The organism is Prochlorococcus sp. G4PB16, assembly GCF_059772465.1.
Genome location: NZ_CM186289.1, coordinates 1,858,342 through 1,914,612, shown reverse-complemented (window position 1 = coordinate 1,914,612; position 56,271 = coordinate 1,858,342). Strand labels below are relative to the sequence as shown.

General features: G+C 35.2%; 63 protein-coding genes and 2 tRNA genes (2 of these 65 cut by a window edge). 34 read left to right on the top strand and 31 right to left on the bottom strand.

Annotation, left to right across the window (positions count from 1 at the left end):
* Positions 1–530 carry the 5' portion of a precorrin-6A/cobalt-precorrin-6A reductase gene (locus AC6EIZ_RS10815; protein ID WP_498511172.1) on the bottom strand. The gene continues 271 nt to the left of window position 1, outside the view, so the window shows 530 of its 801 coding nt (coding positions 1–530); the start codon lies at positions 528–530; its stop codon lies beyond the left edge, outside the window.
* A 38-nt stretch (positions 531–568) separates the two neighbouring features.
* Between AC6EIZ_RS10815 and AC6EIZ_RS10810 the strand changes: the two genes are divergently transcribed.
* The gene (locus tag AC6EIZ_RS10810) at positions 569–1,006 is read left to right on the top strand and encodes a single-stranded DNA-binding protein (protein WP_498511171.1); all 438 of its coding nucleotides are present in this window, start codon (positions 569–571) and stop codon (positions 1,004–1,006) included.
* A 6-nt stretch (positions 1,007–1,012) separates the two neighbouring features.
* Here AC6EIZ_RS10810 and AC6EIZ_RS10805 read toward each other — a convergent pair whose 3' ends face one another.
* On the bottom strand, positions 1,013–1,204 hold the full coding sequence (locus tag AC6EIZ_RS10805; RefSeq protein ID WP_498511169.1) for a DUF8666 family protein: 192 nt from the start codon (positions 1,202–1,204) through the stop codon (positions 1,013–1,015).
* Positions 1,205–1,257: 53 nt separating this feature from the next.
* On the opposite strand from AC6EIZ_RS10805, the gene AC6EIZ_RS10800 reads away from it, so the two are divergent.
* Genes AC6EIZ_RS10800 through AC6EIZ_RS10790 form a run of 3 tightly spaced genes read left to right on the top strand, consistent with a single transcriptional unit; the run spans position 1,258 to position 3,820 of the window.
* Entirely contained in the window at positions 1,258–1,821 is a 564-nt protein-coding gene (locus AC6EIZ_RS10800; protein ID WP_498511167.1) for a DUF2854 domain-containing protein, read from the top strand.
* Positions 1,814–2,728: an acetylglutamate kinase gene (gene argB, locus AC6EIZ_RS10795; RefSeq protein ID WP_498511165.1), complete on the top strand. Its 915-nt coding sequence runs from the start codon at positions 1,814–1,816 to the stop codon at positions 2,726–2,728. The genes AC6EIZ_RS10800 and argB overlap by 8 nt, the downstream gene beginning before the upstream one ends.
* Positions 2,729–3,820: a DUF3153 domain-containing protein gene (locus AC6EIZ_RS10790; RefSeq protein ID WP_498511163.1), complete on the top strand. Its 1,092-nt coding sequence runs from the start codon at positions 2,729–2,731 to the stop codon at positions 3,818–3,820.
* Between the two features lie 12 nt (positions 3,821–3,832).
* Here AC6EIZ_RS10790 and priA read toward each other — a convergent pair whose 3' ends face one another.
* Positions 3,833–6,076, bottom strand: coding sequence for a replication restart helicase PriA (gene priA, locus AC6EIZ_RS10785; RefSeq protein WP_498511161.1), 2,244 nt, complete (start codon positions 6,074–6,076; stop codon positions 3,833–3,835).
* 377 nt (positions 6,077–6,453) lie between these two features.
* Here priA and rpoD point away from each other — a divergent pair, with 377 nt between their 5' ends.
* On the top strand, positions 6,454–7,752 hold the full coding sequence (gene rpoD / locus AC6EIZ_RS10780) for an RNA polymerase sigma factor RpoD (RefSeq protein ID WP_498511159.1): 1,299 nt from the start codon (positions 6,454–6,456) through the stop codon (positions 7,750–7,752).
* Between the two features lie 155 nt (positions 7,753–7,907).
* Complete coding sequence (gene hemC, locus AC6EIZ_RS10775) at positions 7,908–8,855, top strand: hydroxymethylbilane synthase (RefSeq protein ID WP_498511157.1); 948 nt, start codon at positions 7,908–7,910, stop codon at positions 8,853–8,855.
* A gap of 14 nt (positions 8,856–8,869) precedes the next feature.
* On the opposite strand, the gene AC6EIZ_RS10770 is transcribed toward hemC, so the two are convergent.
* The gene (locus AC6EIZ_RS10770) at positions 8,870–9,457 is read right to left on the bottom strand and encodes an inorganic diphosphatase (protein ID WP_498511155.1); all 588 of its coding nucleotides are present in this window, start codon (positions 9,455–9,457) and stop codon (positions 8,870–8,872) included.
* Positions 9,458–9,584: 127 nt separating this feature from the next.
* The gene (locus tag AC6EIZ_RS10765; protein WP_498511153.1) at positions 9,585–11,114 is read right to left on the bottom strand and encodes a carboxypeptidase M32; all 1,530 of its coding nucleotides are present in this window, start codon (positions 11,112–11,114) and stop codon (positions 9,585–9,587) included.
* Positions 11,115–11,346: 232 nt separating this feature from the next.
* On the opposite strand from AC6EIZ_RS10765, the gene AC6EIZ_RS10760 reads away from it, so the two are divergent.
* From AC6EIZ_RS10760 to AC6EIZ_RS10745, 4 genes are read left to right on the top strand one after another with little or no spacing between them, the layout of a single operon-like run.
* The gene (locus tag AC6EIZ_RS10760; RefSeq protein WP_498511151.1) at positions 11,347–11,802 is read left to right on the top strand and encodes a secondary thiamine-phosphate synthase enzyme YjbQ; all 456 of its coding nucleotides are present in this window, start codon (positions 11,347–11,349) and stop codon (positions 11,800–11,802) included.
* 24 nt (positions 11,803–11,826) lie between these two features.
* Complete coding sequence (locus AC6EIZ_RS10755; RefSeq protein WP_498511149.1) at positions 11,827–12,114, top strand: 4a-hydroxytetrahydrobiopterin dehydratase; 288 nt, start codon at positions 11,827–11,829, stop codon at positions 12,112–12,114.
* Positions 12,115–12,139: 25 nt separating this feature from the next.
* A complete protein-coding gene (locus AC6EIZ_RS10750; protein WP_498511147.1) occupies positions 12,140–13,195 on the top strand; it encodes a CobW family GTP-binding protein in 1,056 nt (351 codons plus the stop codon).
* A 28-nt stretch (positions 13,196–13,223) separates the two neighbouring features.
* A complete protein-coding gene (locus tag AC6EIZ_RS10745; RefSeq protein WP_498511145.1) occupies positions 13,224–14,810 on the top strand; it encodes an ABC transporter permease in 1,587 nt (528 codons plus the stop codon).
* Between the two features lie 6 nt (positions 14,811–14,816).
* Here AC6EIZ_RS10745 and AC6EIZ_RS10740 read toward each other — a convergent pair whose 3' ends face one another.
* From AC6EIZ_RS10740 to AC6EIZ_RS10725, 4 genes are all read right to left on the bottom strand, one after another.
* Positions 14,817–15,779 carry a lysylphosphatidylglycerol synthase transmembrane domain-containing protein gene (locus AC6EIZ_RS10740; RefSeq protein WP_498511143.1) on the bottom strand — a complete coding sequence of 321 codons (963 nt, stop codon included), beginning with the start codon at positions 15,777–15,779 and terminating at the stop codon, positions 14,817–14,819.
* Entirely contained in the window at positions 15,772–17,004 is a 1,233-nt protein-coding gene (gene larC / locus AC6EIZ_RS10735) for a nickel pincer cofactor biosynthesis protein LarC (protein WP_498511141.1), read from the bottom strand. The genes AC6EIZ_RS10740 and larC overlap by 8 nt, the downstream gene beginning before the upstream one ends.
* Positions 17,005–17,077: 73 nt before the next feature.
* Positions 17,078–17,719, bottom strand: a complete 642-nt coding sequence (gene patR / locus AC6EIZ_RS10730; protein ID WP_498511139.1) for a heterocyst master regulator PatR — start codon at positions 17,717–17,719, stop codon at positions 17,078–17,080.
* Between the two features lie 69 nt (positions 17,720–17,788).
* Complete coding sequence (locus AC6EIZ_RS10725; RefSeq protein WP_498511137.1) at positions 17,789–18,148, bottom strand: hypothetical protein; 360 nt, start codon at positions 18,146–18,148, stop codon at positions 17,789–17,791.
* A gap of 32 nt (positions 18,149–18,180) precedes the next feature.
* On the opposite strand from AC6EIZ_RS10725, the gene xth reads away from it, so the two are divergent.
* Positions 18,181–19,008, top strand: coding sequence for an exodeoxyribonuclease III (xth, locus tag AC6EIZ_RS10720; protein WP_498511135.1), 828 nt, complete (start codon positions 18,181–18,183; stop codon positions 19,006–19,008).
* Between the two features lie 330 nt (positions 19,009–19,338).
* Positions 19,339–20,577: a glutamate-1-semialdehyde 2,1-aminomutase gene (gene hemL / locus AC6EIZ_RS10715; protein ID WP_498513274.1), complete on the top strand. Its 1,239-nt coding sequence runs from the start codon at positions 19,339–19,341 to the stop codon at positions 20,575–20,577.
* Between the two features lie 54 nt (positions 20,578–20,631).
* Here the strand turns inward: hemL and AC6EIZ_RS10710 are convergent, their stop codons facing one another.
* The 5 genes from AC6EIZ_RS10710 to AC6EIZ_RS10690 form a co-directional block, all read right to left on the bottom strand.
* Entirely contained in the window at positions 20,632–21,438 is an 807-nt protein-coding gene (locus tag AC6EIZ_RS10710) for a prohibitin family protein (RefSeq protein ID WP_498511133.1), read from the bottom strand.
* A gap of 137 nt (positions 21,439–21,575) precedes the next feature.
* Positions 21,576–21,770 carry a DUF8662 family protein gene (locus tag AC6EIZ_RS10705; RefSeq protein WP_498511131.1) on the bottom strand — a complete coding sequence of 65 codons (195 nt, stop codon included), beginning with the start codon at positions 21,768–21,770 and terminating at the stop codon, positions 21,576–21,578.
* A 42-nt stretch (positions 21,771–21,812) separates the two neighbouring features.
* Entirely contained in the window at positions 21,813–22,310 is a 498-nt protein-coding gene (locus AC6EIZ_RS10700) for a YajQ family cyclic di-GMP-binding protein (RefSeq protein ID WP_498511129.1), read from the bottom strand.
* Positions 22,311–22,435: 125 nt separating this feature from the next.
* Entirely contained in the window at positions 22,436–22,954 is a 519-nt protein-coding gene (locus tag AC6EIZ_RS10695) for a DNA recombination-mediator protein A (protein WP_498511127.1), read from the bottom strand.
* 27 nt (positions 22,955–22,981) lie between these two features.
* Entirely contained in the window at positions 22,982–24,085 is a 1,104-nt protein-coding gene (locus tag AC6EIZ_RS10690) for a phosphotransacetylase family protein (protein ID WP_498511125.1), read from the bottom strand.
* Between the two features lie 148 nt (positions 24,086–24,233).
* On the opposite strand from AC6EIZ_RS10690, the gene AC6EIZ_RS10685 reads away from it, so the two are divergent.
* On the top strand, positions 24,234–24,977 hold the full coding sequence (locus tag AC6EIZ_RS10685) for an SDR family oxidoreductase (protein WP_498511123.1): 744 nt from the start codon (positions 24,234–24,236) through the stop codon (positions 24,975–24,977).
* Between the two features lie 14 nt (positions 24,978–24,991).
* Here the strand turns inward: AC6EIZ_RS10685 and map are convergent, their stop codons facing one another.
* Positions 24,992–25,831: a type I methionyl aminopeptidase gene (gene map, locus AC6EIZ_RS10680; RefSeq protein ID WP_498511121.1), complete on the bottom strand. Its 840-nt coding sequence runs from the start codon at positions 25,829–25,831 to the stop codon at positions 24,992–24,994.
* A gap of 296 nt (positions 25,832–26,127) precedes the next feature.
* On the opposite strand from map, the gene rplS reads away from it, so the two are divergent.
* From rplS to gltX, 5 genes are all read left to right on the top strand, one after another.
* Positions 26,128–26,616 (top strand): 50S ribosomal protein L19, encoded by a 489-nt coding sequence (gene rplS, locus AC6EIZ_RS10675; protein ID WP_498511119.1) that lies wholly within the window; start codon positions 26,128–26,130, stop codon positions 26,614–26,616.
* Between the two features lie 60 nt (positions 26,617–26,676).
* A tRNA-Trp gene (locus AC6EIZ_RS10670) sits at positions 26,677–26,749 on the top strand.
* 35 nt (positions 26,750–26,784) lie between these two features.
* The gene (locus AC6EIZ_RS10665; RefSeq protein WP_006043540.1) at positions 26,785–26,973 is read left to right on the top strand and encodes an SH3 domain-containing protein; all 189 of its coding nucleotides are present in this window, start codon (positions 26,785–26,787) and stop codon (positions 26,971–26,973) included.
* 200 nt (positions 26,974–27,173) lie between these two features.
* Positions 27,174–27,247 (top strand) — tRNA-Asp (locus tag AC6EIZ_RS10660).
* Positions 27,248–27,268: 21 nt separating this feature from the next.
* On the top strand, positions 27,269–28,699 hold the full coding sequence (gene gltX, locus AC6EIZ_RS10655) for a glutamate--tRNA ligase (protein WP_498511117.1): 1,431 nt from the start codon (positions 27,269–27,271) through the stop codon (positions 28,697–28,699).
* Here the strand turns inward: gltX and AC6EIZ_RS10650 are convergent.
* The 4 genes from AC6EIZ_RS10650 to tsaD all read right to left on the bottom strand — a co-directional run bounded on the left by AC6EIZ_RS10650 (position 28,655) and on the right by tsaD (position 31,921).
* Entirely contained in the window at positions 28,655–29,899 is a 1,245-nt protein-coding gene (locus tag AC6EIZ_RS10650; protein ID WP_498511115.1) for a cation:proton antiporter, read from the bottom strand. The genes gltX and AC6EIZ_RS10650 overlap by 45 nt on opposite strands.
* Before the next feature lie 171 nt (positions 29,900–30,070).
* A complete protein-coding gene (locus AC6EIZ_RS10645; RefSeq protein WP_498511113.1) occupies positions 30,071–30,592 on the bottom strand; it encodes a DUF1643 domain-containing protein in 522 nt (173 codons plus the stop codon).
* 45 nt (positions 30,593–30,637) lie between these two features.
* Entirely contained in the window at positions 30,638–30,820 is a 183-nt protein-coding gene (locus tag AC6EIZ_RS10640) for a high light inducible protein (protein ID WP_498511111.1), read from the bottom strand.
* A 30-nt stretch (positions 30,821–30,850) separates the two neighbouring features.
* The gene (tsaD, locus tag AC6EIZ_RS10635; RefSeq protein ID WP_498511109.1) at positions 30,851–31,921 is read right to left on the bottom strand and encodes a tRNA (adenosine(37)-N6)-threonylcarbamoyltransferase complex transferase subunit TsaD; all 1,071 of its coding nucleotides are present in this window, start codon (positions 31,919–31,921) and stop codon (positions 30,851–30,853) included.
* A gap of 73 nt (positions 31,922–31,994) precedes the next feature.
* On the opposite strand from tsaD, the gene AC6EIZ_RS10630 reads away from it, so the two are divergent.
* Positions 31,995–32,552 (top strand): Photosystem I reaction center subunit III, encoded by a 558-nt coding sequence (locus tag AC6EIZ_RS10630; protein WP_498511108.1) that lies wholly within the window; start codon positions 31,995–31,997, stop codon positions 32,550–32,552.
* Between the two features lie 44 nt (positions 32,553–32,596).
* On the top strand, positions 32,597–32,734 hold the full coding sequence (gene psaJ, locus AC6EIZ_RS10625) for a photosystem I reaction center subunit IX (protein ID WP_269604761.1): 138 nt from the start codon (positions 32,597–32,599) through the stop codon (positions 32,732–32,734).
* A 23-nt stretch (positions 32,735–32,757) separates the two neighbouring features.
* Here psaJ and gmk read toward each other — a convergent pair whose 3' ends face one another.
* On the bottom strand, positions 32,758–33,318 hold the full coding sequence (gmk, locus tag AC6EIZ_RS10620; protein WP_498511106.1) for a guanylate kinase: 561 nt from the start codon (positions 33,316–33,318) through the stop codon (positions 32,758–32,760).
* Positions 33,319–33,385: 67 nt separating this feature from the next.
* Between gmk and AC6EIZ_RS10615 the strand changes: the two genes are divergently transcribed.
* The 3 genes from AC6EIZ_RS10615 to tatC all read left to right on the top strand — a co-directional run bounded on the left by AC6EIZ_RS10615 (position 33,386) and on the right by tatC (position 36,333).
* Positions 33,386–35,089 carry an Rqc2 family fibronectin-binding protein gene (locus AC6EIZ_RS10615; RefSeq protein WP_498511104.1) on the top strand — a complete coding sequence of 568 codons (1,704 nt, stop codon included), beginning with the start codon at positions 33,386–33,388 and terminating at the stop codon, positions 35,087–35,089.
* Positions 35,090–35,130: 41 nt separating this feature from the next.
* Entirely contained in the window at positions 35,131–35,382 is a 252-nt protein-coding gene (locus AC6EIZ_RS10610) for a hypothetical protein (protein WP_413389984.1), read from the top strand.
* Between the two features lie 231 nt (positions 35,383–35,613).
* Positions 35,614–36,333, top strand: coding sequence for a twin-arginine translocase subunit TatC (gene tatC, locus AC6EIZ_RS10605; RefSeq protein ID WP_498511102.1), 720 nt, complete (start codon positions 35,614–35,616; stop codon positions 36,331–36,333).
* On the opposite strand, the gene AC6EIZ_RS10600 is transcribed toward tatC, so the two are convergent.
* Positions 36,299–36,661: a DUF3067 family protein gene (locus AC6EIZ_RS10600; RefSeq protein ID WP_498511100.1), complete on the bottom strand. Its 363-nt coding sequence runs from the start codon at positions 36,659–36,661 to the stop codon at positions 36,299–36,301. The genes tatC and AC6EIZ_RS10600 overlap by 35 nt on opposite strands.
* Positions 36,662–36,744: 83 nt before the next feature.
* Between AC6EIZ_RS10600 and petC the strand changes: the two genes are divergently transcribed.
* The 5 genes from petC (at position 36,745) to AC6EIZ_RS10575 (ending at position 40,544) form a co-directional block, all read left to right on the top strand.
* A complete protein-coding gene (gene petC, locus AC6EIZ_RS10595) occupies positions 36,745–37,281 on the top strand; it encodes a cytochrome b6-f complex iron-sulfur subunit (RefSeq protein ID WP_498511098.1) in 537 nt (178 codons plus the stop codon).
* Positions 37,282–37,321: 40 nt separating this feature from the next.
* Positions 37,322–38,254, top strand: coding sequence for a cytochrome f (petA, locus tag AC6EIZ_RS10590; RefSeq protein ID WP_498513272.1), 933 nt, complete (start codon positions 37,322–37,324; stop codon positions 38,252–38,254).
* A gap of 13 nt (positions 38,255–38,267) precedes the next feature.
* Positions 38,268–39,179 carry a prolipoprotein diacylglyceryl transferase gene (lgt, locus tag AC6EIZ_RS10585; RefSeq protein WP_498511096.1) on the top strand — a complete coding sequence of 304 codons (912 nt, stop codon included), beginning with the start codon at positions 38,268–38,270 and terminating at the stop codon, positions 39,177–39,179.
* Positions 39,176–39,928, top strand: coding sequence for a precorrin-4 C(11)-methyltransferase (gene cobM, locus AC6EIZ_RS10580; RefSeq protein WP_498511094.1), 753 nt, complete (start codon positions 39,176–39,178; stop codon positions 39,926–39,928). Before lgt ends, cobM begins: the two co-directional genes overlap by 4 nt.
* Positions 39,929–40,046: 118 nt before the next feature.
* On the top strand, positions 40,047–40,544 hold the full coding sequence (locus AC6EIZ_RS10575) for a helix-turn-helix domain-containing protein (RefSeq protein ID WP_498511092.1): 498 nt from the start codon (positions 40,047–40,049) through the stop codon (positions 40,542–40,544).
* Here AC6EIZ_RS10575 and AC6EIZ_RS10570 read toward each other — a convergent pair.
* Positions 40,541–42,175, bottom strand: a complete 1,635-nt coding sequence (locus AC6EIZ_RS10570; RefSeq protein ID WP_498511090.1) for a Ppx/GppA phosphatase family protein — start codon at positions 42,173–42,175, stop codon at positions 40,541–40,543. The two genes, AC6EIZ_RS10575 and AC6EIZ_RS10570, sit on opposite strands and share 4 nt — an antisense overlap.
* A gap of 108 nt (positions 42,176–42,283) precedes the next feature.
* On the opposite strand from AC6EIZ_RS10570, the gene AC6EIZ_RS10565 reads away from it, so the two are divergent.
* Together AC6EIZ_RS10565 and AC6EIZ_RS10560 are read left to right on the top strand one after the other, a co-directional pair.
* Entirely contained in the window at positions 42,284–43,150 is an 867-nt protein-coding gene (locus tag AC6EIZ_RS10565; protein WP_498513270.1) for a 4-hydroxybenzoate polyprenyltransferase, read from the top strand.
* A gap of 25 nt (positions 43,151–43,175) precedes the next feature.
* Positions 43,176–44,051 (top strand): S66 peptidase family protein, encoded by an 876-nt coding sequence (locus tag AC6EIZ_RS10560; RefSeq protein WP_498511088.1) that lies wholly within the window; start codon positions 43,176–43,178, stop codon positions 44,049–44,051.
* Here the strand turns inward: AC6EIZ_RS10560 and ispD are convergent.
* Positions 44,035–44,712, bottom strand: a complete 678-nt coding sequence (ispD, locus tag AC6EIZ_RS10555; protein WP_498511087.1) for a 2-C-methyl-D-erythritol 4-phosphate cytidylyltransferase — start codon at positions 44,710–44,712, stop codon at positions 44,035–44,037. The two genes, AC6EIZ_RS10560 and ispD, sit on opposite strands and share 17 nt — an antisense overlap.
* A 131-nt stretch (positions 44,713–44,843) precedes the next feature.
* On the opposite strand from ispD, the gene fabG reads away from it, so the two are divergent.
* Positions 44,844–45,596 (top strand): 3-oxoacyl-[acyl-carrier-protein] reductase, encoded by a 753-nt coding sequence (gene fabG, locus AC6EIZ_RS10550; protein ID WP_498511085.1) that lies wholly within the window; start codon positions 44,844–44,846, stop codon positions 45,594–45,596.
* 494 nt (positions 45,597–46,090) lie between these two features.
* On the opposite strand, the gene AC6EIZ_RS10545 is transcribed toward fabG, so the two are convergent.
* The 3 genes from AC6EIZ_RS10545 to AC6EIZ_RS10535 form a co-directional block, all read right to left on the bottom strand.
* Complete coding sequence (locus tag AC6EIZ_RS10545) at positions 46,091–46,693, bottom strand: 2OG-Fe(II) oxygenase (protein ID WP_498511083.1); 603 nt, start codon at positions 46,691–46,693, stop codon at positions 46,091–46,093.
* Positions 46,690–47,709 (bottom strand): tetratricopeptide repeat protein, encoded by a 1,020-nt coding sequence (locus AC6EIZ_RS10540; protein ID WP_498511081.1) that lies wholly within the window; start codon positions 47,707–47,709, stop codon positions 46,690–46,692. Before AC6EIZ_RS10540 ends, AC6EIZ_RS10545 begins: the two co-directional genes overlap by 4 nt.
* Positions 47,710–48,140: 431 nt before the next feature.
* Positions 48,141–48,317: a hypothetical protein gene (locus AC6EIZ_RS10535; protein WP_498511079.1), complete on the bottom strand. Its 177-nt coding sequence runs from the start codon at positions 48,315–48,317 to the stop codon at positions 48,141–48,143.
* A 128-nt stretch (positions 48,318–48,445) separates the two neighbouring features.
* Between AC6EIZ_RS10535 and groL the strand changes: the two genes are divergently transcribed.
* Complete coding sequence (gene groL / locus AC6EIZ_RS10530) at positions 48,446–50,146, top strand: chaperonin GroEL (protein ID WP_498511077.1); 1,701 nt, start codon at positions 48,446–48,448, stop codon at positions 50,144–50,146.
* Positions 50,147–50,202: 56 nt separating this feature from the next.
* Here groL and AC6EIZ_RS10525 read toward each other — a convergent pair whose 3' ends face one another.
* From AC6EIZ_RS10525 to AC6EIZ_RS10505, 5 genes are all read right to left on the bottom strand, one after another.
* Positions 50,203–50,682 (bottom strand): hypothetical protein, encoded by a 480-nt coding sequence (locus AC6EIZ_RS10525; protein WP_498511075.1) that lies wholly within the window; start codon positions 50,680–50,682, stop codon positions 50,203–50,205.
* Between the two features lie 29 nt (positions 50,683–50,711).
* Positions 50,712–51,566 carry an ABC transporter permease gene (locus tag AC6EIZ_RS10520; RefSeq protein ID WP_498511073.1) on the bottom strand — a complete coding sequence of 285 codons (855 nt, stop codon included), beginning with the start codon at positions 51,564–51,566 and terminating at the stop codon, positions 50,712–50,714.
* A 31-nt stretch (positions 51,567–51,597) separates the two neighbouring features.
* Entirely contained in the window at positions 51,598–52,611 is a 1,014-nt protein-coding gene (locus tag AC6EIZ_RS10515) for an ABC transporter ATP-binding protein (protein ID WP_498511072.1), read from the bottom strand.
* A 99-nt stretch (positions 52,612–52,710) separates the two neighbouring features.
* A complete protein-coding gene (locus AC6EIZ_RS10510) occupies positions 52,711–53,706 on the bottom strand; it encodes a heme o synthase (protein WP_498511071.1) in 996 nt (331 codons plus the stop codon).
* The gene (locus AC6EIZ_RS10505) at positions 53,699–54,625 is read right to left on the bottom strand and encodes a COX15/CtaA family protein (RefSeq protein WP_498511070.1); all 927 of its coding nucleotides are present in this window, start codon (positions 54,623–54,625) and stop codon (positions 53,699–53,701) included. The genes AC6EIZ_RS10510 and AC6EIZ_RS10505 overlap by 8 nt, the downstream gene beginning before the upstream one ends.
* A gap of 184 nt (positions 54,626–54,809) precedes the next feature.
* Here AC6EIZ_RS10505 and AC6EIZ_RS10500 point away from each other — a divergent pair, with 184 nt between their 5' ends.
* On the top strand, positions 54,810–55,622 hold the full coding sequence (locus AC6EIZ_RS10500; protein ID WP_498511068.1) for a cytochrome c oxidase subunit II: 813 nt from the start codon (positions 54,810–54,812) through the stop codon (positions 55,620–55,622).
* A 4-nt stretch (positions 55,623–55,626) separates the two neighbouring features.
* A protein-coding gene (gene ctaD, locus AC6EIZ_RS10495; protein WP_498511066.1) for a cytochrome c oxidase subunit I crosses the window boundary here: on the top strand, positions 55,627–56,271 show its beginning. The gene runs 996 nt beyond the window's last position; only the first 645 of its 1,641 coding nucleotides appear in the window; the start codon lies at positions 55,627–55,629; its stop codon lies off the right edge, out of view.

Sequence of the window (56,271 nt, the reverse complement as noted above, 5' to 3'; positions counted from 1 at the left end):
AAAGTTTTTCTTATGCTTTGTGGATTTGCTATGACTCTTGCATAAACATTAGCTCCTGAATCTCTTAAACTAATTAGAGCCGCCTGAAGATGTCTTACGCCTACAGCAAGCAAAATAGATTTGTTTTTTAAATCATAATTTTCCAAGTCACTAAATTTTTTTATTAAAAATGCATTTGAAATATTCTCAATAGGTCTTTCATACCTAATAAAAGGTTGCCCTAATTCTTTACAAACTTTTGAAATGGTTGGCGTAATTTCTGTAGCAAATGGATGGGTAAGATCAATAACACAATAAAACTCATTTTGATTATTTCTAGCATTTAGAATCACACTTCTGATCTCTTTCTCACTAATCAAAGCACCAATTAATATTTTCTCTAAATTTAATTTTTCATATGGTATTGAGGCTCTCTCGGAAACAACACTCACTGTAATTCTCCAGCCTTCTTTCAATAAACACTTAGCAAAAATATGCCCTTCGCCTGTTCCTGTTAACAACCAAAGATGTGGCTGGCATTTTTCCTTCATATCCATCAAGATAAACCAAAATAGCTAAAGAAAAAAAAATGAACCATTGCATGCTTGAGGTTCTGGTAAAAAAGCCACCTACTGTTCGTTTTACCCAAGACAACAAAACTCCTCTTGCTGAAATGGAAGCCGAATTCGCAAGCCTCCGTGCTGATGATCCTCCCAGCACGATTAAGGTTATTGGTTGGGGGAAATTAGCAGAAGAACTGCAAAACACAGTTCAAGTCAATTCTAAATTAGTAATAGAGGGGCGTTTAAGAATGAATTCTGTTCCTCGACAAGATGGAACTAAAGAAAAGCGAGCTGAATTTACTCTCTCCAGAATTCACCCTTTCTCTGACAACTCAGCTGTTTCAGCAAAACCGTCCCAAAGCCAATCAAATAAAAAAAACGATTCCACAACTGCTTTAAATAACGAGGGTGTCAAATGGGATAGTTCACCATTAGTACCTGATACTGATGACATTCCATTTTGAATTAGATCAACAATTTTCTTCAATATATTCTGTAGCCCTAGTCAAGAGTTGGCCTAACTCTCTCTCCAATGCAGCCAGGTCAGGTCTTAATTCTGGCCAACTACCTCTATCTAGTTGTTCAAGAATCCATGATCTATCCTTGTTTAATTTTTCAACAAGTTCACTTAATTTAGAAAATTGTTTTTGGTGTGAGGCCATGAGACTGTCTCCTTAAAACCCATCTTCAACAAATTTTAGCCAGAATTACTCTCATGAATAAACTTTTTTCACCGGCAAATCTGATCACTATAGGAGGTGCATCCCTTTCTTTAATTGGCTTAACAGCATATTTCAGTGATGCAACAAACCTCAGTGTGCCTACCTTTTTTTATGGAGTTCCTATCTTCCTGATAGGCATATCACTTAAAACGACTGAAGTTCCTCCTGCTCTAAGAGTAGTTTCTGCAACTAAATATGCCTCAGAGAGAGATAAAGGCCCTGAAGAACTAGCGAAACTAGTTAAAGATGTAACTAGATGGCGCTATGGCCAATCTTGCCAACTTGAATCATCTTTAAGAGTATTAAAGCTTTGGGACATAGACAATCCCCCCCAACTTATAGAAATAGAAGAATTGGTTAAAGATGGTAATTATGGGATACGAATGAGATTTAAAATGGCTGCCGTAGCTTTAGAACGATGGAATGCTCAAAAAGAACGTTTAGGAAGATTTTTTGCTAAAGGGTTATGCGCTGAATTATTTTGTCCCACACCCGGTGAAATAGATTTAACCCTCCTTCCTCAACAACAAGAAGAACACTCACAAGAAAATGAATAAAAAAGAAAAGCAAATTAAATCCAGTGAAAACTTAAATAAACCCTTTACGGAAAAAGATTCAATTAGAGTTTCAGTTTTAAGCGAGGCACTTCCTTATATTCAGCGTTTTGCAAATAAAAGAATCGTAATCAAATATGGTGGTTCAGCGATGGTTGACAAAACACTTCAGAATGCCGTACTAAGAGATATAGCTCTTCTATCATCAGTTGGTGTACAAATAGTAGTCGTTCATGGTGGGGGACCAGAAATCAACCAATGGTTAGAAAAATTAGGAATAAAGCCTGAATTCCTTGATGGTTTACGTATTACCGATACCGAAACCATGGATGTTGTAGAAATGGTTCTGGTTGGGAGAGTAAATAAACAAATAGTAAGCGGTATTAATAATCATGGCAGCTTAGCTGTTGGGCTGTGCGGAATAGATGGGAAATTAATTGAGGCAAGAACTCTTGGAGGTGGAACTCATGGCCTTGTTGGAGAGGTAGCGAAAGTAAATACAAAAGTGTTAGCTCCTCTTCTCCAAGAAGGCTATGTACCAGTCATTTCTAGTGTAGCGAACTCTTATGATGGTAGATCACATAACATTAATGCAGATACTGTTGCTGGGGAGCTTGCGGCAGCACTAGGCGCCGAAAAATTAATTCTTTTGACAGATACTCCCGGGATTTTAAGAAATACAAAGGATCCTTCCTCCTTAATAGAAAATATACGTCTATCAGAAGCTAGAGAATTAATAGAGAAAGGGATAGTTAAAGAGGGTATGAGACCCAAAGTTGAATGCTGTATTCGCTCGCTCGCTCAGGGTGTAAATGCTGCTCATATTATCGACGGAAGAACACCTCACGCGCTTCTATTAGAGGTTTTCACTGATGCTGGGATAGGAACAATGGTTATGGGAAGAGGTTAAATGTCAAATTTAGCTTCAGTCATAAAGGCGGCTGAAGCGGCCCTTGATAAAGGTGATTATAATTTATGCCTAAAAATAGTAGACCCTTTACTTTTAGTCTTCCAAGCAGAGACAGAGATAGGAGGTCATCTTAGGCTAATTATAGTTACTGCCTATATGGGTAAAGGTGAGGAGCAAAAAGCCATCAATACTTGTAAGGCACTAATTAATAATAAAAAAGATAATGTTCGTCAACAGGCCAAACAACTTTTATCAATACTAGATGCTCCTCATTTACCTAGACCGTCAAACTGGTCTGTAGAAATCCCAAAGATAGAGATGGAGCCATCTCTAAAATCATCATTTAAAAAAACAAAGAAGAAAAAAAAGAAAATTAAACATCCTCCGACTGGTCCAACAAAAAATCTAGACTTTGGATTTTCAATAATAACTTTATTAATTATTTCATTATTAACCTTTCTTTTGAGTGGTTGCGTTGATATATCTACGAACTTGAGTGTTATAGGTCCAGATCGACTAAAAATTTCACTTGATATAGATAGTAATTCTGGCAATTCAATTCCTTGGCAAGTAGAATTTGCCAGCAATCTTACGAAAGAAGATAGTATTTTTAGAATTCAAGCCAATGACGTTACTCAGAGTTTTGAATCACCAACTATTCGTTTTGAGGAAGCAAATGAATTACTAATGCAAATAACTACAGCAGCCTCAAAGACTAGCGGCTTCGATATAAAACAACCTAAACTAATTACAAACAACAAAAACTGGATAATTGGCACAAAGCAAAATATAAAATTCTATTTTGACTTGAGAGAACTTCCAAAAATACCTGGATTAAAAATAAACATAATCATTAATGACATAAGAAATAAAAATAGTTTCAGAACCAAACCTCTTGAACCTACTTTTAAAAACGGTTCAACATTGCTTCCTCTTGAAATTGGCAAGATAAATCAAGTGGAGTTCTCTAATTGGAAATGGAACATAATTTCAATTGGGATTATCTTGATAGTTTTTTTAACATTCCTGAGTATGGTCCTTCAAAAATTTCGTCTCAAAATGGGGTTTGGTTTCCCTGAATTGCCACCTTAACAAAAATAAAAATTATAGTTTCAGAGGATCAGGATCAATAGAAAGGGTGACTCCTTTTGGTAAATCTTTCCATAATTCAGATCCATAGGGGAGAGGAATTTGGCTTAATTCAGGACCGTACAAAAGAAGTTGCCAACGGTATTTACCTGCAACCTTCTCAGTCAATGAAGGGGCTGGGCCGACCAATTTCCAGCCTTTTTCACTGCAAACGTTCCTAATTTTTGATGAGACGTGAAACGCTCCATTTGATGTTAACTCTGAAGATTCGCCCGAGAACCGTAGTAAACAGGCTCGACGATATGGAACCATCGCAGCTTCTTTTCTCGTCTTTTCCTCTTTCTTAAGAAACTCTTCGTACCTCCCATCAAGCAAATGAAGAATCACTGGGTGATCAGGACAATAAGTTTGCACTACAACCTTCCCAGGTTGATCACCTCTTCCTGCACGACCAGCTAATTGCATAAATAATTGAAGAGTTTCTTCTGTCGCCATTAAATCAGGACGATGCAATAATCCATCTGCTGCCAGGACAACAGCCAGAGTAACTTTTGGTAGATCCATGCCCTTAGAGAGCATTTGAGTACCTACTAAAATATCGGCGTCACCATTAGCAAATCTTTCTAGCAACAATCTATGACCGTCACGGCCTCTAGTTGTATCCTTATCAAACCTTAATAAGCTTATACCCTCCAATTCTCGCTCTAAATGGTCCATAACGCGTTGCGTTCCCGTTCCAAATGGTTTAAAAGCATTGGAGCCACATTCTCCACATTTATCATTAATTTTCGAACGAAAATCACACCAATGACAACGTAGCCATTGATTTCCCTCTTTGGAACGATGTACAGTTAGTGCAACGTCGCAATGTGGACATTGAACGACTTCTCCACAACTACGGCAACTCAAAAAACTACTATATCCACGTCTAGGTACTAAAATGATAGCTTGATTTTTACTCTCTTTTATATCAATAAGCTGTTTCTTTAGGTATCTACTAATTAAGCTTCTATTTCCGGTAGCTAATTCAGCACGCATGTCTACAATACTAACAGTTGGTAATTTACGATTTGAAATCCGTCGGTTTAATTTTGCAACAACAATTTTGCCATTGGGTTCTATATTTTTCCAAATATTTAAAGATGGAGTTGCTGTTCCAAGTATTACTTTAGCTCCTATTTTTTTTGCTCTATGAATTGCCAAATCTCTTGCATGGTAGCAAGGCATAGGAGATTCTTGTTTATAAGAGCTGTCATGTTCCTCATCAAGTACTATCAATCCCAAGTTGGATAAGGGAAGGAAAATAGCTGAGCGAGTTCCAATGAAAATACTAGGTGTTGTTGTCTCTAAAGATCTCTTCCATATATCAATTTTTTCTTTAACAGAACAATTACTGTGATATTCAAAAACATTTGATCCAAATCTCCTTCGAAAGCGATCGACTAATTGTGGTATTAGTCCAATCTCCGGCGTAAGTACCAGACAATGTCTACTCTCAGACAACTCAAGTGCTACAATTTGTAGGTATACCTCCGTCTTGCCAGATCCAGTAACACCCCACAGTAAAAGAATGGATCCATTTTGAAGAGACTCATATTTTCCTTTAGCCAACTTTTGTTCTGGCGTTAAAGGTTGAGGGTCCTCATTCTTGAAAATCTTTTTTTCATTAGATTTTTTATCAATAAAAGGATCTAAAAGAAAAGGACGTTTTTCTCTTCCTCCGCAACCAATAGAAACAAATTTTCTAATAAATACAGAAGTGAAGCCCTCGGCCTCCAAATCTTTTTGCCATTTTCCTCCTCCATTCAAAAGAAGATTTTCCTTTAACTCTCTCTGTCTAGCAGATAGATTTGCCTCATACTTTTCACTAGACAATTTTACCCACCAAAGCTTTTTGGGCCTATTCGATATTTTTGATCTTCCCAACCAACCTGGAGGTAAAGCGGTCTTAAGCATCTGAAAATCAGATACATATAACTCATGGGAAATTTCTTCTAACCACTCTCTCCATTCTTTTTTTATAGCTCTTTTTTGAACTAATGTTTCTACATTATTCAATGAAATATTATTTGAATTTTCCTTTGCATTAGTTCCGCTTCTATCCCTCTTGTTGACAACCAATCCTTGCATGAGTCGCCCTTTTAGACGCACTGTCACGACATCGCCTAAATCTATATTTAAATGATTTCCATCTTGATAAGAAAAACATCGTCCTTCACGACCAACATGCAACCAAATATCAAATATAAAAGCATTCATATAGTTTTAGTACTTGCCGACTTGGGAAAATTTTTCTACCATTGGATTGTTAACAGCTTTAAAGCTGTTGTGGAACATGCAAGATTCCACCCAGAGGGAAGACTAGAAGCTTTACCAAGAAGAGGAACAATCCTATTCTGAGGTATGCCGGTCTGAGAAATCCCCTGACATACTTGCTTACACATTGATTTACATTCCTCAACAAAACACCTTTAATATTTTTTAAGTCCTTATTGATATCATGTGATTTTTCGCAAGATTCATCACGGTTAAGGACAATGTCAAATTAGAGTGTTTTTGTTAAATTCTACAAATTGAATAGTTTTTCCTGAAATATTTTCACTAGGAGATTCCGGTCATTTTTTTCGGTTAATAACATGAGATCTGCAACTGACCAAAAAACCATCGAAAAAATCACTTCAAAGGGAAAGAAGAATTCTAAAAACATGTCTATTAATCAAAAAACCATAAGCAATTCCAAAAAAATTAAAAAAACTGCCGCCAAATTAAACGTGACTAAAGAAACTCAAACTCTTCCTCAAGAATCTTCAAATGATCTAAAACTTGATTTAGATCTAGAGGCCGATAAATTAATTGCTGAAGAGAATAAAGTCACTGAAGCAGATATCGATTTAGACGATGACGATAATGCCTCTATGCTATCTAGTGCTCAAGAAGCAGCAGCGAAAGCTTTAGCAAGTATCAAGATAGGACCAAAAGGAGTTTACACAGAAGACTCTATTAGAGTTTACCTACAAGAAATTGGTCGCATAAGACTTCTCAGGCCAGACGAAGAAATTGAACTAGCAAGAAAAATAGCTGATCTTCTTCAATTAGAGGAAGAAGCTGCGCAATTTGAAAGTGAGAATGGGCATTTCCCATCAGTGAAAGAATGGGCAGCTCTTGCCGAAATGCCATTAACTCGCTTCCGCAGGCGGTTGATGCTTGGTAGGCGAGCAAAAGAAAAAATGGTGCAATCGAATCTCCGATTAGTAGTTTCAATTGCCAAGAAATATATGAATAGAGGCTTATCTTTTCAAGATCTCATCCAAGAAGGAAGTCTTGGCCTCATTCGTGCGGCTGAAAAATTTGATCATGAGAAAGGATATAAATTCTCAACTTACGCTACTTGGTGGATTAGGCAGGCTATCACTAGAGCAATTGCAGATCAAAGCAGAACAATTCGTTTGCCTGTCCATTTATACGAAACAATTTCTAGGATCAAGAAAACCACTAAGGTTTTAAGTCAAGAGTTTGGAAGGAAACCAACCGAGGAAGAAATAGCTGAAAGTATGGAAATGACGATTGAGAAACTGAGATTCATTGCAAAAAGTGCTCAGCTCCCCATTTCTCTTGAAACTCCTATTGGTAAAGAAGAAGATTCTAGGCTTGGAGACTTTATTGAAGCGGATATAGAAAATCCTGAACAAGATGTGGCGAAAACCTTATTGAGAGAGGATTTGGAGGGTGTTCTCGCTACATTAAGTCCTAGGGAGAGAGATGTTTTAAGACTACGTTACGGCTTAGACGATGGAAGGATGAAAACCCTTGAAGAAATTGGACAGATTTTTGATGTAACGAGAGAGCGGATTAGACAAATAGAGGCTAAGGCTCTCAGAAAACTCCGTCATCCAAATAGAAACGGTGTACTTAAAGAATATATCAAGCTTAATTAAAAAATAAAATATAATCTTTACTTTTCCTACCTACAAATAGAAAAATTGTTTAAAAAATAGATTTCTTTTCACATCAACCTTATTAAATTATTTTCCAAGAATTTTAATTTGGTATGGTTGACTGCTTAAGGTAATGAAATAGAAAATATTTGCTAATGACACTAGACCAACTGCGCATCGCCTCTCGCCGAAGCCAGCTGGCCATGGTTCAAACGAACTGGGTACGAGATGAACTACAAAAAGCCCATCCTGATCTCTCTATCAGTATCGAAGCAATGGCTACGCAGGGTGACAAAATACTGGATGTGGCATTAGCAAAAATAGGAGATAAAGGTCTTTTCACTAAAGAACTTGAAGCTCAAATGCTTGTTGGTCATGCCGAAATTGCGGTCCACTCATTGAAAGATTTACCTACCAATCTTCCAGAGGGATTAATTCTTGGCTGCATAACAGAAAGGGAGGATCCGTCAGACGCGTTAGTTGTTAATGAGAAAAATCAAATTTACAAACTAGAGACTCTGCCAGAAGGTTCTGTAGTGGGGACTAGTTCCTTAAGAAGGCTTGCTCAATTGCGATACCATTATCCACATCTTGTTTTCAAAGATGTACGAGGAAATGTTATTACGCGATTAGAAAAGCTTGACTCAGGAGAATATGACTGTCTTATCTTGGCAGCTGCTGGATTGCAAAGGCTTGGTTTTGCTAATCGAATACATCAGTTGATTCCAACAGATATTTCACTCCATGCGGTGGGGCAGGGGGCTCTTGGTATTGAATGTGTAAGTGGTCAACGAGAGGTGCTAGATATTTTAAAAACACTTGAACACGAATCAACATCTAAAAGATGTTTAGCAGAAAGGTCTTTCCTCAGAGAGCTTGAAGGAGGATGTCAAGTTCCAATAGGCGTTAGAACTGAAATTAACAACGATGAATTAATTCTTGAAGGAATGGTTGCAAGTTTAGATGGTAAAAGATTAATTAGAGATATAAAAAAAGGATCAGTAAGCTCTGCAGAGGAAATAGGAATAGATTTAGCCAATGAATTAAAAGGCCGTGGTGCAGGTGAAATATTAGAAGAGATTTTCAAGTCTGCAAGAGCCTAAATCATTCAGAAAGTTTAATTAATTAAATTAGGATCAATCTCAGATAAGTAACGCTTCTCGCAAGATTTGATAATCTCAACTGCTTTTTCAATACCAAAGAAACCATTTACAGTACAAGTTCCTGGTTTTTTAAGATCCTTATAATGCTCCCAATAATAAGTTGTTTCCTTAATCCAATGCTCTCCTAATTGTTCAAAGCTTTTTATGTGATCCATCCTCTTATCATCGGCTATTACGCCAATAACTTTGTCGTCAACTTCACCTCCATCATCAAAGGTCATTATTCCTATAATCCTTGCTTCAACAATTGAACCGGGTACTAACGGCTCTGTAACATTCACAATTTCGATATCCAATGGATCGCCGTCTTCATCCCATGTACGTGGAAGACATCCATAAGCGAAAGGGTAGGCGAGGGAAGAATATCCAACTCGATCAAGCTTGAGATGCCCTGTTTCAGTAATAAGCTCGTATTTATTTATTGTATTCGAATTCAACTCAACGATTGTGTTGACTCTATGTTCAGATTCATTGGCAAACGCAGGTAAGACATGAAGCAGATTAGGCATTGTTCTGCTAGGTGCTTGGTCAAGGTTAGCCATAGTATTTTTTTAAGCTCTTCTATGGTAAATCAACGCAGTAAATGAGAATAAAATTTTGGCAAATAATTTAGAAAAATTTCAACAAGAAATATGCTTTACTTAATTTTTAGCCTAATAAATGTATCTTTTAATTAGAGATTAAAGAAAGCTTTTCAAGTTTATTGTCTAAGTATTCAAGAAAATAATTTGGTGATAATTTTGCCCCAGTGACCTTCTCAACAAGTTCCTCGGAATCCAAACTTCTCCCATGATGATGAACATTTTTGCGAAGCCAACCCAATATTTTACTGATTTCATTAGCTTCAATAATATTTTCAATTTTTCCTAAATCTTCTTCAAGTTTTTTTGTTAATTGGGCGCTAATCAGATGACCAAGCAAATAAGAAGGGAAATAACCAAACATCCCCTCACTCCAGTGAACATCTTGCAAGCATCCTTCAGTATCATTTTCTGGCGAAACACCCAGAAGGTTCAAATACCTTTTATTCCATTCATTAGGCAGATCTTCTACAGAAAGCCCTCTCTCTAGAAGATCAATTTCCAGATCAGTCCTAATCATTATGTGTAAGCCATAACTAAGTTCATCGGCCTCTACTCGATTCAACCCGGGAGTAAATTTATTTAGATTGATCCATAAATCATTTCCAGAATGAATTGGAGCTCCTGCATTCTCAAAATGATGCCAAAAAGACTTTGCGAATGAAAAGCTTCTAGCAATTCTATTTTCCCAAAATAGAGATTGACTTTCATGAACAGCCATAGAAGTTGCTTGACCTAATGGCCATGCAAACCATTGGTGACTTTCTGAAGGCAAGCCTTGTTCATACAGAGAATGTCCCCACTCATGAGCAGTAGCTAATAAGCAAGAAAGTGGCTGACCTTTAACTATTCGAGTCGTAATTCGATAATCATCTGGACCTAAAGTTATTGAAAATGGATGAGGTGACTTAGCTATAGCAGTATTAGAAGGATCCCTAGACCAATCATTTAAAAGTATTTGACAGAGCTTTTCTTGATCGCTATTTGTTAAATCCCATTTTTCACTCTTTTTATTAGTTATTGTTGCAGCCTTCTGAATCAATTCTGGCAATCTTTTTTTTAAAGGTTCAAATAGTTCGCTTACACGATTAATCGTTAAGTTCGGTTCAAAAGGCTGTGCAAGTGTCTCCCAGCAACTTCTTTCTTCACAGAGCTGATTGGATTGTTCTGTTCGTAATGAAATTAATTTCTTGAGGGATGGACAAAAGCTTTTAAAGTCATTATTTTTTCTAGCTTCCTGCCAACACATATAACCTTCAGACTTTGCTGTCGCAAGCGCAGCAACCAACTTAGGATCCAATCTTTTTTGTCTATTGAAATCTTGCTCAAGCAACTCAATATTTTTCAACCTATCTGCCATAAGTTCTGATTCAAAATCGTCTTTCTCTTTTAAATTTTGAAGTTCAGATTTTGCTTCTTTTATTAAGATATCGAACTGTTCAGAACTTTGCCTTGCATGAAGTTGCTTAGCTAAAAGACTTAATTGCTCGCCTCTCCAAGTGGAACCAGCAATAGGCATAGATGTATTTTGGTCCCAGTAAAGAGTGCTTTGTATAGATCCCAATAACTGCGTCTCTTTTAGGTAATCACCCAAAAGCTGCCATGCAGACTTTGACAACGTATTCCATTTGATATTTGTATAATTCTAATATCAAATTAATGAAAATAGCTCCATATTTGATCAATTTAAAATAATTTAAATCATAAGTTCTTAATTAAATTATTCATTATTTAAAAATCAAAAAGGATATACTTTTTTTCATAAGATCTTATTCAAGAGTTTTTGCTTTAATAGAAAAGGAACAAGCTGCTAGAATTAAATAAAGACAAGGTTTAATGGTTTAATTAGAATGGAACAGATTTTATCAACTATAGATTTTGAGACAAACGGAAAAGGTTTTACTGACATAACAAAAGATATTAATCGTTGGATCCAAAATAATAAGCTTAGAAAAGGAATACTTCTCATCTTTCTAAAACATACAAGCTGTAGTTTAATTATTAATGAAAATGCGGATATTAATGTTCTTAAAGATTTATCAAATTACATGCAAGCTATTGTCCCAGAAAAGGATTTTTACCCAATTGATGGAAGTAGTAGAAAAATAGAATATCTTCATTCAGAGGAAGGCTTGGACGATATGCCTGCTCATATAAAAACAATGCTTACTTCAAATAATTTAAGCTTTAGTGTCGTTGAGGGGCAAATAGCAATAGGCTTGTGGCAAGCCATATATATTTGGGAACATAGAACGTCAAATAAAACAAGGTGTTTGCAATTGCATGCAATTGGTGATTTTGATTAAATTAACAATAGATATGAAAAACTCATGGTTTCCTTAATAGAAAAAACTCAACTAAATTACTTTAAAGAAAAATACCCTTCTTGGACGGTAGACAATAAAACCATAAAAAAGGAATTTAAATTTGATAATTTCATTGATGCTTTTGGCTTTATGACTAAGGTCGCTCTTTTATCTGAAAAAATGGACCATCATCCAAATTGGCAAAATACATACAATAAAGTTAAAATTGAATTAACTACTCATGACAAGGGTGGAATTACTAATAATGACATAAAACTTGCTGAATCTATTGATAAATTAATCAATCCATAGTTAATTATTATCTTCTTCTAAATAAATGATCAAAAGTCAATCCAATATTAAAGAAAATATCAATTCTAAATCTAATATTCCGATTACAATTATATCTGGATTCTTAGGATCAGGTAAAACCACTTTATTAAATCATATACTTACTAATCAGAAAGGTTTAAAAACAGCTGTATTAGTCAATGAATTTGGTGAAATAGGAATCGATAATGAGTTAATAATTAAAACAGAAGAAGAAATGATAGAACTAACAAATGGATGCATTTGTTGTTCTATAAATGGTGAGTTAGTTGAAGCAATAGAAAAGTTAATTAATGTAAATAAAAAAATCGATTATATAATTATTGAAACAACAGGATTAGCAGATCCACTTCCAGTTGCGATGACATTACTTGGAAGTGAATTAAGAGACAAAACAAGATTAGACTCAATTATCACATTAGTAGATGCTGAGAATTTTAATGACGTAGCATTGGAGAGTTCAATAGGAAGATCACAAATAATATATGGTGATATTTTACTTCTAAACAAATGTGATTTAGTAAGTAAAGAACATGTTGAAAATACTATAACTAAGTTAAAAAAAATAAAAAATGATATCAGAATTTTAAAAAGTATTAAAGGTAATATTCCTCTAAACCTATTATTAAGTGTTGGTCTATTTGAAACCGATCTAATAAACCAAAGTGAATCAGAGCATGATCACTCAAATGAACATGATCACTCTCATAAACATGATCACTCTCATAAACATGATCACTCTCATAAACATGATCACTCAAATGAAGATGAAAACAAAATCGAAGACTTTATTTCAGTTGCTTTTCAAACCAAGCAACCTTTCTCTCTTCGGAAATTTCAATATTTTTTAGATAATCAATTAAAAAGTAATGTATTCAGAGCCAAAGGTATCCTCTGGTTTAGTGAAAGCGAAAGAAGACATTTATTTCACCTTGCGGGCAAAAGAATTTCAATTGAAGATAGTGATTGGGGAGAGGAAAGAAATAATCAACTTGTCTTTATTGGAAAAGAATTAGATAAAGAGATAATGCTCTCTCAATTAAATGAATGTATTGAAAAATAATCACAAAACACCAAATTTCAAGAATAAATTGAACAATTTCAAATCCATTTCAAAATCAAATAAAAAGGAAAAAAATAATACATTTATTTTTCACCTAATTTCCTTTGATAACAGTCGTTTTATACTGAAGTTTATAGTAATACTATTAACATTTTCTGTTTTATGGCCTTTATTTAATCTCATTGGAGAGGGCTTAAACGGTGTTCAAAAAGGTTCTATTTTTTTAACGATAGACAATCTTAATGAAATAAAAGGAACAATCTTATTATTGATTTTTTCACTAACTCTGGGAGGATTTTTAGGAATAGCAAACGGTTGGATTTTAGCCAATTGCAATTTCAAAGGTAGAAAAATACTTAGAGTTTGCCAACTGATTCCTTTCGCGACTCCAGCTTATCTCTTAGCAGCTACATTTATTGACCTTGGAAGCATAAATTCCATAAGAATTACTGGTATGTTCTGGGGCGTAGTAATAATGGCATTCACAACATACCCATATGTATTTCTACTAAGTTCAGAAAGCTTTGAGAATGGTTGTAGGAAACAACTTGAGGCATGCAGAACTCTTGGAATTGGTCCTTGGAAAAGTTTTTTTAAAATATCTCTGCCAATTGCAATCCCCTCAATTACTGCTGGTTTAGCTTTAATGGCGATGGAAATAATAAACGAGTTAGGTGCCGTTCAACTTTTAAATATTCCAAGTATTTCAGCTGGAATACTTGAGAGTTGGGTAGAGGAGGGCGAGCCTTCAGGTGCCATTGCACTTGCTTTATTTGCTCTGATTTTAGTATTTCTATTAGTAGCAATTGAACGCAAATCAAGAGAAAGAAGTAAGCGTTGGACAAACGAAATAAGTAGTGGAGACTCAGCCAAATGGGAATTAAAAGGTATTAATCTATTCCTTGCCAAAGTTATAACTTTTACTCCTCCAGCATTTACATTGGGCATTCCAATTACATGGGCAATAGTAAATATTGACCAAATGAATCAGGGACTAAATACTGATTTAATTGGCTTAACTATTAGAAGCTTCAGCTTGGCTTTAGCTGTTTCATTAATTACGATCTTTGTAGCATTGATTTTATCAATTTCTAAGAGATGGCAAAATCATAAATGGCTTAATATATTGACCTTTTTATCCAGCATAGGCTATGCAATACCTGGATCAGTTTTAGCACTTGCTCTTCTTTCATTTAAAGGAAGTATCTGGCAAATAAACATATTAAGTTTACTCATATGGGGTTATAGCATTAGATTCCTAGCTGTTTCAAAAGGTGGTCTTGATGCTGGCCTTGAGAGGATATCACCAAATATAGATAATGCAGCTATAAATCTTGGGGAGAACTGGCTAGGAGTCCTTTTCAAAATACACTTACCAATTCTCAAAGGACCGATGTTAGTAGGAGCACTTCTAGTTTTTGTTGACACTATAAAGGAATTACCGCTCACTTTTATATTAAGACCATTTGATTTTGATACTCTTTCAGTACGAATTTTCCAATATGCAGGAGATGAAAGAGTCGCAGAATCTATCTTGCCATCGTTGATAATAATTTTTCTTGGTTTAATAGCATCTTCGGCCTTAATACCAAGCTTAAATAATAGAAAGAACTAATAAATTTTAAACTTTAAATAATTTTTTTACTGGATAAATCAAAGCTGCGCATATATCAGAGATTGTTGAAACCAGTCGATAGCATAGCAATGCAGCCAAAAGTGGTGCTTCAGGCATACGTGAACCAAGACCAAATAGAATTACAGATTCAAAGACACCTAAACCTCCAGGTGCTGCCGGCACTATAAGACCAATTATCCATGCCAAAGAAAATGAAGATATTAATTCACCTTGAGAAATTAGTGAACCGATAGAAAATGCATTTAAACAACATAAAAAACCCAGGAAACGAAAGAAAATAAATATAATCTCCACAAATAGTGGCTTATAAGGATATGACATCCTTCTTGAAATATTTTGATTATTTTCTTTTAAAGACCTGTCATTAAAATGATCATTATCATTAAAAATACTTGACTTCATTGCCTTCAATTTTCTTACTATAAAATGTCTAAATACAGGTAAAAAGACTAAAGTTGATGACCAGCTAAGGATAAAAATAAATATATTAAGGCCTGCAAAAGGTATAAAAATGAATCCTGCAACCAACATTAATAATGGTTCTAATAAAATAGATTCAATTGATTTTTCAGTTGAAATTTCCAAGCGTAAGGTATTATATCTAGAGATAAAATGCCATATTCCTCCCGGGAAATATTTATATATATTTGTAGATAAAAATAGTTTTACTACATTAATTTTAATACTATTATAGCCAATATTAATGATTAAAAACTTCCATGCATAGGCATTTAAAATTATACTTAGAAAACTAAATATGATTCCAAATAATAGCCATAATATCTCTTCAGTAGCAAGTGCCTCATTAGATAAAGAATCAAAATTTCCATATATTGAATTTCCAATAAATACGAAACAAATTAATGTTATAAAAAGTTTGATATTAATTTTAGAGATCATTCCAAAAATAAAATTCCCTCTTCTTTGAAGCATCTTTAAATTAAACATCGAAAGACCAATCATCTAATTTATAAAATTCTGATAATTCTATAAATAACCTTCGACGAATCTCATCTAATGAAATTCCAGTTCTTAAGCTTATCTGAGTCAAGTCTTTATGTTCTATTTTTATTGAAATTTGACCGTTTGGCCTAATTGCCTGTTTAAAAGTAATTTCTCCAAATATAGTTTCATGTGTTCCTATTCGTCTTGGAAGTATCCAGCGATTAATCTTATTTTCTCTTAATCCTAGTGTTGAACTATAATTAAACCAAACTTCTCGCATTAAAGATTCATTTCCAGGCTGAACAATAGATTTTATACATACACCTTTTCTATTTTTTTTCATATCAACCGAATAACAAATGACATCAATAGCTCCTGCTGATCTTAATCTTTCGATTAAGATTGCAATATCTTCAGGTGTAGAATCATCGATCCAAGCCTCCTGAGAAATAACAGTTTCGGAATAGGGCTTATCGTTATTTTCTGTACAATTTTCATTTTCATCTATTAATAAAGCTCGTAAAAAATTAGGTCGAGAAATATTTTTTCTTCCTAAACCTATACCAATCTTTTTAACATTAATATTATATGGATGAACAACTTTATCTATAAAAGTTGCCATCAACGCTATACCAGTAGGTGTTGTGATTTCACCAAAATATTTATCCTTCAACATTATTAATTGAATTTTATTTTGCCTCGCTATCTCTAAAACTGTAGGAACTGGAACAGGAAGAAGACCATGTGAAGTCGATACCATCCCTTTCCCGGTTGGTGGATTTGTGAAATAAATATTCTTCGGCTTTAAAAAATCAACAGCCGAGCATACATTAACTATATCAACTATTGAATCAATTGAACCTATTTCATGAAAATGAACATTTGAGATTTCATTACCGTGAACAATCGCTTCTGCTTCTGCAAGAATTTCAAAAACCCTAATTGATTTCTTTTTTACATAATCATTCAAGCTTGAATTAAAAAGAAAGTTTTTTATATCTTTAAAACTTCTAGATAATTCTTCAAATTGAATTTCGTTTTTTTTACATACAATTCCTTTTATTCCTCCACTATTTCCCTGATTAAAATTTAACTTATAGTTTTTATCTAGATTTAAATTAACTAAATTATCGAAGAAAATAGAATGTGGGACACCTAAATCACATAATGCTGATGCAAGCATATCTCCAGATATTCCAAGACTACAATCAATAAAAATGGATTTCATTTATTAGTTAATTTATAATAATTGTTACAGGAATAATGCATTTAAATAAAATTTCCAGAATTAGTCTAGTTTTTTATTTTTTAAGATTATTCCTACTTTTGTTGTTTATTGGTTGTTTAGAAATTGGACCTATTATTTGAAAATCCTCAACCAAAAGTTCATAGTCTACACGTCTTACATCAAGACTAATAAAATGTTTTAGATAGTTATGGGGAACTTCGCCTTTAAGACTAACTTTAAAAGGTAACGCTTTTTTCTTCTGATTTCTTGGCTTTTGTCTTATTTTCACAACTACTTCCTTCTCTTCTGGTTTAGTAAAAATCAACTCTCCTCTTATTGAGAAATAATCATCTCCTTCCAATACATCATCATAATCAACTTTTAAACTTGAAGTTTCATTCAAGCCCTCTTTTCCCTCAGAATCTCTCCGCAAAGTACTAGGTTCCCAAATGCCTGTGATTTGTAAGTGAAGATTTTGCCTATTTCTACATCTTGGATATACAACCCAAAGATGAGGTTTTTCTAGAGAAACGTGATTACGAATCAAAGTTATAACTCTTCCTAGCACAACTGAATCAATTTCATTACCTTCAGAATCAATTAGAGCTCCACGAGTAAAGTTCTCATCATCTTGAGGCCTGTAAATGCCTCTGACTATTCCAATTGCTCTGTATTGCAATGGATCAGTGACCGAAGGGATCGGATGTTTTTGCATCTATTTAATAAATGGTCCATTAGTGACCAATCCTAAATTTACCAAAATCCTACAAATACTTTGTTGATTTTATTCAATTGGGACATTTTCATACGCTGATTGATCAAATGCATTGAGCGCTTCATCAAGTGCATCTGATGGAGTTGTAGCATCATTCATCGCTCCGACTTGCTTGAGACGATTCATCAAATCAAATGGATCGATAGGTAAACCCTGATCAATTTGATCCTCCGTATCAAAAGTACTGTAAATATCTCTTTTTTCATCAGTTGAAAAATTATTTACCTCCGATATTTTTATTATTCTTGAAGAATAAAAAACTCCCCCACCTGTGATAAAAACCGGTGTCAGACAAACTAAAGTCAAAAATAATTGACCACGAAAAAAATTTACAGCTTTGATCAAACTAAACTTTCGACCGTATCTCAACGATAATAACTTAAGAAATAAATTTTAGAGCCTTGCTAGTTGCAACATGGAACGTCAATTCTATTCGTTCAAGAATTGATCATGTCAAAGAATGGCTAATCGCTAAAGAAGTTGACGTACTTTGCTTGCAAGAGACAAAAACAGAAGATCAATTTTTTCCAGTTGAAGTTTTTTCAAAGCTTGGATATGAAGTTTCAATCTCAGGGCAAAAGTCTTATAATGGTGTATCAATAATAAGTAAATTGCCTATTAATGATATAAAAATCGGTTTTGATCAAGTAATACCAGACTACAAAGATTTATCTTCATTAAGTCAGCAAAAAAGAATTATAAGTGCCAATATAAACGACATTAGAATTATAAATGTTTATGTACCAAATGGTTCATCTTTAAATTCAGATAAGTTCATTTATAAAGAAAAATGGATTGAATGCTTGAAGTTTTATATAAGAAAAATCAATTTAGATGACACTCCTATATGTTTATTGGGAGACTTTAATATTGCCCCTGAAGATAAAGATATACATACACCAAGTCTTTATAAAGAATCAATTATGGCTTCTTCCAAAGAGAGGAGGCTACTTAAAGATGCTTTGGGAGAAGAGTTAGAGGATGTCTTTAGAGTTTTTGAACCTGGAGGAAATAATTGGTCTTGGTGGGATTATCGCCATTCGGCCTGGGAAAGAGACAAGGGTTGGCGAATAGATCATATCTACCTAACTGAAGATATTCTCAGTTGCGCAAAAGGTTGTTGGATCGACAAAGAACAAAGATCTAAAGATAAGCCTAGTGACCATGCACCTGTAGTTGTCGACATTAGTTGGCCTCCCTCAGAGATTGAAAATGAATTTTTCTTTTGAAAAATTAGACTATTTTCTATTTTCAAATCATCACAGAATTAACAAATCAAATATTTACAATTAGCCAAAAAACATTGAATTAGGCAGGAAGCATATCTAGGGAAGTCAGTCTGCCACTAGTTTTTATAATTAAAAGCAATCAGTAAGTTAGAGATCAGAAAGATTAAAAAAAAATAACCAGATGCTGAACAGATTCAAAAATTTAGACGAATCAGTCACTTTTAGGCCAATATGGCGAACTGTGTTTATGAGCTCATTCGCTGAGGTGCCGTGACAGACGCGTTGAACACAAAAAGATCTGAAGAAATTTTTGGCTCTGCCAAAAATTTAATGCCTGGTGGAGTCAGTTCCCCTGTAAGAGCTTTCAAATCTGTTGAAGGGGATCCGATCGTTTTCGATCGAGTTAAAGGCCCTTATGCTTGGGATGTTGATGGAAACAGATACATCGACTATGTGGGCAGCTGGGGACCAGCAATTTGTGGCCATGCCCATCCAGAGGTGATTGCAGCTCTTCAAGAAACACTTGAAAAAGGTACTAGTTTTGGTGCCCCTTGCGTTCTTGAGAACCATCTTGCTGAGATGGTTATAGATGCTGTACCAAGCGTTGAGATGGTCCGCTTCGTCAATAGCGGAACTGAAGCATGTATGGCAGTTCTTCGCTTAATGAGAGCCTTTACTGGAAGGGATAAAGTTATTAAGTTTGAGGGTTGTTATCACGGGCATGCAGATATGTTTTTAGTAAAGGCAGGCTCAGGGGTAGCAACACTTGGCCTACCAGATTCACCAGGTGTTCCCAGAAGTACAACTGCAAATACGCTTACTGCACCTTATAACGATCTTGAAGCGGTTAAAGAGTTATTTGCAGAAAACCCTGATGCTATTTCTGGAGTCATCCTTGAGCCTGTTGTAGGGAATGCAGGTTTTATAACGCCTGAACCAGGCTTTTTAGAAGGGCTAAGAGAGCTAACTCAAGAAAACGGAGCTCTTTTAGTTTTTGATGAAGTAATGACAGGTTTTAGAATCAGCTATGGAGGCGCCCAGGAACGTTTTGGGGTTACTCCTGATTTAACCACTATGGGCAAAGTGATTGGTGGAGGACTCCCCGTTGGAGCTTATGGAGGCCGTAAAGAAATCATGTCAATGGTTTCTCCTTCTGGTCCGATGTATCAAGCAGGCACATTAAGCGGTAATCCTCTTGCTATGACTGCAGGTATTAAAACTCTTGAACTTCTCAAACAAGAAGGAACTTATGAAAAATTAGAAGCTCTAACTAAGAAGCTTTTGGACGGAATCATCGCCGCTGCGAAAGAATCAAATATTTCTATATATGGTCAAAGTATTAGCGCTATGTTTGGTTTTTATCTATGTGAAGGACCAGTTAGAAACTTTGAGGAAGCAAAATCAGCAGATACCGCGCGTTTCAGTAAACTTCATAGATTAATGCTCCAAAAAGGTGTTTACTTAGCTCCGAGTGCATTTGAAGCTGGTTTTACATCATTAGCTCATTCTGAAGATGATATAAGTGCAACAATAAAAGCCTTTCAAGAAAGCTTTGGTGAAATAAAATAAAACCAACTTTAATTAATAATTAAAGTTGGTTTTATTTTTAATTAATAATAAATCTTATCTGTTCCTTCCACCAACAATTACAGGAACATTGCCTCCTTGACTACCTGGTAGAGAAGGAACAACTTGTGTCTCCCCATTCCATTTATCTAAGAAAAGTTTAAAAAGAACTTGATCATCAAGACTTTTATTTAATGTGTCATACCTCAAAGCCTCTTGTTCCGCAATTTTAACTTCGGTCTGAGCTCTTAATAATTTCTGCTCGGCAATCTGTTTTTCTTCAATAGCTGCTCTGTATTCATCTGCAATTGTTAAACCAGTTAAATCAAGAGATTGAACATCTACATAATCAAACTTATTAAGTTCATCAGCAACTGTTTTTTCCACTAATTCAGAAATATCACTCCAGGAGCTAGCAATAGTTACCAACTCATACTTTGAAAAGACTGATTTAAGAGCCTTAAGTAATGATGGTTGAATAATCCTGTTATAGATCTCTCTATCGTTGTAAGAGATAGTTTTAAATACTCTGCCAGCCTCATTAGGCTTAAGAGCATATTTAACAGTTGCAGTAGCAGAAATCACCTGCAAATCTTTAGTTAATGAATCAAACTTTTCAGGTCTAACTTGAGTCTGAACATTAAAAGGATAAGTATTTTGAACGAAGGGGACCTTAAAGTTCAAACCAGGCTTACGAGATCCACCACTTACTTTTCCTAATGTTGTCACAACTGAAACTTGTCCAGCAGGGACAACAAAAAATGCTTGTGTAAGAAGTAAAAAACCCGTAAAGGAAAGGACAAGTAGAAGAGTTGTTGTTCCACCTGGTCCATTTGGAGTCACATTACGAAATGGAGTTGTCATAAAAAAAATTATCTACAAATATTTTATGTTGATTTAGAGAATATTGCGAAAATTGTTAGATAGAAAAAATAATTACCTTATAATTAGAGCCAGGAAAAATGAGATTTTATAATGCTAAAAGTATCCTTATTTTCTCCCTAAATGATCTCTTTAGAAATGCGTAAAACCTCCAAATATAACTCTTCATCTATCTCTCTAATATCATATTCAGTGGGCATCGCACCATGCTTATACTCATGAACAATCATCCAGCATGTTCTTTCTAATTCTTTTTTTGACTTCCCAGATAAGTCAATCGCTTTTTTAGAAAGTCTATTAATTAAAGGATCCATAATAAAAAGGCTAAATTTCCAAGATTTTTATATATTAATTTTCTATCTGTAATTTTGAAATTGAAGAGCTACCTCCAAATCATCTTCTTGCTTTTTAATTAAATTAATTACAGATTGTAAATCATCTTTATTTTTGCCTGTAATTCTCAAACTATCTCCTTGTATAGATACTGTTACTTTTTTTATATTATCTCGAACTAATTTACTTAATTTTTTCGAAATTTCTTGAGATAATCCTTTCCTTAATTTAACAATTTGCATTACCATATTCCCTCCTATAGTTTCAATCTTTTGAAAATCAAATATCTTTAATGATAAATTTCTTTTAGTAGCTTTCTTTAATAAAATATCTTTTACAGATTCGATTGTCATGTCGCTAAGAGAGATAATAGATAATTCATCATCTTTAATCTCTATTTTTGTCTTTGAGTCTTTTAGATCATACCTTTGATCTACTTCCCGTCTCAATTGATCAATAGCATTTACTAGTTCTTGTTGATCAAATTCTGAAACCACGTCAAAGGAGTAAGAAGAGGGCATAAAAATTTCTATTTGTTACCACCATCTTATGAAAAAAAAGCCAAATTGCTTATAAATACACTTATGAGATATTTCATAGACATAACAATTATCTAAAAGTAAAATTATTACACTTTGATTGAAAATTAATCAAAAAACATAAGGCTCACGACTTTTCCCATATCTTCAGCGCTATGACAACTACTCAATAATGTTTCACTGTCATGAAATGCAAAGCAAATCAATTGATCACATCTATTAATAATTTCTTGATTACAAAGACTACTTGCCATTGGCAAAGGTAAATCATTACTGTCTTCTTTTTCTATTAAATGTAAAACGTTATCAAGAAGATCCTTAACTTCTGCAGTCTGCCTATCTAGAGATTGAGGCAACAAAACGGTCAATAGAGAGGGGTTAACATCTAAAACGGCTCGTATTACTGCAGCATTTACACCTTGAGAACCAGATGTAATTATCGAATGGCCCTCTTGAGCCAAAGATCTTGCTATTAATTCAACTATATGAATGGAAACAACAGGTACATGCCTGCTACCTAGAAAAGCTATTCTTCTTTTTCCCTCGTTTTTCAACAAGGCCAATTCCTGAGCGAGAGTATCAACTCGTCCCAATGCAGGAAGATCGAGCGATCGGCTCAAGGACATCCTAATTCAGATAATGTAAAGTTAGCACTATTCATGAATTCCAGTAGAAATTTCTAAAGTTTTAAAGATTCGATGAAGATCACAATGTTCTTGAACCAAACGAAACGCATAAGTAGCTTTGACTGTTTCATGAAGACGAACATGACCAAATGCCTGCTCAATTACCTCAACTGTTGAGAGAGTATCTCTATCAACTTTCAGTAATGGAACTTCCAATTCTTCTGATCTATTAATTAATTGTGGTAGTGGTTCACCAGCTCCAGTAAGTATTAGGCATTGAGTAGAAGCCTCCAAAGCAGCCAATTGGATATCAGTTCGATCAGCGCCTGTCACTACTGCCATGTTACGCCTTCTGCGAAAAAATTCCATTGCACTATTAACACTCATCGCGCCGATACTCAATGTTTCTACCATTAACTCAAGCCTGTCAGAGCAACATATAACTCGAGCATTTAAACGTCTCACCAATTCTTCCACAGTGACACTCCTTAACAAAGGAGACCTAGGCATCACTCCAAAAACATTTAAACCTAGTGACTCAAGAGATGGAACTATATTCTCTTTAATATCCTTGATTTGATCTGGGTTCACAGCATTTAAGACAATACCACTCAAATTATCTCCTAATTGATTTTTAGCCTCCAATAAAGCTTCAACACTTCTACTATCTTGCCAAAAATGAGCAAGTAAAACTTTAGCGTTTAAACCTTTTGCTAGTTGACTTAGACTTAAACCATACAAGAGTCCCTCATGTAAGCTACCTGCTGCCTCAAGAATATTTATAGCCTTTTCAGAAGAATCAAGAAATGATTTTAATTCATCAAATTTAATCCCTGCATCTAAAATATTATCTTGAATTCTTTCCCTTGCTGTAGAGGCGGCCAAGAACTGAATGGAAGGAATTAAATTTTCAGCAGATAAATTTAATGTCTCTCCCACAAACCTGACATCATCATCAATCAGATTTTGAATGTCTCCACTACCCGAGACATTTAATTCAAGACTTGTGGCTAATGGCTTACCAAATCTAACCATATGATTAGAGGCAATTAAATTTCTTGCGATACCAAGAACTAATGCTGACTTGCCGCTAAATGGTTCACACGATCCTATTAGAAAGGTCTTGCTCATTAATTAAAGACCTGATGTGAGATTAATAACCTTATAAGTTTAGGCTTTTTGAAAAAGTTCTCAACACCAAATCTGTATAAAATTCTAATTAGACAAAAATACTATAGTAATTCCTATTTTTCTGATAAAAAACAATGGATTCAACTAAATGAATAAAAACTTATCAGAAAATTCAAGGTTCAAAGGCTTAAGGATTGCCATAACTGGTGCAAACGGGAGTCTTGGTCAGTCGCTTATTCAGGAACTGAAAAAGAAGGGGGCTTATATTCTTGGGTTAACTCATAGCAAAAATAACAATGTCAACATTGATGAAAGCGCACCTAATGATTGGATTTACTGGTCATGCGGAAAAGAGGATGAACTTTCAAGTTCCCTTGCGAATGTTGACATTTTAATACTTAACCATGGATTTAACCCAAAAGAAATTATTGATTTCAATGAAATAAATAAAGCTATAGAAATAAATGCGCTTAGCTATTGGAGATTGATTCAAATCTTTGAAGGCTTAGCAATAAACAATAATGAATATATTTCAAAGGAAATATGGATAAACACTTCAGAAGCAGAGATTCAAATAGCTTTTAGTCCTGTATATGAAATAACAAAACGTCTAATAGGTGAACTAGTAAGTTTAAAAAAAAGTAAATTATTAATTGAAAAAAGTAATTACTTGATTATCAGAAAATTAATACTTGGCCCATTCAAATCCAAATTGAACCCACAAGGAATTTTGAAGCCTGAATTTGTTGCAGAAAGAATAATAAAAAAAGCAGAAAAAGAAGGTTATTTAATTATAGTAACTCCCAATCCGATTACATATTTATTAATGCCAATAATTGAATCAACTAGAATATTTTATTCAAGATTTATAAAGAGAATTTACTCAAACTAAGCTTAAAAAAAATATCAATCTCCTCTATCAGTTAGTATCTCAAAACCATTTTTCGTAACTAAAACAGTATGCTCCCATTGAGCAGACAAATTTCCATCCTTTGTTATTACTGTCCATCCATCTCGAAGGGTCTTACAGTATTTTGTCCCTAGATTTACTATTGGTTCCACAGCGATAGTCATACCCTCTCTTAGAGTAACATTTGGTAAATCATTAGTTCTAAAATTAAATACCGACGGTTCTTCATGAAGATTCCTACCTACTCCATGACCTGTGTAATCTTCAACGATACTAAAACCATTAGCTTGCACATAATCTTCTATTGCTCCAGCTATATCAAGCAGTTTATTTTGTGGCTTAATTTGTTTGATTCCTAGCATTAAAGCTTCTTGCGCAACTTTGCTTAATTTAGTTGCTTCATCAGAAGTTTCCCCTACACAGATAGTAATACAACTATCTCCGTGGTAACCATTATAGAATGCCCCTGTATCTACTTTAAGCAAGTCACCATCTTTAATAATTTTCGTCTTAGCAGGAATGCCATGAACAACTTCATTATTTATGCTTGAACATATACTTCCTGGGAATCCATGGTAACCTTTAAAACTTGGCTTTGCGCCATGTTCTATTATACGTTTTTCTGCATAATTATCTAAGTCCAAAGTAGACATTCCAGGTTTAACTAAGTCTCTGATTTCACTCAATACTGTTGCAACTATCTTACTAGATTTACGCATGATTTCTATCTCTCTTGAAGACTTAATTTCAACTCCTCTCCTTTGCTTAATAACAGGAGCATTATTGCTAAGATTTCTTGAGCTTGAAGAGGAAAGAAGATCAGAGAAAAGTTTCATTGTTTAGAAAAAAAATAAAAATATCAAAATTTGCATTTTAATAACCAGTTTATAATAGATAAAATATTAAATGGATAGGGAACAATTCATCAAAAAAATTTATTTATTTAATAAATTTTCAATATAAAAAAAAAGTTTTCAAAGGCTAGTTTTCCAAAACATCGATAAATTACTGATAAAGCACAGATGGGTTTTTGTGCTAACACAGGTATCACAAGTTCAAATACACAAAAAATTTTTAATTTGTGAACCAAGCGGTTACAATAATGGCTCGGTCAATTTAAGAGTAATTGGTGATGTCAGTTGATTCGAAAGAGCCCTCATCTAACGAGGCAAAAGTTGAAGATAAATCAAATGCTCCAGTGGAGTCTGAAGTGACAAACGCTTCTAAAGCAAAATCTAATGGAAAGAAAATTTCAATTAAAAAGCTCTCTCCTGCAGAAATAATAAAGACTTTTGAAGAAGCACAACAAACAAAAAATCTTCCTGACATCTATGTTGGAGACACCGTTCGTGTTGGTGTCAGAATAAGTGAAGGTAATAAAGAGAGAGTCCAACCCTACGAAGGTGTTGTGATAGCAAAGCGACATGGAGGAATCCATCAAACAATTACAGTAAGGCGCATTTTTCAAGGAATAGGAGTTGAAAGAATTTTTCTGGTTCACAGTCCTCAGGTTGCATCCATTAAGGTTGAGCGCCGAGGTAAAGTAAGAAGAGCGAAGCTTTTCTATCTGCGTGAGCGAGTGGGCAAAGCCACTCGCGTAAAGCAGCGCTTCGACCGCTGAGGTTTCGGCCTCCTCAATCAAAAGTCATTGATCAACAATGACTTAAAGGGTATATAAAATGCGCCGTTAGTTCAGTTGGTAGAACGCAGGTCTCCAAAACCTGATGTCGGGGGTTCAAGTCCTCCACGGCGCGTTCGAAAACCCTTTCTGCAGTTACTTATTTAAAGAATGGAGTTGGATCTTCAACCTGGCGATGTCGTAAAAGTTCTTGAGTCAGCCGCTTTAGGCTGGGTCAGAGCTCGAGTTATTCGTGTAAAATCAGGAGGTCGTGTTGTAGTCCAAAGCGACCAAGGACGCGAGTTCACAGCTCGTGGAAATCAAGTTAGGCTTATAGAGCCAGCAGGTTTTCGTCCTTAAAGTCATCTACTTATTTAGTTTTATTTCATCAGTACCTCTCTTAAAAGAGAATTAGATTGAAAAAAACCTTATAAAGATAGTTTTCTTAAGTCAACAATATTAATTCTTAGTTGACTAGAAGGCATTTTTAGGATGATACTCATTGGGTCAATTAAAAGGATTTCAAATAAAAGATAAAATCCTTTTTAAGGCCTAAAACTGGGACCGTAGTTCAACTGGTTAGAGCACCGCCCTGTCACGGCGGAAGTTGCGGGTTCGAATCCCGTCGGTCCCGTATCTAAATCGAATTAATGCTTTGACAGTCAGGGTAAGATTAGCACCAAGTCCAACTGGGACACTTCATCTAGGAACAGCAAGAACGGCACTTTTTAACTGGCTATTTGCAAAAAAAGAGGGTGGTACTTTTCTCTTAAGAATTGAAGATACTGATATTGAAAGATCAAAAGAAGAATATATAAAAAACATATACAATGGACTCCGATGGCTAGGAATCAACTGGGATGAATCCCCAACTATTCAAAGTGAAAGAATAAATGAACATAAACAAATCATAAAAACGCTTCTCGATAAAGGATTCGCATACAAGTGTTATGCATCAGAAGCTGAACTAGATGAAATGAGAGAAACTCAAAAGAGAAAAGGTTTAGCTCCAAAATATGACAATAGGCACAGAAACTTAAATACAGAGCAAGAAGCAGAATTTATCAAGGCAGGAAGAGAACCTGTTATTAGATTCAAAATCAGCGATCAAAAATCAATTTCGTGGAATGACATGATTCGTGGAAAAATGACTTGGAGTGGAAAAGATTTAGGCGGTGATATGGTCATTGCAAGAAGAGCACCAGCAAATTCAATTGGTGACCCCTTATACAATCTAGTTGTTGTTGCAGATGATTCGGCTATGAAAATCTCCCATGTAATAAGGGGAGAAGATCATCTTGCAAATACAGCAAAGCAAATTCTTCTTTATGAAGCTCTTGATCTCAATATTCCTGTTTTCGCTCATACGCCTTTAATTCTAAATTCTGAGGGTAAAAAACTTTCAAAAAGGGATGGGGTTACTTCTATTTCTGAATTTAAAAAAATGGGTTACACATCTGAAGCGATGGCAAATTATATGACTCTTCTTGGCTGGTCTGTTCCAGAAGGAATAAATGAAAGATTCAAAATTTCAGAGATCTCAGAAATTTTCAGTTTTACAAAGGTTAATAAAGCTTCAGCTAAATTTGATTGGGACAAATTGAAATGGCTTAACGCTCAAGTAATTCATGAAATGTCAGCCGAAACTTTATTAGAAAATTTAGATCCCATGTTTAAAGAAAAAGGGTGGAATCTTCCAAATCAAGAATGGGGTATTAATCTCGCTAAATTAATTGGGCCATCCATGGTTCTAATCAATGATGGAGTAGATCAAGCCAAACCTTTTTTTGAAGAGCCTGAATTAAGTGATGATGGCAAAAAACAATTAGAAATAAACGAAGCAGCAGTAATTTTTAAATTTATTCTTGAAAAGCTGGAAAACTTAGATTCTTCATTATTTAGTAGGGAGGAAGCCCTTGATTTAATTAATCAAGCCACAAAAAACTGCGGTGTAAAAAAAGGTCTGGTTATGAAAAGTTTAAGAGCTGCACTTTTTGGAACTCTAAATGGACCTGATTTAATTCAAAGTTGGGTTTTACTCTCAAGATTCAGTAAGGATAGAACTCGAATTAGTCGTTTTATCTAAATCTTTATCTTCATCCAATAAACCCAATTTTTTTGCTAACGGTTGAGCAGTTAAACCTTGAATGCCTACTGTCATTAATATTGTCAAAAAAACTAATCCCTGAAGTTTTCCAGCGCCTAAAACCCCTGCCTGCTCTAATCTAATTGAAAACAAAGAAGCAACTGCTGCAGTTACTATTCCACGGGGCGCCAACCAACCAAGAAACAATCTTTGTTTATTTTCAAGAGGTAATCCATAAGTTGCTATGGACACCGCTATGGGTCTCACTACAATCATTAAGAACAGAACACAAGTTATACCTCCCCAACCCAAGGGACTCAATTCCCCCCACGAGACATCTGCTGCTAGCAGAGGGAAAAGCATAGTTATTGCTAATTGAGCTAATTCTCTTATTAATTTATCAAGTTCATTCGCCTCCGTAGAAGGTCTTTGTCCTACGACAAACCCTGCTGCAACAGACGCAGGCAAACCTGATTCAGGTAACAACCATTCGCATACTCCATATAATAAAAAAATCACCCCAAGAGTAAGTTGCAATCTGATCCCGATATAAGGTTCAGATCTTAAGCGTTTCAAGCCCTCTGAGAGCAATAAACCTGCAATTGAACCAATTAAAACTCCTCCTCCAAGCCTTGAAAGGAGACCAATTAATAACTCTTTCCAGCCATGCAAATCGCCTACAACTAGCTCTAACAATAGGAGTGCAAGTACTGCTCCAATGGGTTCGAGTATCAAACCCTCAGCCTCGAGCACATCACTTAATGGAGATGAAAGTCGAATTTGTCGAACTAATGGAGTTACGACAGTTGGCCCGGTAGCAAGAACAATTGCGCTATAAACCCCAGCTACGGACCAACCAAGTCCTGCAAACCAATGAGCCGCAAGAAAGCCTGCTGCTAATGAAATAATTAATCTAATAGATAAAATTCTTATAACTATTGACTTAATTGCACCACCAGGGAATCGAAGGTTTAAACCACCATCAAACAAAACAAGGCTTACCAATAAACCAACTATTGTCTCCAACCCCTTTCCAAGATCTAATGGTTCAACCAATCCAAGACCTGATCTCCCAATCAACAAACCAGATAGCAACAATAAAACCACCCCAGGAAGTCCTGTTAGCACCGACAATAATCTTGCTCCAGCTCCAGAAAAAACTGTGATACCCCAAAGCAAGCCCAGTCGCTCAGGAGTCATAAATAACTAGCAATGAAGACATAAACGAGTATCCATTAAATCTACCTAAAAAAATAAAAAAGTTAACAAGTTGATTTTACTTACATATTTTTATAGAATAGCAAATCTTTTAATCCAAATATAATTTATACGTTTTAATTTGGAAAATAACTGACAAAAAAAATTAAAAAATTACATATCAAATTTTTTCAAGAAAGATTGATTAGGCATATAGAGAGGATGACGAGGGTTCCCTTTTTTGCTGAGGCCAAGACTTAAAACTCGTTTGAAAGAATTATTTTCTTTTGACTTTAGATTTGAAAAGTTTTTAATTAATTTTAGAACTTTACGATCACGTCCTTTTAATTGTCCTTTATCCCCCCACCCTAACCACAAGTCACAATTACTATCTTCTCTCCAAAATTCTAATGATTTTAAAATAATCAAATCATTATTTTTTCCAATTGGGTCATTGCTTTTTGATAGTTGAATGGGAGACTTGGAAATCAGTCCAAAGAGATTGATTATGTAGATATTTTTATAATTCCATCTCATACAAAAATTAATTATCCTAACTAGAGTCTTGTCGTTATTTGATGAATTGGCTTCTGAAGGATTTAAGCCAATAAAAACTACGGTCTTTTTACCACTTAATAATTCTCTTTTTAAAATCCATCGATAAGACCTGCATTCACTAAATAAGCAAAATGACAACAAAAAAATTAGAACTAAATTTGATTATAAAATCAATGTTTTTATCTAGCCTGAAAAAATTAAATTTGATACTAAAAAACTAGTTAAGACAATAATTAAACCTGCAATTGCCATTCTGCCGTTCCAAATCTCAGCTTGAGGAGTGAATCCTCTCTTCCATGAATTAAGTTCTCTTGAGCTTGCAGGCCTAGTTGATTTATTTGATTCATTTCCATTTTTCAATTGCATGGGGGAAAATTAAAAGCTTGAAAATATTGGTTAAAAAGGAGGTTTAGAATCATAAAGTAAATCAGATTTTTCTAAGGGCCAACGAGCGGAAACACCAAGTTCAATTGAACTTTGAACATTATTAGAAGAGAATCTTAACAAAGCTGCAGCACCAATCATTGCCGCATTATCAGTACAAAATTCCATTGGTGCAAGAGCAATTTTAACTCCCTTCTCAGATGCTTTTGCAAGCATCATTTCCCTTAATCGGATATTTGCAGCAACTCCTCCTACCAGTACAAGAGAATTTAGACCTTGATCAAGAGCACATCGCAGGCTCCTCTCTACTAAGACCTCCGCCACTACGTATTCAAAACTTGCAGCAATGTCCTCTGTTGGCAATTTTTTATTTTCTGACCTGATTTTTTCTATCTGTCTAAATACAGCCGTTTTCAAACCACTAAAAGAGAAGTCATATGGATAAAAACCACCTTCAGGGTTAGATACCCTCCCTTTTGGGAACAAAAACTTTTTCGGATCTCCAGATTTAGCTATTTTTTGAATTGCTGGCCCACCTGGATAGGAAAGTCCCAGCAGTCTTGCGACCTTATCAAAAGCCTCTCCTGCTGCATCATCATGACTTCTACCAAGACGTTGATACTTATGATGAATATCTACTTTTATCAATTCAGTATGTCCTCCACTAACCAATAAGACTAAGAAAGGAGGTTTAGGATGATTTTCTGACAAATATATCGATGAAAGATGTCCCTCCAAATGATGAATTCCTAAAAATGGAATTTGATGCAAATTTGCTAAAGTTCTAGCCGTAATTGATCCGACTAAAAGTGAACCTGATAATCCTGGAGTAACAGTTGCTGCTATTGCATCTATATCTTTTATTTTTAATTTTGATTTTGCAAAAACTTCTTCAATTAAAAATGGAAGATTTTCCAAATGTCTTCTTGAAGCAATTTCCGGAACTACGCCACCCCAATTAGCATGCTCTTCGATTTGTGAGGCTATTTCATTAGCTATCAAGCCAATTTTTCCTTTTTCATCAGAAACTAAAGCTGCTGCGGACTCGTCACAACTTGTTTCGAGGGATAAAATTATTGACATTAATGACTAGTTATCAACTAAGTTTAATATTGAAATCCTATTAAAACAGGACAACAGGAAGAAATCAGAACTCATGAGTCGTCTTTTATCAATCCTACTTTCAGCATTCCTCTTTTTAGGAATAGCTCCTATAGCAAACGCAAGATCTGGTCCAGCTCTAAATGCTGATAGAGCACCTACAGATTTTACAGCTTCCGCTCTGGTAACTTGCGCTGAGAATGCTCGTTTCCAAGAAAGAGCAAGCGCAGCCTCAACCGATCAGGCAATAAAAAGATTTGAAAGATATGGAAAAGCCTTATGCGGGGATGATGGTCTTCCTCATTTAATTATTGGTCCTCCCATAGAGCCATGGGGTGCATGGTTTAACAGAGGTCATGAAGGCGACTTACTTATTCCTGGAGTAATGTTCATTTATATTGCAGGAATAATTGGTTGGTCAGGAAGGGAGTATGTAAGAGCTGTTAGAGGGAAAAAGAACGCTGCAGAATATGAAATTATTATTGATACTGATTTGGCATGGCAATGCTTAAAAAGAGGAGCCGCTTGGCCTCTTCAAGCGAATAGAGAGGGAAAGAATGGAGAGCTTAGGGAAAAAGACAATAATGTTAGTCTTAATGGTCCAAGAGGCTAAAAAATTATTTATCTAATTAAAAAAAACACTTAATTTATTCAATCATGTTTCAATTATTTCGTACTAAATGGTTTAGATCAGCCCCTGTAGTGGCAGCGATTTGGATCACAATAACAGCAAGTATTATTGTTGAATTTAATAGATTTGTGCCAGACCTTCTTTTCCACCCAATGTCTTTTTAATAATAGAAATTAATTCATTAAATTTAAGTTTTTAATCCCATTAAGCCTTCAATTTCCTTGAAGGCTTTTTCTATATCTTCATTAATAATTACAGCGTCAAACTCTTTTTTAGCAATAAGCTCCTTCTTTGCTATGGCCAAACGATCTCTAATAGATTTCTCGGTCTCAGTGCCTCTTCCTCTAATTCTTTTTTCAAGTTCAGATAAATTTGGTGGTGCTAAAAATATTTGTAATGCTTCAGGGAAAGACTTTCGAATTTGTCGAGCACCCTCTAATTCAATTTCAAGAAGAACATTAGTTCCTTTTTCTATTTTTTCTTTAACTATTTTTTTTGGAGTTCCATAAAAATTATTAGAGAATGAAGCCCACTCAAGAAAACCCTCACTATCAATTATTTCTTGAAAATTTTTCTTATCTAAGAAAAAATAATCCTCCCCTTCAATTTCTCCTGGTCTTGGTTTACGAGTAGTGGCAGAAATAGAAAGCCATACATCCCTATGGCTTTCAAGGATTTTCCTAACAATTGTTCCTTTACCCACCCCACTTGGGCCAGTAAGAACAGTAAGATTTCCTAAAGATGACATAATTAAATCATATCTAATTTACCTACTAAGGTTGATTACGTTATTTATAAAGTTAAAAGGATGATATATGAACAAAGTTCCAATTCAAATAATGGATTTAACAACCCTTAAAGCGGTTGTTTTCGAACTTAGCCAAGACATAGTTCCAAGTAGATTTGAGAATGCACAGCAAATTGATTCACATACTCTTCAATTAGGATTTAGAACACTTGAAAAACTTACATGGATTGAAATTAGTTGGCTTGCTGAGTCCCCAAGAATCGTACAAATACCACCTCCAAAAAGACATGGTGAAAAAAGCACATTAGCGAAACAACTAAAACATTTATTAGTCAATTTAGCTTTAGTAAAGATAGAACAAAATGGGTTTGAGAGAATAGTGAGGTTTAAATTCTCTAGCAGACCTGGTAAAGAAATTGAGAGAGAACTTGTAGTCGAGTTAATGGGTAGACACAGTAATATTTTACTTTTAGATAGATCAAGCAAAGTAATTACTCTTGGGAAACAAATAAAAGAAAATCATTCAAGACTTAGACCAATAGGGACTGGAGATAGCTACAAATCTCCTCCAGCCCTTAAAGGATTAGCCCCTAAACCCTCCGAATCATTTCAAACATGGAAAGAAAATATATGCTTGGTTCCATCAACATTCAAGAATTGTCTTAAAGATACTTATCAAGGAATAAGTCCAGCTCTAACACTACAAATTGCAAGCAATAATTACAATGAAGCAATTAATATAATAAATCAATCGGTAACAAGTATTGAATTAAAAACATGGGAAGCAATATATAAAAGATGGAAGAAGTGGCTAATAGATATTGAGAATAATAATTACGCTATAAATTTCAATGGTCCAACTGATTTTGTCGTCTGGGGAGAAGTAAAATCAAGAGTTCAGAAGACAAAAATTGGTCTTAGCCTTGGCATATATTATTCAAATAAAATTATAGATAGAAAAATGAATTCTATTAGAGAAAAATTAAAAAATGATCTACAAAAGTCAAAAGACGATGAAATAAGAAAACTAAAAGAGCAGAGATTACTAATTCAAAATATTTCTGAATACATAACTATGCAAAACAAGGCTAATAATATTCTAACTTTAAAATCTCCAACGAAGAAGCAAATAATTGAGGCTCAGAAGCTATTTAAAGAAGCTAAAAGAAAAAAAAGATCTAGAGGATCAATTCTTAATAGAGTCGAATTTCACAAGAAGAAAATATCTGAGATTGAATATTTTGAGTTATTTCTTGATTCCTTAATGTATGCAGAGGATGAGGCTAATGAAAAGAAACTAGATTCAATAATTGAACTTAAAGAAGAGGTGGAAGAATATATTTGCAATAAAAAAAATCCATCCAAGCTTAAATCAAATAGAAAAAATGAACAGGCTTCAACTATTAAAGAGATTTTAAGTCCTAGCGGTCTAAAGATTCAAATAGGTTCTAATAACAGGCAAAACGAATTAATTAGTCTAAGGAAAGGTAAAAAAGGGGATCTTTGGTTTCATGCTCAAGAGACACCCGGAAGCCATGTTGTACTTAAATCATCAAGTGGACTTTTTGATGACAAAGATATTGAATTAGCTGCTGATCTTGCTTCTTTCTTTAGCCGTGCAAGAGGTAACAAACTTACACCAATAATTATGGTCCCAATAGAGAATCTACAAAGGATATCAGGATCCTTACCTGGAACTGTTACTCATAAGGGCGGGAAGGTTCTGTGGGGAAAAGCTGAGAGAGCTGCGAAATATTTCCACCAGAAGTGAACTTCAATGACTTACTATCAACTTCATTAGACCAGTTTAAAATGATTGACTTTTTGCTAGGCACGCATGAGTTTCTTGGTAATCACACTTTTCCAGAGTTTTTAATTGGATATGCATTTGGAGCAGCATTAATTATTGGAGCTCCAACAGTCTTTCTTTTATTGGCATTTACAAGCGCTTTAATGAAAACTAACGGAAAAATGGGTGGCTATAAAGAATATGCTAGCTATGGTGAATCCTCACTAAATGATTGTCCTCCTTTTATTTTGCCTGATCCAACAAAAAACAAGTAAAAAGATCTATCTTGATAGACAAATTATCAATAAGTTATCTATTTATCACTACAAAAATATCTAGGAAAATTTCTTAATTACTACTTAAGAACTCAATTTCCTACTAAAATAAATTCATTAAGCTAAATCGACCTGAATAGCTCCAAGAAAAACGAAAATATTTTAAAAGCTCCTCCTCCTATAAAGATCGAGGGGAAAGCTAATTCAAATGAGACATCTCAATCCTTTGAGATGCCTTTTGTTGATCATCTTGAAGAACTTCGTCAAAGGATCCTTAAAAGTCTTATTGCCGTTCTTCTTCTATCAGGCTTTTGCTTGTTATTTGTTAGGGAACTTGTACAAGCATTAGAGATGCCAGCAGGAAAAATACAATTTTTACAAGTAGCACCTGGTGAATTTTTATTTACTTCAATAAAAGTTGCAGGTTATGGGGGGCTTACTCTTTCTCTTCCTTTCATCCTTTACCAATTCTTAAAGTTCATCCTTCCAGGTCTAACAAAAAAAGAGAAGCTTTTTATAGCACCATCAGTTGCAGGTTCGGCAATTTTATTTTTCTTAGGAATTTTCTTCGCTTGGAAGGCTTTGATACCTGCGGCTTTAGGATTTCTAATAAATTATGGGGCCGATGTGGTTGAACCACTATGGTCAATAGAAAAATATTTAGATTTTGTCCTTCTACTAATGCTTTCAACTGGTTTAGCCTTCCAACTACCAATACTTCAATTAATTTTAGGTTTCTTTGAAATAATTTCTTGGAGAAAGATGTTATCTGCATGGAGATTCGTAGTAATGGCCTCAGCCATTGCAGGAGCTGTTTTAACTCCATCAACCGATCCCATAACGATGCTTCTTTTATCAACATCGATAACTTTTTTGTTTTTTATTGGAATTGGTTTAGTTGCCTTAACAAAAAATCTCAAAGGACAAATTCGCCCATCCTCTGATCCCTAGGCAAAGCTAATGTAATCGCTTTACCTAGTCTTGGTTTAGCCTGAACATTTTCAAGCCAATTTCTAACAAAATTTGATTGACCTGCACGGTTAATTATTTCTAAGGTTCGATTTAAGTTTTCTTTAAAGGTATCTTCATCGATTGGGAAAGACTGTTGTTCTAAAAATCCCCACATCATTTGCAAATATATCTGGTCTCTTTTTATTAACAAACGCAAATCATATGTTACGCCCCAGCGCCTTCTTAAGCACTCCATTACTTCTTCTGCTTCCAATGGAATTGAAGAAGAGTAACCAGCAGAATTTGACGAATTAAATTCAAAACTCATTTCAAAACCTAGTCTTAGCAGAGATTAGTAGCCCTTTATGCATCCATTCTGGTCTAATATCTTTATATAGGTGAACGTGTGTAATGACACAAATGACAACTGCAGATGTGCCTTCAATGGGCAGAAGGCAGTTCATGAATCTGCTTACCTTTGGCACCGTTACAGGAGTTGCTTTAGGGGCGCTATATCCAGTAGCTCAATACTTCACTCCATATAGGGCTGGTGGTGGAGGTGGTGGAACAAATGCAAAAGATGAATTAGGCAATGCTGTCAGTGCAAGTGGTTGGCTATCAACCCATCCAGTTGGTGATAGAAGCTTAGTCCAAGGACTTAAAGGTGATCCAACCTACCTAATAGTTGAGGGTGAAGATGCTATTACTAGCTACGGAATCAATGCAATTTGTACTCACCTTGGTTGTGTAGTGCCGTGGAATAGTGGAGCAAATAAATACATGTGTCCGTGTCATGGAAGTCAATATGATTCCACAGGAAAAGTTGTAAGAGGTCCAGCCCCTCTATCATTAGCCATAGCTCATGTCTCAGTCGAGGATGATCAAGTTCTAGTTAGTCAATGGACAGAAACCGATTTCAGAACTGGTACTGATCCTTGGTGGGGTTGATAAATAAATGAAAAAAACCTTCAATACCACTTCTAAATCCATGATTCGTTGTTTAAGACTATTTCTCTTTTCAGTTTTTATTGGATTTTCAATACTAATAATCCCTCAACCAAGTTGGGCTTATCCATTTTGGGCTCAACAAAAATTCGAAAATCCTAGGGAGGCAACAGGAAAAATTGTTTGCGCTAATTGTCACGTAGCAAGTATGCCAACAAGAGCTGAAGTGCCTCAGGCTGTTGCTGCTGATAGTGTTTTCAAAACAGTAGTAGAAATACCTTATAAAAAGGATCTGCAAGAAATTGGAGCTGATGGCAGCAAAGTTCCTCTCCAGGTTGGAGCGGTTGTAATGCTTCCCGATGGATTTAAGCTTGCCCCTCAAGAAAGATGGACTGATGAAATAAAAGAAGAAACACAAGGTGTTTACTTCACTCAATACAGCGAGGAACAAGAAAATATTATTTTAGTAGGCCCTTTGCCTGGGGATCAAAACAGAGAGATTGTCTTCCCCGTCCTCTCCCCTGATCCTAGAAAAGACAAAAATTTTAACTTTGGAAAGTATTCAATTCACATAGGAGGTAATAGAGGAAGAGGACAAGTTTATCCAACTGGTGAAAAGAGTAATAACAATTTATTTACAGCAACCAATTCAGGAACAATAACCTCAATCGAAACAAATGAAGATGGAACACAAATTATTAATCTAAATAATGAAGAGGGGGAAAATTTTGCTGAAAACATTCCTGCAGGGACTTCATTATTAGTAAAAGAAGGTGAAGCTATCGAGAAAGGTGCAAAATTAACTGAAGACCCAAATGTTGGAGGTTTTGGCCAACTTGATAAAGAAATAGTCTTGCAAAGCAAGGCAAGAGTTATTGGAATGATAGTTTTCTTTATAGGAGTTGGGTTATCACAAATAATGCTTGTTCTTAAAAAGAAACAAGTTGAAAAAGTTCAAGCTGCTGAAGGAATATAAATTCAAATAATTGATGGATCATATTTTTTTAGCCCTTAGATCACCAGGGCCTGAGTTGCTTCAACTAGGGCCTTTTTCATTGAGGTGGTATGGATTTATAATAGCCATTTCGGTTTTAGTAGGTTTAAATTTATCAAGTGAATTAGCCTTAAAAAAAGGCTTAAAAAAAAGCCTCATTAATGATTTGCTTCCTATTTTAGTTTTGGCATCTGTTATTGGTGCAAGAATTTATTATGTTGCATTTGAATGGAGAAACTACACTGGCACAAACTTCTGGAGCTCTATTAATTTCCTAAACTTAAATATTCCTATTCCCCGAGCGATAGAAATTTGGGGAGGAGGAATTGCAATTCATGGGGCACTCATAATGGGAACATTATCTCTTATATTTTTTTGCCGCTGGAAAAAAGAGCCTTTTTGGGATGTTATTGATGTTTTGGCACCCTCAGTTGCACTAGGCCAAGCAATAGGTAGATGGGGAAATTTTTTCAACAATGAAGCTTTTGGAACACCTACAGACTTACCTTGGAAATTATTTATACCTTATAAATTTAGGCCAGAAATTTTCTTAACACAAGATTATTTTCACCCTACCTTTCTTTATGAATCAATATGGAATATTTTTGTTTTTGGCATACTGATTTTTCTTTTTCAAAAGTCAAACAAAAGAGAACTTAGCCTCCCTTCTGGCAGCATAAGTTGTTTATATTTAATTACTTACAGCTTAGGAAGAGTTTGGATTGAGGCTTTGAGAACAGATCCTCTCTGCTTAGGAGGAATACCACCGTTTTGTTCGGGAGGGATTCGAGTAGCACAATTGATTAGCATGTTTTTGATAAGTATAGGTTTATTGGGGTTTTGGAGAATTTACATCTCTAAAAAAGCACTTCCTGATCCTTCTTCAAGGCATAGGAGAAATCTATGAGTCCAATTTCAATTGTTGGGGCTGGACCTGGCGCTTTAGACTTGATGACAATAAGAGCTCACCAAAGACTAAAAGAAGCTGAAGTTTTAGTTTGGACAGACTCTTTAATTCCTATACAATTATCAAACCTTGTCAAAGATGATTGTGAAAAAATAAAGACAAGCTCATTAACACTAGAAGAGATAATTTTGGTCTTAATCAAAAAGCATAAAGAAGGTAAGAAGATTGTTCGTCTTCATGATGGAGATCCTTGTTTATATGGAGCAATATCTGAACAAATATGTAGGTTAAATGATGAAGGAATTGAAGTAGAGATAATTCCTGGCGTAAGTGCATATCAAGCAACAGCAGCAACTCTAGGATTCGAGCTAACGATTCCAGGTTTAACCCAAACAATAATACTCAGCAGAGCTGATGGCAGGACAGGGAAACCTGAGAAGGAAAGTCTTGAAAAGTTAGCATCTATTCAATCTTCTTTATGTCTTTACCTAAGTGCAAGACATGTGGAAGAAGTTCAATCCATACTTATAAAGTATTATCCTGAAAATACTCCTGTAGCTATTGCATATAGAGTAACTTGGCAAGACGAATGGATAAAAATTATACCTTTAAAGGAAATGGCAAAAACATCTCAAGAAAAAAATTTAATTAGAACAACGTTATATATAATTAGTCCAACATTAAAGGTAGAGGGCAATAGATCAAAACTTTACAATCCAACCCATTCTCATTTATTTAGACCAAGTTAGAAAACAAAAACTAAGGAATATGTTTTAAAAATCTATAAAGCCGGAGATAAATGATCTTTTAGAGACAAACGACTTTACAGAGCCTTTAGAATGAAATTAATACCCAAAAGGTTTTTAATTGGAAAAAAGTGAAGAAAAAAAAAGCGATAGTACTTATGTCGCAGAGAAAAAAACTGCATTACAAGCAGTAGGTGATTTCCTCCGAGAAGCTCGACAAGGAAGAAATCTTTCATTAGAGGATCTATCTACATCACTTAGAATTGGGAAAGAACAATTAATTGCACTTGAATCAGGAAATGAAAGCGCTCTTCCTGAAAAAGTTTTTATTAGAGCAATGGTTCGAAGAATATCAGAGAAATTGAACTTAGATACAAGTTTCATTCTTGAAAAACTTAATGAAAAGAAAAGTAATGAGCCTAAACCGACCACTATAATTAAGAAAAAAAATACCAGAAAAAATAGAAATCTCAATCAATTCAGCATGGTAATTTTATCGGGTACTTTAGGATTATTTACTTCAATTATGGTATTAAAATGGGTTCAAGGTGTGAGAAGTAATTCAATTAATACCCAGCAAAGTGATATCTTTTTATTAGAAAATAAGATATATTTTTAAAGTATACTTATATCAACATCTTTAATTTTCTTAATCAGTGAAATTGTATTAGTTAAGCTCCATTTCTCAAGATCTAAGTTTTGGCCTAAATTATTAGGAATCATCTCTATATTAACTTTTTTATTATTAGCTTCAATAACTATCTTTTCTATCAAAGGTTCTGGTCTTCTATCTAAAGCGCATGAAAGGCGAAGAAGTAAAGACATGTCTGCTACCAAACTTCTTTGACTTTCATTAACCAATAATTGCCATGATTCATGTCTTTTTTTTGGAAAGCTTTTTCTGTGGTACCTTGCAATAGCCGCGACCATTAAATGCTCACTTTGAGAATATCCCAGGAGCTCTCCATGTTTGATTAAATACCAAGAATGCTTGTGATAGGAACTTATATTGATATGTTTCCCACAAGCATGAAGTTTAGCTGCTGCCCATAAAAGTTCTCTACCTTCACCATTATCATTATGCAAAATCCCCTTAGTTTGATCATAAAAAGTAAGGGCAAATTCTGATACCCTTTTTGATCGTTTTGAATTAACACCAAATCTTTTCGATTGATGAATAACTGTTCTTTCTCTTATTGATCCTTGAAAGCTTAACTGGTCTTTAAGATAATTATTTCTACACATCCAATCAACAACTAATCCTTCTCGAAGGGCCCTCTCACTTAAAATAATTTCATTAACATTAACCATATTCATTATAGTTTGTAAAATCAAAGCACCGGGCACAATAATCTCAGATCTTCTTTCACTTAATGAGGATAATTCACTCCGTTCAGAAGGTTTCATTTTTATTAACTGACTAACAATTATATCCAAATTATTTTTTGAGATTTTATATCCTTGTAATTTTGATTGAATATGATTTTCTTTGTTAGATATTAATTCCCCAATAGCCATAGCAGTTCCACTTGTTGCAACTAAAACTGGTGTTTCACCTACTTCAATCCTCTTAAAGACTTTATCAATTGCAGATTCCATAGAGCCTCTGATAAATGATCTTAAAAAAAGTTCAGTCTGAGAGGATATTGGATCTTTCTTAATAAATTCTCTTTGTAATCTTACTGCTCCAATCTTAGTACTTGTTAATGCTCTTGCCTCAGAACTATCAGCAAGGATTAATTCTGTAGAACCTCCTCCAATATCAAGAACAAGATGAGGTTTATTTCCAAATTGCATCCCTGAAAGCACTCCTAGATAAATCAATCTTGCTTCTTCTGCTCCGCTTATCAATTCAACATCTAAGCCTATCTTCTTTTTTATTTCAGAAATAAAGTTTTTCCCATTTGGTGCTTCTCTGACTGCACTTGTAGCTGCAATAATAAGACTCTCAACTTTATGACTTTCAGATATATCCTTAAACCTCTTTAAAGTTGAAAAAGCCCTATTCATAGCAAGGGAAGTAAGCTCTCCCGTATCAGGATCTCTTTCACCTAGTCTTGTTGTCGATTTCTCTGCAAGTTCAATACTAAAAGTATTTAATTTTCGCTCAAGCTTTGCAATTAACAAATGAGTTGAGTTGGTGCCAATATCAATTGTTGCTACACGACATAATTCAGCATCTTGATGTTCTCCCACATCCAATTCAATAGAATTCCTTTCAGAGAAATTATTTATTGAGTCACCTAACATAGAAGAATAGGTTTAACCTCAACACTCTGACACTCTCAGCACCCCATTGAGAAGATCTTTTAAATCATTATCAATTGAATTTTCGTGAATAATCTTTTTTTCCAAAAAATGGGATATTTTTTTCAACTTCTAAGATGGAACAAGCCAAGCGGAAGATTGATACTTCTCATTCCTGCTGGCTGGTCGCTTTGGTTAACTCCTACAGCCCCTCCCGATCTATTCGTTTTGGGTTTGATAATTTTAGGTGGATTATTTGTAAGTGGTGCTGGATGTATCGCTAATGATATTTGGGACAAAAAATTTGACAAGAAAGTAATAAGAACAAAAGAAAGACCCTTGGCCAATGGCAAAGTATCTCTAAAGACTGCATTGATACTCCTAATTGCTATGTTATTTTTTAGTCTTTTAGTAGTTCTTTCAATCCCAATAGAAAGTAGAAATTTATGCCTTTTACTTGCATCGTTTTCATTACCTTTTATTCTTTTATATCCATCAGCAAAAAGATGGTTTAAATATCCCCAAATTATTCTTTCTATTTGCTGGGGATTTTCAGTTTTAATTCCTTGGGCAGCAAGTGAATCTTCTATAAAAGGAGGAGTAACATTAGTATTTTGTTGGCTTGCAACTGTTTTCTGGACTTTCGGCTTTGATACTGTCTATGCAATGGCAGATGAGATTGAAGACAAAATAATTGGTCTAAATAGTAGTGCGATCAGTCTCGGAGAAAAGTCAATAAAAACAGTTTCTTTTTGCTACTTTTTAACCTGTTTATTTTTAGCTCTTGCTGCTTTCAAAGCAAATTTAGGATTAATATATTGGCCTTTTTGGTTGATCACTACTTTTGGAATGCAAAGAGAGGCTTTCTTATTAAGTTCAAGATCAAAAGGTATGCAAACCTCAGGTTTGCATTTCAGCAATCAAGTACGAATTGGAAGTTTATTACTTCTTGGCATGATCTTCAGCAAGCTTATTTAATCAATTTCTTTAGCAAGCTTCACAAATGACTAAGCCTCTAAAAAAAGGCGATCTTTTCCACATAGTTGCCGCAAGTTCTCCAATAACGAAAAAAGAAGATCTTCACTCTGGGATCAAAGTTCTTCAGGAGTGGGGATTAATTTGTCACAATATTGAAATAATAGGCAGGTCATGGGGGTACTTAGCAGGTGATGATGAAGTTAGATTTAATGAATTACACCCAAACAATCATTACCCTCTTTTAGCTTTTGCTAGAGGTGGTTGGGGGTCGGCAAGATTGCTAGAAAAAAAACAACCTTGGAAAGAAGGTTGGATGATTGGCTTTTCTGATTTGACTTCCTTACTTCTTGCTCGACTAGCAGGTGGATTCCAGGGAGGAGTTCATGGTCCACTAATCACAACGTTGGGGGCCGAACCTGACTGGAGTAAAGAAAGGCTTAAATCCATTTTGTTTGGTAATTGCGTACCAGATATTTATGGGGACCCATGGGGAGGCGGGGTGTCAAAGGGGCACCTAATAGTTGGAAATCTCACTGTACTGACTCACTTAATTGGTACTGAACATCTACCAAATTTCAAAAAATCAATTTTAATCATCGAAGATATTGGAGAAGCTCCCTACAGAATTGACAGGATGTTAACTCACTTAAGGTTGGCTGGTGTTCTACAACAGCTATCTGGCTTAGGTTTTGGCTCGTTTACATATTGTGATAATGAGGATAACGTCGATAAAACAAAGACGTTTAAGCTTCTGGATATTTTCAAAGATCGAACACAAGACCTTAAAATCCCAATTGTTTCAAACCTGCCCATTGGACACTGTTGTGGTAACGCATCACTTCCAGTAGGTTGTCAAGCTATATTGAATGGCGATAAAGGGAGACTTAGTCTTTTAAAGTAGATAAAAAAGATTCTGCTATTGCAAGATCAAATGGAGTTGTAACTTTAATATTTGAAGGTCCTGCATCATATATTTTCACTGACAATCCCAGGCGTTCAAATAATGATGCATCATCAGTAACATTCCATCCTTTAGCGAGTGCTTCACTATGAGCATCCTTGAGTTTATATACTGGAAAGCCCTGAGGTGTCTGGGCTGCCCATAGATCTGAGCGAGGAGGACTCTCAATAATCTCACCATCTTTATCAACCTTTTTTATTGTGTCTGTTACTTGTGAAGCAGCAATAACAGCTTGCCCCTTGGTAACAATCTTTGAGATTTCATCAAAAACGATTGGTCTCACCAAGCACCTTGCTCCATCATGAATTAGGACAGACTTAGCATCATTTGGAAGGGCAGCCAATCCCAGCTGAACTGACTGCTGTCTTGTTGATCCACCATTGATCCATTGAACTGACCTCACTGAGTCATCAAGAATTGTACATATGGAGTTTTTGTCTTTCGGTTGTCCAATAATTCCAATCCAAGTAATTGTTTTAGAATCGAAAGCTGCTTGCAAAGTCCACTCTAAAACCGTCTTACCTGCAACCTTTAAAAGGAGCTTATTTTTATCAGCACCCATTCGACTTCCGCTTCCTGCAGCCGCAATTAACAAATGCAAAACTGATCCCTCTCCATTAATTATTCATTTAATATATTCGATCAGTAAAAATAACTATTTTTACTCTCTTAGGTTAAAGTCTTTTCAAAAAACAAGTAGCTCAATAGTAAGTTAAATAAAATCATAAAATTATGACATTATCAAAATCACTTGAAGGTCAGACTGCAATTGTAACTGGTGCAAGCAGGGGCATTGGTAAGGCTATTGCAATCTTTTTGGCAAAGGAAGGAGCAGAAGTAATCGTCAATTATTCTTCATCTTTGGAGAATGCAAATAAAGTCGTATCAGAAATAAACTCCTTTGGAGGCAAAGCTTACTCACTTCAAGCTGACATTTCTAATGAAAACTCTGTAAATGAATTAATAAAAACAGTATTGGATAATAATAATAAAATTGATGTTCTAGTCAATAACGCAGGCATAACAAAGGACGGTCTGTTAATGAGAATGAAAACTGACGATTGGCAAAAAGTTTTAGACCTTAACTTAAGTGGTGTTTTTTATTGCACAAGAGCAGTTTCTAGGCAGATGTTGAAGCAAAAAAAAGGAAGAATTATCAACATAACTTCTGTAGTTGGGTTAATGGGAAACCCAGGACAAGCAAATTATTCTGCAGCCAAGGCAGGAGTGATAGGTCTTACACAAAGTGCTGCAAAAGAATTTGCAAGCAGAGGGATTACTGTAAATGCAGTAGCTCCAGGTTTTATTACAACTGATATGACAAAAGATCTGAATAGTGAATCAATTCTTTCTGCCATACCGCTTGGACGATTTGGGCACCCCGAGGATGTTGCAGGAGCAGTGACATTTTTAGCAGCCGATCCTTCAGCTGCCTACATAACAGGTCAGACAATTCAAGTTGATGGTGGGATGGTCATGAGCTAATACGAACTGTAGACAGCATTCAAAATGCAATTAATAACAAGATGGGTTAACGATTTAGATCTCTCTTTTTTGGCTCAGACAAGAATAATTTAAGATTCTCTCCCTGAAGTAATGGTTACTGATAAAACTAAGTTCTAAATCTGTGCAACAAAATAAAGACTTATTTCTAAGAAAATAAAAGACAAGGCTACTTACAAAAACCGTATTTACCAAAAATTAAATATTAGAAATAAATAATAAACCCCTTTATTATTTAAATCAGTAGCTTGAGAAATTATTAACTCTTCTAAATCAATCTGTACCTCATGAAAAAGCGGAGCTCGAGTCATCTCTTGGTAGGCGAACATATCAAGCAATGGAAACCGATGGCAGAACTTTGTTGGACTAAAAAAATGAGATTAAATTTATCCTCATCCCTAAAAATCTAAGAGAATAAGTACCATTTAATCAATTTAAAAATAAATTTAATCAGTCGTATTTACATGTAGCAGTAGTCATTTTGGAAAACATAGCCAGCCTGTAATTATATACTTTAGACCTGATTTTAATACATTACCTTTATGAGAATGTGTCCATTCAGCAGGCCAAATCAAAGTCAAACCTTGCTTTGGCTTTATATCTAAATCATAATGATTAAAATAAGTTGAGCCACCTTCTTTTACATCATTTAAATATGTCATAAATGCTAAAAGTCTATGAAGACCATTAAGACCAGCTCTCTCACAATGCATTTTTTGAAAGTGTTGTCCAGGCATATATTTACCAATATTAAACTTACCTATATCCAAATGATTAACGATTGATGAAAGAAATGGCCATTGGTTATTATAGTCTTTATAACATTCAAATAAACTTTCAAAGTATATTTTACATATTTTATTTTCTGGAAGGATTAGTTCTTTAGGGGAAAGACTTATGTCGATCCTATCTTTAACATTTAGATTTAAAGCTCCTCCTCCTCCTGTGCGACCTTGAACTTGTTTTTGTTGGTTATTCTCGTAGTAGGAAATTATGTCTTCACAAATGGAAGGTTCTATTGTCCAGGAACCAATAAAATTTGGAGAAAGATTTGTTTTACCTAAATCTGTTCTTTTCATTTTTCACTGATAGAGAAACCATTGATGAGGTCAAAGTGAATTGATCCTTCCCCCTTTTTTAGCTTGAGTAAGCCTTCAGCATGATTCCCTTGATTTAATAAGACCTTTCCAATACCTGCAAGGCATAAATTACAGTCCCTTTTCAACTCAAGACCTTTTTCAAAGCTGGAAAGAGCATTGTCTAGGTTGTTAAGGTCATAGAATGTAGCTCCTAAATTGTAATGTGCTTCAGCATAATTAGGATTCAGTTCAATTGCTTTGAGTAGTGATATTTCTGCTTCTTTTAATTTACCAAGATCTCTAACTATGATTCCTAAATTATTGTGAGCCTTTGAGTAATTAGGATTCAGTTCAATTGCTTTTCGAGTAGATAATTCTGCATCTTTTAATTTGCCAAGATTTCTCAATATGATTCCTAGATTTAAATGAGCATTTGCGAAATTAGGATTCAGTTCAATTGCTTTTCGAGTAGATAATTCTGCATCTTTTAATTTGCCAAGATCTTTTAATATGAGTCCTAAATTTGAATGAGCGTTTGCAAAATTAGGATTCAGTTCAATTGCTTTTCGAGTAGATAATTCTGCATCTTTTAATTTGCCAAGATTGCTCAGTATTTCTCCTAAATTGATATAAGCATTTATTAAGTTAGGATTCAGTTCAATTGCTTTGAGAGTTGACAACTCTGCATCTTTTAATTTACCAAGATCTTTTAATATGTGTCCTAGATTAGAATGCAACTCTGCGGAATTAGGGCTAAGCTCAATCGCCTTGCGTTGAGAAAACATTGCCTCTTGAACTTTCCCATTACTTAATAAAATTGCTCCATAATTAGAATAAATCCTGTAATCATTACATCCTTGATTTATTAACTCTTGATAATGTTTTGTTGCTTCTAAAATATTACCTTTCTTATGCAAATTAAATGCTTTATTAATTATTTGTTCTTGAGAAAATTTGTTAATTTTATTGCTTAATTTTTTATTATTAGATTCATGCTGTTCTTCAAACCCTTCCATTCTTTTTAACTTTTGAGGATTTTTTCAATCATAGTATTTTCTTGTTGATGAGGAATGGTTTTGTAAGGGAATTCGATTAAAAGAAATATTCAGTATTAGAACTATTCACTTGGGCATCTTTGGAGTTTTTTTCTTCCACTAATTCCTAAATCTCTAAACTGGTAATCCCAATCCTTTTGATCTGGATGATTTGCTAACCAATCAGCCCACGCCTTTTTTTGTCTATTTAAACCTGTTTTTGATTCTTTGGCTCGTTTGGCATTTTGCCCCCATAAATGAGAAAAAACACGTCTGCAAATACTTTATGGGGAGAATCTTAAATTATTTTTGTCTGAGTCAAAAACGAAGATCGAAATCGCTGACTCCTATTGTTATTAATTAAATTTTGAATGCTGTCTACCGTTCGTTTAAGAACAAGAGTTGAGCAGCTATCAATTTTGAATAGGCTGTCCTAATTCATCCCTCAATTTTCTTATGCGTTGCAATAATTTTAATCTTCTGCTTCTTGCCGTAGCTGTAAGAAATATCCTCAAAGGGAAATAAATCAAAGTCATAGTCCCGGCCAACCCAGCCATGAGAATAAAAAATAAAGCTCCTGGATCGTTCATATCTTGACACTAACTACCTTCTGCAAAAATTGGGAATATTTTCGAAATTACAATTCGGCTTTCCCCACTTATTTAGCCTCCCCTAATGTGTGTTTCCTATGGGAGATTAAGTTTAATTCAAATTAAATATGTCAAAACTTCTAAGTTTTTCAGACGAATCTCGTGGTGCTCTAGAAAAAGGAGTAAACAACTTAGCTAATGCACTAAAAGTCACAATTGGACCCAAAGGGAGAAATGTTGTTATTGAGAAAAAATTTGGAGCCCCAGACATAGTCAATGATGGAGTAACTATCGCTAAGGAAATTAATCTTGAAGATCCATTTGAAAATATTGGGGCACGGCTAATTGAACAAGTCGCATCAAAAACCAAAGAAAAAGCAGGGGATGGAACAACCACTGCAACAGTTTTGGCTCAATATATGGTTCAAGAAGGCTTAAGAAATACAGCAGCGGGAGCAAGCCCAATCGAACTAAGAAGAGGAATGGAAAAGGCTGTCGCTCAAATTGTCGATGATTTAAAGAAAAAAAGCAAAACAGTAAGTGGTGATGCTATCAAACAAGTTGCTACAGTTAGTGCTGGTGGAGACGAGGAAATAGGTTTAATGATTGCTGATGCAATAGACAAAGTAAGTTTTGATGGAGTAATCACAGTTGAGGAATCAAAATCATTAGCCACTGAATTAGACATTACTGAGGGGATGGCATTTGACAGAGGTTATAGTTCACCATATTTTGTCACTGATGAAGATCGATTAATTTGTGAATTTGAAAATCCATCGATATTAATCACTGACAAAAAGATCTCATCCATTGCCGATCTAATTCCAGTTCTGGAAACTGTTCAGAAGAATGGAACACCCTTAATAATTCTTGCCGAAGAAGTTGAAGGTGAAGCTTTAGCTACACTCGTTGTAAACAAAAACCGTGGGGTTTTACAGGTAGCAGCAGTTAGAGCTCCCTCTTTTGGCGAGAGGAGAAAAGCGGCTTTAGGAGATATTGCTGTATTAACTGGCGGCACATTAATAAGCGAAGACAAAGCAATGAGTCTTGAGAAAGTTCAAATTTCTGACCTTGGTAAAGCTAGAAGAGTGACAATTACAAAAGACAGCACAACAATTGTCGCGAATGAGAATCAAAATACCGAACTATCTAATCGAATTGCCTCAATAAAGAGAGAACTAGAAGAAACAGATTCTGAGTATGACCAAGAAAAGTTAAACGAACGAATCGCAAAACTTGCAGGCGGTGTAGCTGTAATTAAAGTTGGGGCTCCTACTGAAACTGAGTTAAAGAATAGAAAGCTCAGAATTGAGGATGCTCTTAATGCAACTCGTGCAGCTATTGAAGAAGGTATTGTTGCAGGTGGAGGAACAACTCTTTTAGAACTAAGTGAAGGGCTTGAAGATTTATCTAAAAAGTTAGAAGGTGATCAAAGAACCGGAGTTGAAATTATAAAAAGAGCATTGACTGCCCCAACAAAACAGATAGCCATAAATGCTGGATTTAATGGAGATGTTGTTGTATCAGATATTAAAAGGTTAGGCAAAGGCTTTAATGCACAAACTGGAGAGTACGTGGATTTACTTGAAGCAGGAATCTTAGATGCTTCAAAAGTAATTCGGCTTGCTCTTCAAGATGCTGTATCAATAGCCTCACTTCTTATAACAACTGAGGTCGTAATTGCTGACAAACCTGAACCACCAGCAGCTCCAGGTGCTGATGGTGGAGATCCAATGGGTGGTATGGGTGGTATGGGTGGTATGGGTGGTATGGGTGGTATGGGTGGTATGGGTGGTATGGGTGGTATGGGTATGCCAGGGATGATGTAAAAAAGTAAAAAATGTAAATTATTAATCTCAGAAATAAATATAAATTAATAGCATCATTAGTAAATATTTTTAATCATCCACTTTCTTAGATAACCATATTTAGGTTTAGGAGGTAAGGGGATAAGAGCCTCTAACTTTGGCTGGGTTTTTATTTCTTTAACTGTATTTATAACTTTTTTTTGATAATTTTCTTTATTATTTATTTCATATGATTTCATCTCAAATGATTTGTGGATCTCATCATTCATGGACTCAGTTACTTCTTTTTTCGTTTCTAGTTCTTGATTATCATCGTATTTAAAAGTGACTGTTTTTTTAACCTCTTGACAGTTTTCTAATGATTGATCAACCTTTTGATGATCAACATTAATAGGTTTTTGATTCACCTGGCTTAAATCTAGATTTTTCAATTCTTCCAAACTTTCTACTCCAAAACGATGTGCCCATTGAGATTTGAGGAGAGAATATAAATCATTATCATTAGCTTTTAGAGCTTCTATAATTTGTTGCTGTAGCTGATACTTTCGAGACTCCAAAATGCTTATAAATCGCTAAATTAACATTATCAAGCAAGTTTGCGATTTAAAAGTGGTCTGATAATAAAAAATAATCCAACTGTAAGAATAAATAGAATTGCGAGACAAGAATATCCATTCACATCACCATAAGGAGCATTAATCAAAACTGACTTCAAATCGACAGAATTGTGGTAGGCCATTCGTATAGGTTCAATCGCAAAAGTTAATGGATTAATCGATGCTATCCATCCAAGCCATTCAGGCATAAAAGAGATGGGAGCCAATGCTGTGCTAGCAAAAAGAACAGGTAGATTAGCTATGAAGATAATTGCAATTAGCTCTATGTGTCCTGGCAAAACAAATGCCAGTCCAAGACTTAGGCCCGTTATTGCAAATACCAATAACAATAAGGTTATTGCTATCACAAGAAAGCCTCCAAGACTTGGCCAGCCATAACCTAAGAGAGCAGAAGTTGCCATTATTGCAAAACTTTGCAAAAGGCTAATTGTAGTTATATAAATTACAGAAGAAATTACGATTGAACTTCTGCTACACAATGGAGCAACTAATAATCGATTAAGGAAACCAAATTCTCTGTCAAACATCAAAGGGAGTCCAGCATTAAGAGCAGCACTAAAAGCAGTAAAAACTATTAAACCTGCCCCAAGAAATTCTCCATAGCTACTGCTCCCAGGCAAAAAATCTATTGGAGCATTAGAAAATAATGCTGCAAAAAGCAAAAGCCATATCAAAGGCTGGAGAATTCCTGCAAATAATGTTGAAGGTCGTCGAATTAGTTGAATAAAAAGCCTCCAAGTTAATGCAGAAATCTCTTGAAGCATTTCATTCAAATCATTTCTAGATTGTTTGTCCATATGACTTGATGGATTAGTAGTAATCATGTGTTTAATAATTTGGGAGTAATACAATCAATTAACGCATTGATTTCTTATTCTCAAGCTTAAAATCTCTTTTACCAGCAAGTTCTAATTCAGCGTCCATAAGGGTTTTACCAGTCGCCTGCAAATAAACATCATCTAGACTTGGTCGACTATGAGAAAGTGCAAAGACTTCAAAATTTTCTTTTGATAGGTGATTCGACAAATTTGATATGACATCATTACTCTTCACTAAAAAATTTAAGGAATACCCTTGTTTTTGATTTACTACTACATTTGACACCCCATTAATATTTTTAATTAATTTCCTTACAGATTCAGCTTCTACTTCATCACTGAACTCTCTAACCCTAAGTGTCACTCTGTCGCCACCCAGTTCTTTTTTTAAATCATCTGGTTTGCCACTAGCAATAACTTTCCCTTTATCCATGATCGCCATCTCATTAGCCAATTCATCTACTTCCTCGAGATAATGACTGCTTAAAAGTATGGTAGTTTCATTATTTTTTAATTCCTTCAATAACTCCCAGATAACTGATCGACTTTCTATATCCAACCCGACAGTAGGTTCGTCAAGAATCAATAATTCTGGTTCATGCAACAATCCTGACGCGAGGTCAAGTCTTCTTTTCATACCTCCCGAAAAAGAGCCACATCTTCTATCAATCCATTCATGCATATCAAGTCTTTGAATCAAGTCTTCAATTCTTTCTCTCTTATATTTGTTATCTAGATGATAAAGATCTCCTTGAAGCTGTAGTAACTCTCTACCTGTAAGTATTTTATCGATTGCAACCTCTTGAGCTACATAACCCAATCTTCGCCTAATTTCTTTTTCCTCAATTAAGGCATTACGTCCACCCACTGCAACATAACCAGAATCAGGAGCAAGGAGAGTACATATAATTCTAAGTGCTGTGCTTTTGCCAGCCCCGTTTGGACCCAACAACCCATACAAAGAACCTTTAGGTACTTCAAGGTTAAGTCCATTTAATGCCCTTACAGGGCCATATGACTTAAATAAATCTCTTAGTTGGATGAAAAACATCTAGAACAGATTCCCTGAAAAGATAAAATGATATGTTCAACAAATTCTAATTAATGTTAGAGACCAAGGTCATAAAGTTTTTATATTTTTTTTATGGGCTTACGAAAATCCCATAGAAAAATCTTTGATTAAACCTATTAACTGGTCATTAAAAACAATCGCCAAATGTAATCTACTAATAACAAGCAAAAAACAAACCCCAAACATATAAAGAATAGACCACCTGAACAAAGCCTTCGCTCGATCTAAATCCTCTGGGTTATCTCTTAATCTGGAAACCAATTGAAGAAGTCGTGAATTGTAAGGTAGCAACAACATTCCATATAACAAGCCTCCTTCAGGTAAAACAAAGCAACCTAAAAAACTTAAACATACAGTTAGATATGCATAAACAGATATAGCTTTTGCGGTAACGAAAGGTCCACTTACTGTTGGAAGCATAGGTATACCAACCGATCGATAGTCCTCTTTTAACAATATGGCCAAAGCCCAAAAATGTGCAGGGGTCCAAACCATTACCAAAGAAAATAGCCACCAACCACCTAATCCAATATGTCCGGCTGCTGCTGAAGCTCCTACGAGGGGAGGAATTGCTCCAGCGACTCCTCCAAAAACTATATTTTTAGATGTTCTAGGTTTTAAGAAAACTGTATAGAGGAGTACGTAACTACAAAGTCCTAAGAGAGTAAGTCCTGCTGCTAAACAGTTAACTCCACTCACCAAAAGAGCTGAAGCAGCAAGTGTACAAGCAATTGCTCCAATAAAAACAGAAGACTGAGAAAGGCGGCCAGAAGGCAATGCTCTATTACTGGTGCGTTTCATCTTCTTATCAAGATCTTGTTCCCACAGGCAATTAAGAGCTCCTGCTGCTGCTGCTGCAAGAGCTCCTCCACCTAAAGTGCACGCCAATCTTGGTGAGGGTAATGGCCATTCCTCCGAAAGAGCCATTCCACCAACAGTCGTAGCAAGTAATAGAGGGATTAATCTTGGTTTGGCGACCTCTAACCAAGCTGGTAGCTTAATACGCTTTCTAGAAGGAACGATTTCCTCTCGATTAACAGGCTGTGAGATTAAATCTGATGTAGAGCTAACCATGACATGTCTCCAAAGTTGATTGAGTTATAAAAAATGATTGAGAAGATTTATCAATTCCTTTACCTTTAAAATTCAATGCCGATATCAAGGCAACTAACAAGCAGGCAATTAGTTGATGACCAATGATAAGACTAGGTTCACTCATCCCTAGATGGATAGAAAAAACTCCTAAAAAAATTTGTAAGATTACCAAAAAAATAATCGTAAAAAGATAAGGCCATTGATTAACAAAAACATCTCTCTGTAAAGACGAAAGAATTACAAATAAAATCACCAAAAAGCTCACTGGGATAGCACTGGCCCGATGAAGTACTAAAAGATTGCATGAATCTCCAAAATCCAAGCATCTTTGAGCTGCCCACGAGGTTGCCACCCTACTACCAATCAAAGACTGAGCTATTACTGAAAAAAGAGCTAAAAATCCAAAAAAACGAAGCCATAGAGGAAAAATCGAGTTACCAGGATTAAGTAATTGTTGAGTCACACCACTCATAATCGAAACAAGAGTGAATGCAACTGCAAGGTGAGCCATGACGACTACAGATGGCAATAATTGCAGTACTGTCAAAGCACCTAAAAAACCCTGCAAAGCAACCAATAGAGTTAATAACCCATAGGTCCAAGGGAGCCATTTAGGTAAAGTTTTGGCCCAACGCAAAGAAAAGGCAAATTGAATAATTAAAACAATCCCTACAAAGAAGGCATCTAAACGATGAAACCATTCCAAGAAGACTTGTAAATTCATTTGCCTACCAGGCAAAAACGATCCGTAACAAAGAGGCCAGTCTGGACAAGCAAGACCAGCCTCCATAACTCTGGTCGCTCCGCCAATCACCACAAGAGCGATCAGTGCAACCACCACGTGAGCAGCAAGCTGTCCCAATCTTAAGCGTGGCTTTGGTTGATAAATAACCTGCACGTATGCAAAAATCCATCAAGATCATTGTTAATTCAACGTAGCGATTACTTCGTACACGTCACCTGAATAAACGGACTGCAACATAAAGATTCTCTTTAAAAAAAAATTATTCATCTTGAATTAACAATTAGCCGATACATTAGTTACTTTTGCCCATAACCTATAGATAGAAAAGGAGATCTTCTTGCCGAAACTGTCGGCCATCTTAACTCTTGCTTCAAGTTTAATTCTTGGAGTAGGAGGAGTTTGGATTGCATACAACATAGATATGCTTCCCGTGAGCGCGAGCATAAATGCTCCTGTTTATGATGAGCTCTTTCGAGTCCTATTCATTATTGGCTGCATACTTTTCATAGGTATGACTGCTTTAGTAATTTACAGTCTCATTCATTTCCGTCGACGGCCTGGAGAAACTGGTGATGGGATTGACTTAGAAGGTAATATTTCTCTTGAAATTTTCTGGACAGCAGTTCCTGCAATTATTGTTTTATTTGTAGGTTTATATAGCTACGATATTTATGATCGAATGGGTGGTATGCAACCTTTAATGCATGATCACACTGCGCAAATGGATAATCAGGCTGAGAGGGTTTGGGGGGGGATTGGTTCCGGTCCAATTGAGTCTTTATCTACTGAAAATTCATCCTCATTACCAATTGAGTTAACTGCAATGCAATTTGCTTTTATCTTTCATTATCCAAAAGGAGACATTGTTTCTGGAGAACTTCATGTTCCAGTTGGAAAAGAAGTTAGTTTAAGAATGGAATCTAAAGATGTAATACATGCTTTTTGGGTGCCTCAATTCAGACTTAAACAAGATGTCATTCCAGGTCAGCCAACGATTTTAAATTTCACTCCTACAAAAGCAGGTAATTTCCCAATTGTTTGCGCAGAATTGTGTGGCCCTTACCATGGTGGAATGAGATCAAACGTGATAGTTGATGAACCAGAAGACTTTGATACTTGGTTAAAAGAAAACTCTAAAGAATCAATATAAATTTATGACTATTTCACTCAAACCAAGCGACTCACCTCCTGAAAAGCTTCAACCAACTGGATGGCTCAAATATCTTAGTTTTAGTCTCGATCACAAAGTTATAGGTATTCAATACTTAGTTTGTGGTTTCTTGTTTTATTTAATTGGAGGATCTTTAGCTGGAGCCATAAGGGTAGAGCTAATTAGTCCCCTCTCGGATTTCATGCCGAGAGAGGTTTACAACCAAGTTTTAACTCTCCACGGCACAATAATGATTTTTTTATGGATCGTGCCTGTAGTAAATGGTGCCTTTGGTAACTATTTAATACCTTTTTATGTGGGTGCTAGGGATATGGCCTTCCCAAGACTGAATGCCGTTGCTTTTTGGCTAATACCTCCCTCAGGTTTGATGCTGATAACAAGCTATTTCATAAACGGAGCAGCTCAATCTGGGTGGACAGCGTATCCACCTTTAAGCATCACGACTCCAGCCGCAGGTCAAATTATATGGATATTAAGTGTATTACTTTTGGGTGGGAGCTCCATCTTCGGTGGTATAAATTTCATCGCCACCATCCTCAAGCTAAGGAGACCTGGCCTTAAATTAATGCAACTACCTATGTATTGCTGGGCAATGCTTGGTACAAGTATTCTTGTCGTTCTATCAACT

Bases quoted from the DNA above. Each gene is read 5' to 3' on its own strand.
- AC6EIZ_RS10810 (WP_498511171.1), top strand. From the start codon at position 569: ATGAACCATTGCATGCTTGAGGTTCTGGTAAAAAAGCCACCTACTGTT.
- AC6EIZ_RS10805 (WP_498511169.1), bottom strand. From the start codon at position 1,204: ATGGCCTCACACCAAAAACAATTTTCTAAATTAAGTGAACTTGTTGAA.
- AC6EIZ_RS10800 (WP_498511167.1), top strand. From the start codon at position 1,258: ATGAATAAACTTTTTTCACCGGCAAATCTGATCACTATAGGAGGTGCA.
- argB (WP_498511165.1), top strand. From the start codon at position 1,814: ATGAATAAAAAAGAAAAGCAAATTAAATCCAGTGAAAACTTAAATAAA.
- AC6EIZ_RS10790 (WP_498511163.1), top strand. From the start codon at position 2,729: ATGTCAAATTTAGCTTCAGTCATAAAGGCGGCTGAAGCGGCCCTTGAT.
- priA (WP_498511161.1), bottom strand. From the start codon at position 6,076: ATGAATGCTTTTATATTTGATATTTGGTTGCATGTTGGTCGTGAAGGA.
- rpoD (WP_498511159.1), top strand. From the start codon at position 6,454: ATGAGATCTGCAACTGACCAAAAAACCATCGAAAAAATCACTTCAAAG.
- hemC (WP_498511157.1), top strand. From the start codon at position 7,908: ATGACACTAGACCAACTGCGCATCGCCTCTCGCCGAAGCCAGCTGGCC.
- AC6EIZ_RS10770 (WP_498511155.1), bottom strand. From the start codon at position 9,457: ATGGCTAACCTTGACCAAGCACCTAGCAGAACAATGCCTAATCTGCTT.
- AC6EIZ_RS10760 (WP_498511151.1), top strand. From the start codon at position 11,347: ATGGAACAGATTTTATCAACTATAGATTTTGAGACAAACGGAAAAGGT.
- AC6EIZ_RS10755 (WP_498511149.1), top strand. From the start codon at position 11,827: ATGGTTTCCTTAATAGAAAAAACTCAACTAAATTACTTTAAAGAAAAA.
- AC6EIZ_RS10750 (WP_498511147.1), top strand. From the start codon at position 12,140: ATGATCAAAAGTCAATCCAATATTAAAGAAAATATCAATTCTAAATCT.
- AC6EIZ_RS10740 (WP_498511143.1), bottom strand. From the start codon at position 15,779: ATGTTTAATTTAAAGATGCTTCAAAGAAGAGGGAATTTTATTTTTGGA.
- larC (WP_498511141.1), bottom strand. From the start codon at position 17,004: ATGAAATCCATTTTTATTGATTGTAGTCTTGGAATATCTGGAGATATG.
- patR (WP_498511139.1), bottom strand. From the start codon at position 17,719: ATGCAAAAACATCCGATCCCTTCGGTCACTGATCCATTGCAATACAGA.
- hemL (WP_498513274.1), top strand. From the start codon at position 19,339: ATGCCTGGTGGAGTCAGTTCCCCTGTAAGAGCTTTCAAATCTGTTGAA.
- AC6EIZ_RS10710 (WP_498511133.1), bottom strand. From the start codon at position 21,438: ATGACAACTCCATTTCGTAATGTGACTCCAAATGGACCAGGTGGAACA.
- AC6EIZ_RS10705 (WP_498511131.1), bottom strand. From the start codon at position 21,770: ATGGATCCTTTAATTAATAGACTTTCTAAAAAAGCGATTGACTTATCT.
- AC6EIZ_RS10700 (WP_498511129.1), bottom strand. From the start codon at position 22,310: ATGCCCTCTTCTTACTCCTTTGACGTGGTTTCAGAATTTGATCAACAA.
- AC6EIZ_RS10695 (WP_498511127.1), bottom strand. From the start codon at position 22,954: ATGTCCTTGAGCCGATCGCTCGATCTTCCTGCATTGGGACGAGTTGAT.
- AC6EIZ_RS10690 (WP_498511125.1), bottom strand. From the start codon at position 24,085: ATGAGCAAGACCTTTCTAATAGGATCGTGTGAACCATTTAGCGGCAAG.
- AC6EIZ_RS10685 (WP_498511123.1), top strand. From the start codon at position 24,234: ATGAATAAAAACTTATCAGAAAATTCAAGGTTCAAAGGCTTAAGGATT.
- map (WP_498511121.1), bottom strand. From the start codon at position 25,831: ATGAAACTTTTCTCTGATCTTCTTTCCTCTTCAAGCTCAAGAAATCTT.
- rplS (WP_498511119.1), top strand. From the start codon at position 26,128: ATGTCAGTTGATTCGAAAGAGCCCTCATCTAACGAGGCAAAAGTTGAA.
- AC6EIZ_RS10665 (WP_006043540.1), top strand. From the start codon at position 26,785: ATGGAGTTGGATCTTCAACCTGGCGATGTCGTAAAAGTTCTTGAGTCA.
- AC6EIZ_RS10650 (WP_498511115.1), bottom strand. From the start codon at position 29,899: ATGACTCCTGAGCGACTGGGCTTGCTTTGGGGTATCACAGTTTTTTCT.
- AC6EIZ_RS10640 (WP_498511111.1), bottom strand. From the start codon at position 30,820: ATGCAATTGAAAAATGGAAATGAATCAAATAAATCAACTAGGCCTGCA.
- tsaD (WP_498511109.1), bottom strand. From the start codon at position 31,921: ATGTCAATAATTTTATCCCTCGAAACAAGTTGTGACGAGTCCGCAGCA.
- AC6EIZ_RS10630 (WP_498511108.1), top strand. From the start codon at position 31,995: ATGAGTCGTCTTTTATCAATCCTACTTTCAGCATTCCTCTTTTTAGGA.
- psaJ (WP_269604761.1), top strand. From the start codon at position 32,597: ATGTTTCAATTATTTCGTACTAAATGGTTTAGATCAGCCCCTGTAGTG.
- gmk (WP_498511106.1), bottom strand. From the start codon at position 33,318: ATGTCATCTTTAGGAAATCTTACTGTTCTTACTGGCCCAAGTGGGGTG.
- AC6EIZ_RS10615 (WP_498511104.1), top strand. From the start codon at position 33,386: ATGAACAAAGTTCCAATTCAAATAATGGATTTAACAACCCTTAAAGCG.
- AC6EIZ_RS10610 (WP_413389984.1), top strand. From the start codon at position 35,131: ATGATTGACTTTTTGCTAGGCACGCATGAGTTTCTTGGTAATCACACT.
- tatC (WP_498511102.1), top strand. From the start codon at position 35,614: ATGCCTTTTGTTGATCATCTTGAAGAACTTCGTCAAAGGATCCTTAAA.
- AC6EIZ_RS10600 (WP_498511100.1), bottom strand. From the start codon at position 36,661: ATGAGTTTTGAATTTAATTCGTCAAATTCTGCTGGTTACTCTTCTTCA.
- petC (WP_498511098.1), top strand. From the start codon at position 36,745: ATGACACAAATGACAACTGCAGATGTGCCTTCAATGGGCAGAAGGCAG.
- petA (WP_498513272.1), top strand. From the start codon at position 37,322: ATGATTCGTTGTTTAAGACTATTTCTCTTTTCAGTTTTTATTGGATTT.
- lgt (WP_498511096.1), top strand. From the start codon at position 38,268: ATGGATCATATTTTTTTAGCCCTTAGATCACCAGGGCCTGAGTTGCTT.
- cobM (WP_498511094.1), top strand. From the start codon at position 39,176: ATGAGTCCAATTTCAATTGTTGGGGCTGGACCTGGCGCTTTAGACTTG.
- AC6EIZ_RS10570 (WP_498511090.1), bottom strand. From the start codon at position 42,175: ATGTTAGGTGACTCAATAAATAATTTCTCTGAAAGGAATTCTATTGAA.
- AC6EIZ_RS10565 (WP_498513270.1), top strand. From the start codon at position 42,284: ATGGGATATTTTTTTCAACTTCTAAGATGGAACAAGCCAAGCGGAAGA.
- AC6EIZ_RS10560 (WP_498511088.1), top strand. From the start codon at position 43,176: ATGACTAAGCCTCTAAAAAAAGGCGATCTTTTCCACATAGTTGCCGCA.
- fabG (WP_498511085.1), top strand. From the start codon at position 44,844: ATGACATTATCAAAATCACTTGAAGGTCAGACTGCAATTGTAACTGGT.
- AC6EIZ_RS10545 (WP_498511083.1), bottom strand. From the start codon at position 46,693: ATGAAAAGAACAGATTTAGGTAAAACAAATCTTTCTCCAAATTTTATT.
- AC6EIZ_RS10540 (WP_498511081.1), bottom strand. From the start codon at position 47,709: ATGGAAGGGTTTGAAGAACAGCATGAATCTAATAATAAAAAATTAAGC.
- AC6EIZ_RS10535 (WP_498511079.1), bottom strand. From the start codon at position 48,317: ATGAACGATCCAGGAGCTTTATTTTTTATTCTCATGGCTGGGTTGGCC.
- groL (WP_498511077.1), top strand. From the start codon at position 48,446: ATGTCAAAACTTCTAAGTTTTTCAGACGAATCTCGTGGTGCTCTAGAA.
- AC6EIZ_RS10520 (WP_498511073.1), bottom strand. From the start codon at position 51,566: ATGATTACTACTAATCCATCAAGTCATATGGACAAACAATCTAGAAAT.
- AC6EIZ_RS10515 (WP_498511072.1), bottom strand. From the start codon at position 52,611: ATGTTTTTCATCCAACTAAGAGATTTATTTAAGTCATATGGCCCTGTA.
- AC6EIZ_RS10510 (WP_498511071.1), bottom strand. From the start codon at position 53,706: ATGGTTAGCTCTACATCAGATTTAATCTCACAGCCTGTTAATCGAGAG.